The sequence below is a fragment of the Thermococcus sp. JCM 11816 genome, assembly GCF_055396515.1.
Genome location: NZ_AP043741.1, coordinates 1,304,863 through 1,357,701, shown reverse-complemented (window position 1 = coordinate 1,357,701; position 52,839 = coordinate 1,304,863). Strand labels below are relative to the sequence as shown.

The window sequence follows — 52,839 nt, the reverse complement described above, 5'->3', positions numbered from 1 at the left end:
ACCTAGCTTCAGAATTCGACCGAACCTGTTTCTTTATTTTTCATTAATGAATGAACCATGGGGGGAGTGGTATGGGAACCACGTATTATGTTGTCGCCGTGTTTGATAAGCCTTGGGGAGAAGTGCTTGAGAAGCTCTCGCGCGAGTTCAAGTACACTCGCGAACTCGCGTACCAGCGGGAAAGACGAGAAGAGCACCTGAAGTTCATCTTTGATATGAGGGGATTTAGGCTGGTTGCAGTGGGAGAACTGCACTACGAGCTGAAAACCACCGAGGAAGATTCCTTTGACTGGCTTGAGGTCGAAACGTACTCAAAGGAGAACATGACGCTCCTCCAGATTGGAGTCTCCACCGGCAGGTGGCTGTTCGTCCTAAGCCCCGAACTTATGAAGTTTCTCGGAAAGCTGATGAGGGTTGGGGCGGTCCTCATCTGTGGTTACACAGACGACCACGACCTCAGAGATGCAGGCTTTGAAGAAAACAACCAGTTCCTTTTCTACGAATGGTTGGTTGAGACTGTGAAAAGAAAAAAGCTTGAAATCGTTCCTTCGGACGTTACCATAGTGAAGAAAGAACTCTTAGACTTGGAGGACGGTCTCTACGAGCTGATTGAAAGACCTGGAAGGGAGGATGAAGAGTATGTCCTAATCAAGAGATTGGATAGTTATAAAATACTTGTTTCAGTAAGAGAAAGCGATTTAACCGATGAAGAGAGCTACCGAGAGCTAATTGAAGACAAAACATGGTTCAGCTCTCATATAATTGTGGTGGTCTTTAGGCGAATTGGAAAAAAGGTCGAGAACGAGCTTCTCATTAAGAGGGCAGAAGAATACTTCAAAGCGCAAACAGAAGAGTGACAGCGCTTGAAACTTTTCTGAAATGTCAGCATCAGGCAATCCGATGAAAAATCTCCCTCCTTTTCCCACACCGGAAGCCTCTGAAGTAATAGCCGAGAGCTACAGCGCCATAGACCAGCTCCTCTACTCCGGTGACGTCCCCGAGCTTGGGAAAAACGTCCTCGTGAATTTGGGCAACGCCCACAGCATAACCCTCGTCGGGACAGCTTTCCTCGTGCTCGCGGCGGCCCTTGAAAAGAGGAGGAAAACAATGGTGGGCCTTAACGACGCGGCCGTGTTAAGCTACACCTCTGCAGGCGGCGCTGGGCTCCCACTGCTCACAAAACCGATGCTGAGAAGAGTAACCGTGGTTGCAAGCGAGTACGCCCTCGATTCGCTCCTCAACCTGGCTGGTCCCGTTTTGCTCCTCTACCACGACCCCGACGTCCAGAGCTTCGTTTACGAGACCAGCGGCGTACTGCCGGGGCCGAGCAGGAAGCACGTCCACAAGGGGGAGGGGGCCTTCATCTACCGCACCCCTGAAACGGTAAACGTGGAGTGGGGCAGGATGCCCCTTTAACCTCTCAAACCTCTTATCAGATTCTCCATAACGCTCAGAAACGTCTCGACCTCCTCAACGCTGTTGTAGACGTGGAATGAAGCCCTAACAGTTCCCTCCACTCCGAGCTTCTTCATCGCGGGCAGGGCGCAGTGGTGACCGGAGCGAACCATGATGTTGTGCTCGTCGAGTATAGCGGCAACGTCGTGAGGATGTAGCGGCGGGACGTTGAAACTGACGACGCCAGCGTGCTTTTTCAGGTTCCGCGGCCCGTACCATGGAACCTCAAGCTCGTCAAGGCCTTCTGTTGTGCGCTTCACCAGCTTGTGCTCCTGTTTTTCGATCTTCTCTATTCCAATCCTCTCGATGTAGCGGATCCCAGCGGCGAGGCCTATGGCCCCTCCAATGTTCGGCGTTCCCGCCTCAAAGCGTTCCGGCGGCTCTGCCAGCTTGTAAGAGTCAAGGTCAACGTCCTCGATTGTTCCCCCACCTATGAGCGGCGGCTCGAAGACGTCGAAGAACTCGCTGTTGATGTAGAGGACACCAATCCCAGTCGGTCCCATCGGTCCCTTGTGGCCAGAAAAGCCCAGAAAGTCAGCGTAGAGCTTTTTCACATCAACCTCCATGTGGCCAGCACTCTGGGCCGCATCAACAACGAATATCGCGCCCTCCTCCTTCGCCATCTTTCCAAGCTCCTCGACCTCGTGGATTACTCCAAGGGCGTTCGAGACATGCTGAACTGCTACGAGCTTCGCTCCCTTGATCTTCTTCTCGGCATCGGCGAGGTCGAGGTTCCCCTCCAGGTCGCCCTCTATGAACTCCAGCCTGAGGCCCTTCTTCTTCGCGAGCCTCTGCCAGGGGAGTAGGTCTGAGTGGTGCTCGTACGGTGTGGTCACTATCTTGTCTCCCTTCTCAAAGATGTGCTCCAGCCCGAGGGCGACGAGGTTGAGGCTCTCGCTCGTGTTCTTGGTGAAGACTATCTCCTCGAACTTCGCGTTGATGAAGTCCGCCACGACCTTTCTGCTCTCCTCGTACTTGTGAGTCGCTATCTGCGAGAGCCTGTGGACGCCCCTGTGGACGTTGGCGCGGTACTTCAGGTAGTACTCATCCATTGCCTCGATGACTGGCTTTGGTGTGAGTGATGTGGCGGTGTTGTCAAAGTAAATGACCTCGCTCGTGAGCGGTATGTCCTTTCTAATATCGTCCGGTATCTTCATGCGACCACCTCCAGGATTCCCGCGCAGTCATAGATCGTCTCGGCGATCTTTCTTCCAAGCTCGGCATCATCGAGGAGCTTGACTATTATCTTCCCGCTTGGATAAACGCTGACTTCGTAGCCCTCCATTTCGAGAATGAGCATCATTCCTGGAAGGAGCTTCTTCACGCTGTGCCCTCTCTCGCGGAGACACTGGGCTGTCTTTGTGAGGTCTATCTTTATCGGCTTCTCCCAGGAGTAGCCCGAGATCACGATCCCCTTCATCGTAGTGCATGGTTTGGCGATTATCACTCCCACCACCGAAGTGGATGTTGGATTTTGGGCTTATACGGATTTCCTGAACCCAAGGTTAAGGACAGAAATGTGAAATGGGAGAGTATTTTAATTTGGGCTCTTAACGTTTCGACAAGCTTATAAAGGCCCAGTCGAGCTGGAGGTTGATGAGGACTTATCTGTCTTTCAGCCGCGACGCCTATCTGGTGGTCATCTACTCCTTCTTCGGCTGGTTAGGGGGCAATATAGCCTGGTTCATAGTCCCGTTCTACTTCAAGTCCCTCGGCATGGACTATTCGAGTATGGGCGTGCTTTTCTCACTCTCAACGATAGCCCAGGCCGCTCTGCTTCTCTTCACAGGGCCCCTTGCGGTAAAAATTGGGTATAAAAGAAGTATAATCCTAGCACTCATATTTTTCATGTCTGGAAGGCTGGTGCAGGTCTTTCTGCCCGAGTTTCACTTCTTGGCCATAGCTTCAGTGCTCCTAGGGATTGGCATGGCACTAGAGGGGCCTGCTTTGATGTCCCTCCTCAGCGAAGAGGCGAGCGATGAGAACAGACACTACCTCTTTTCCATGAACTCCGCCATGGGAACTTTTGGTGCAGCCTTTGGGACTCTACTCGGGGGTTTTCTCCCTGGGGTTCTGGACGGGAAGAACCCGTACAGGGATACGCTTGTGGTCTCAATAGGCTTTGTTCTTATTCAGCTGGTTGTTATTTCCCTAGTGCACCCAATACTTGACAGAAAGGGACGTGAGATAAAATTCGAGCGTGAAACTGTGGTAAAAATCCTCAAGTTCTCCCTTCCCAGCGCCCTTATCGGGCTCGGGGCTGGAGTGACTATTCCATACATGGGCCTGTGGTTCAACAGGAAGTTCGGCACTAGCTTGGAAAGCATAGGCGGCCTCTTCGCGATCCAGCAGTTCATAATGGGCCTCGGCACCTTTCTTCTTCCTGCTTTGGCTGATAGGGCCGGGAGCGTTAGGACGATAGTTGCATTCAACGGCAGTGCCACGCTTCTCATCGCTGGAATGCCGTTCCTGCCGAGTTTTCCGCTCGCCGCACTCGTCTACATCATCAGGACGATCCTGATGAACATAGTGAACCCAATATGGGACGCGTTCATGATGCGCTTCTTCTCAACGGAGGAGCGCTCGACGGCTTTAGCACTCAGAAACCTTTCGTGGACGGCAACCTTCGGGATGGGTCAGTACATTGGAGGGGTGATATTCGACCGCTCCCTCACGATGCCTTTCCTGATAACGGGCTTCCTGTACGGGGCTTCAATGGCGACCTTCTGGGCACTGTTCTCAAAGGAAGAAGAGTAGAAAATCAGCATATCCTCGGAACGGGGTCTCCCTCGGGAGGCTCCATGAACCTCTTTCCACCTATTCCCGTTTCGAGGAGAACCTTGCCGCGGTAGTCAGCTATTACCTCACCGATTATCGCCGCGTTCCTGCCCTTCTCCGTTTTTCTCATTGCCTCAAGGGCCTCTTCCGCGTACTCCCTCGCGACTACCATGACCACTTTACCCTCGTTTGCGACGTCGTAAGGGCTTATTCCCAGCATCTCGCTGGCAGCCCTAACCTCTGGCCTTATCGGGATGTCAGCTTCCCTCACGAGGATTCCAACGTTGCTCTTGCGAGCGATCTCGTTGAGGGCGTTGCTCAGTCCGGCCCTCGTCGGGTCTTTCATCGCGTGGATGTTCTCCCAGCCGATTGTCTCGGCGACAGCTTTGACAACGTCCCATATCGGTGCGACGTCGCTCTTGAGCTCGGTCTCGAAGGCTATACCTTCCCTGTGGCTCATCAGGGCTATGCCGTGGTCGCCTATAGTCCCGCTGACAAGCACGGCGTCGCCGACCTTTGCCCCGGCGTCGCTTACCGGGTGCTCCGCTATTCCTATTCCAGCGGTTATGACGAACATCTCTATTTTGTCCTCGACGACCTTGGTGTCGCCCGTGACTATTGGAACGGGGACTTCCCTTGCCGTCTCGTCCATGGACTTGAGAACCCTCTTCAAGACTTCCATATCAAGGCCTTCGCCGATTATCATCGAGTTTGCAAGTGCTATCGGTTCAGCACCCATAACGGCCAGATCGTTCACGGTTCCACTGACCGCTAAGCGGCCTATGTCTCCTCCAGGGAAGAAGAGGGGCTTTACCGTGTGTCCATCTATCGTGAAGACGATGTGCTTGTCTCCAAAGGGTATTGTGGCTCCGTCGTCGAGGGCATCAAGCCCTATACCTCCGGCGGATTTCAGCGTCAGGGTCTTTAGGATAACGTCTCTCAAAAGCTCCTCCATTATTTCTCCACCGGCTCCGTGTTCGAGCTTTATCTTTTCATCCATTTCAATCACCCAGCAGACCTTTTTCCTTCAGGTATGAGCGTGTGAAGTCCAAAAACTCCTCGCCTTGCGTATTATGGCAGGGTAATTGATCATACTTTTATGCCCTCCCGCATCACGTTGAGGATCAGTGGGTCCGAGCTCATGTCCGGTTTCTCGATGTAGGGTATGAGCGATATCGCCACTCCTTTTTCGATGGCATACTTATTGGTCGCCTCTGCCATTCTGTCGAGCTCCTCAAGCGTCAGCCACCGCTTCACAACGACGAGTACATCCACGTCGCTCCACTCTTCAGCCTCTCCCCTCGCGTAGGAGCCGAAGAGGATGATCTCGACTAGGTTCTCTCCGAGGATTTCTTGGAGCCTTGCCTTCACGTCCCGCAGAATTTTGAGGAGCTCTTCTTTTGGAATAACGGGCATTATACGACCTCCACATCCAGTTCCGAGACCTCTCTGATGTCTTTGAAGTCAGAATCGTGGGTTATGAGTTTTTCACCATTGGTTATGCATATTGCCGCAATCATAATGTCCGCAAACTGTTTTGGTCTTCCAATTTTTCTGAGCCTTCTTTGAAGTTCTACAGCCGTTGCAATACTTCTTCGGGTTATCAGAAGTACCTCTCCATGAAATTTCCGATAGGTTATGACAGGGGGATATTCAACCACGGTAACCTCTGTGATGTTCTCTCTTATTTCCTCTCCCGCCTTACCTCGTCTTATGACTATGTTTGTGTCAATAACTACCATTTATCCTCGCCTTCTCCTTTTTTCTCATCTCTGAGAGCATTTCTTCATCGTTTTCAAGAAGAACGTCATCCGTGGTACTGTACGTCTCGATAAAGCGGAGATAGGTTTCCCTATCCACCCTCCCAGAGGCGAAAGCCCTCTCTATCTCCTCCTCAACTAGTCGTTCTACCCTCCTCACGAAATCCTCACTTACCCAGTCGGGTACCCTAATGGTGATCACCTTTCCCATGCTTTCACCCCAAAGAACTTTGTCCCTTCTCAACTTAAATCTTACAGCATCAGATCCTCCTTCGTTAGGTAGCCCTCGAGGTAGAGCCCACCGAGGAATGCCTGACCGACGTTTACCCCGTTGTCCCCTCTCGGCACCTCGGTCGTCACGTGGAAGTTCAGCCCGTTCGCCTCCACGACCTTTCTTATCATCTTGGTTATGAGCTCGTTGTACGCAACTCCTCCGCTCAGGGCAACGTTCTTCACTCCGAACTCTCTGGCCCTTTCGACGGCAGTGTGGGCAAAGGCCCTCGCGAGGGCGAGGTGGGCTGAATAAGCTATGTCCGCGGGTGATGCCCCCTCAATTGCCTCAAGGATACTCTGGAACAGCTCTTCAACCCTTATCAATTCTCCTTCAACTGGAACCTCGAACTTCAGGTCGTTCTTGCCCTTGAAGGCGAAGCTCTCAAGCTTCATTGCCGGTTCTCCCTCGTAGTGCCTCCTGTAGGCGACGTTGAGGAGGACGGCAATGGCATCGAGGACTCTTCCCGTTGAAGAAGCGTAGGCCGTGTTTATCCCCTTGGCGAGCTGGTTGAGGACGACGTTGAACTCGACCTTTCCGTACTTGAGGCTCTCGACGGCCTTCGGGCAGCAGCGGTTTATAACACCTTCAAGCTCGTCAATCGAATAGACCTTGCTCAGTATCCCCATCAGAGCCCTCAATGGATAGTAGCTCGCCAAATCCCCGCCCGGGAGAGGGTAGTAGTCGATGTGGGCCAACCTTTCAACGTCCTCATAGCCCAGATAAAGGACTTCCCCGCCCCAAGTGTTTCCGTCTGTCCCGTAGCCAACGCCGTCGAGCGCTATCCCAATGACAGAATCGAGGTTTTTCTCGGCCATGACGCTCGCTATGTGGGCGTAGTGGTGCTGAACCTGAAGGAGTTCCACGTCCAGCTCGTTGGCCATCTCCATTGCAAGCTTCGTCGTGTTGTAAGCCGGATGGAGGTCGGCTATGATGAGATCAAGGTTTTTCACCCTGAGAATCTTCCTGAAGTGTGCTATTGCCTCCCTCATGAACTCGAGGACTTCAACCTTCCCGGTGTTGCCTATATACTGGCTCGGGTAGACCTTTCCGTTCTTTGCCACGCCGAAGGCGTTCATGAGCTCTGCTCCCACTGCCAGGCCGTTGTACTCGAAGGGTATCTCTATTGGAAGTGGCACGAAGCCGCGGGAGCGCCTTATCACGGCCCTCTTCCCGTCAACGAACCTTATCACGCTGTCGTCTGCCCTGTTCAGTATCTTCCTGTTGTGGAGGAGGAAGTAGTCGGCTACATCCTTAAGTTCCTCAAAGGCCTTCTCGTTGTCCTTGACCATCGGCATTCCTGGGTAATTGGCCGAAGTCATTACATAAACCGGAGTTTTGCTCCAGTGGAAGAGGATGTAGTGGGTTCCAGCGTAGGGAAGCATGACTCCAATGGTGTGAAGCCCCGGCGCGAGGTTCTCCGGGAGCGGGAAGGGCTCCTTCTTGCGGAGCGTTATTATCGGCCGTCTGTAGGAGGTCAGCTCCTCCTCTTCCTCTGGGCTCACATAGGCGAAGCTCTTTATGGTCTCAAGGTCTTTGGCCATTATCGCGAAGGGCTTCTGTGGTCTGAAGGTTCTCCTCCTCAGCTCAGCCACAACGTCCTCCCTTGTGGCATCACAGGCCAGGTGTATCCCGCCGATTCCTTTGATGGCCACTATGTAACCCTTGTCTATGAGCTCGGCCGCCTTCCTGAGCGGATCGCCGTATATCTCCTGCCCGTCGCTGGTGTAGAGCCTGTATGAAGGCCCACAGACGGGACAGGCCGTCGGCTCGGCGTGGTAGCGCCTGTTGAGAGGATCCTCGTACTCGCTCCGGCAGAAGTCGCACATCGGGAACTCCTTCATCGTCGTGTTCTCGCGGTCGTAGGGGAGGTCCTCAATTATCGTGAACCTAGGGCCGCAGTTTGTACAGACGATGAAGGGATACATGTAGCGCTTGTTGGTGGGGTCAAAAAGCTCCCTCAGACAGTCGTCACAGATGGCTATGTCAGGTGGGATTATGGAATCCCCGCCCTTTCCCCCTTTGGAACTTTTCTCAATGTAAAAGCGGTCGAAACCCTGCGGCGGGATTTCCTTCTTTTCAATCCGGTCAATTCTCGCCAGAGGAGGCTTCTTTTTGTAGAGGTCTTCGATGAAGGCTTCGATGTCCTCTTCCCTGCCCTCAACGACTATCTCAACGCCCGCATCGCCGAGGTTTTTGACGTAGCCCCGCAGGTTGTGCTCGTGGGCTATTCTGTAGACGAACGGCCTGAATCCGACCGCCTGAACGATGCCTTGAACGTGAATGTGATAGGCCTTCATTCCTCTCACCGGTTTTGTTTTGACCTTCTGAGCCTTTATACCTTTCCAAAACCAAAAGTTGAAAACCATAATGGAGTTCTGAACCTTTGGTGCCCACTGTCATCCTTCTGGACCAACTACGAAACGAGAGCCTCCATTATGGGAAACAGAATTCGGAAAAGAGTTCCTTCAAGAGATAGGCTAGAAATGGAAAAAGCGGAATAGCGCCATCAGGCAAATGTAACGCTCCTGTCCTTGAGGGAGCGATTGAGCAGGTCGGCGTGCTCGAGGGTGACCTGGTACTCCGCTATATTCTCGAGCTTGATCTCCTCGCCGTCGAGGAGTATCTTGTTGACGTAGACCTTGCCCTCATCGAAGCCGACGGTGTAGACGAAGAGATCCTTCTTACCGAGGTACTCCCTGATCTTCTCGTCCTTAAGGGCCTCGGCGAGTCCTCCTGCCGCGAATATCCTGACGTGGACGACGAATGCTCCAGGAACGTCCTGCTCGGCGAACTGTCTGAGGGTCTCTACGAATATCTTCTTGGTCTCCTCGATCGGGGTCTCACCACCGAACTGGAGGACTGTAACCTGCGGGGCGAACTCCTTGACGCGCTTCGCGATGTCCGCCTCCTTGCCTGCCTCTGCAAGGAAGTGGTAGGTCACTCCTCCGCTGAGGGTTATGTATGTAGCCTCGGTTGCGGTGGCTATGCTGGAGCAGATTATGTTCCTGCTGGCAACGACGGCAACCTTGTTGAGCCCGAGGTCTGCGAGGGCCTTTCCAACCAGCCTTCCAGTGAGGGCCCTAAGGTAGATTTCCTCCTCAAAGGTCGTCTTCGCCATTGGCACCACCTCCAATACCCAGCTATGGGTGTTTGTTCTCGTTATTGTCCAATGCAGTTAAGGAATATAACCTTTTTGGTTCTCCTAATGAACTTTTGTTATCCTAATCACACTTCTTTTTGAATAAATGACAAAATCGAGTCAAAAAATAGCCAAATATTTGACATTTAGACACCACAAATGTGTGGAATCATCACAGTGTCAATCACTCGGGGTGGTACTGCTCTCCTGCTAGAGCTCCGATGGTAGTTCGATAGATAAACTTATAACGTTCGAAAACAACAGAGAAGTGAGGTGATGGAAATGCTGAGCGAGAGAATGCTGAAGGCCCTGAACGAACAGCTTAACAAGGAGCTGTTTTCTGCATACTTCTACTTGGGCATAGCGGCCTACTTCAAGGACATGGGCTTTGACGGCTTCGCCACCTGGATGGAGGCCCAGGCCGAGGAGGAGCTTGGACACGCCATGAGGTTCTACGACTACATCTTCGACAGGGGCGGCAAGGTAGAGCTTGAGAAGATTGAGAAGCCCAAGCAGACCTTCGAGAGCCCGCTGAAGGCCTTCGAGGCTGTGTACCTCCACGAGGTTGGGGTTACTCAGTCGATATTCAAGCTCGTCGAACTTGCCCAGGAGGAGAAAGACCACGCTACCTACCAGTTCCTCCAGTGGTTCGTCGAGGAGCAGGTCGAGGAGGAGGCCAGCACGAAGGCGATAGTCGACAAGCTCAAGATAATCGGCGACAACCCCCAGGGCCTCTTCATGCTCGACAGGGAGCTTGGAGCCAGGGCGCCGAAGCTCAGGGCACTGCTCACTCAGAAGGGTGAGTGATTCTTGTTTTCTCTTCCTAGTTTTTTGAGGAAGAACTTCCAGAGAAGGAAGATGATGAGGTAGTTCTCTTATGAAACCGTTAGAATGAGGCCCAAAATGTACAACAAAAAATAAGGAAGTCAGAACAGCACGCCGTACTTGTAGAATATCTGGCATGTTCCTTCGTAGGACACCATGCACGGCCCGACCGGGTGTCTCGGCGTGCAGGTCTTTCCGAAGAGGGGGCAGTCAGTAGGTAAAGCCAGTCCCCTCAGCACGGCGCCGCAGCGGCAGCCCTTTTCGAGGTCCGGGAGGTCCTTTGGCACCTCTACTTTGTAGAAGCTCCTTATCTCGAAATCCTTCCACTCCTTCCTCAGCTCGAGGCCGCTCTTCGGGAAAACGCCGAGGGCACGCCACTTGGCATCGACGACCTCGAAGAACTTGTCTATCATCTTCTGGGCGACCACGTTGCCTTCGTACTTGACAGCCCGCTCGTACTCGTTGATTATCCTCGCCTCGCCTTCCTTGTACATCCTGATGAGCATAAGAATCGCCATGAGGACGTCGTTCGGCTCGAAGCCCGCGACGACCTGAGGGATACCATACTTTTCTGTCAGGTACTCCCAGCCCTTCACTCCGATTATCGTGGAGACGTGGCCGGGGTCTATGAGGCCCTGAAAGACCGTGCCCTGCTTGAGGAGCACCTCAACGGCTGGCGGGGTTAGCCTGTGGACGGAGTATATCTTGAAGTTCTCAAGCTCCTCTTGGGCGGCGACGTTGAGCATTCCGGCCGCTGGAGCGGTTGTCGTCTCAAAGCCCGGCGAGAAGTGGACGACCGTCTTGTCAGGGTTCTCCTTGGCGATCCTATACGTGTCATAGATACCATAGACGATTCTGACGTCAAAGCCCTCACTCTTTAAGTCGGCGAAGCTCCCCATCGGCGTCGGGATCTTGTACATGTCGCCGAAGGTCGTCAGGATTATCTCTTCTCCCTCTTCCCGGGCTTTCCTCATGATGAGCTGCATCGCCACGATGTCCTCAACCGGTGTTATGCAGACCGGACAGCCCGGCCCGCTGACGACCTTAACGTTCTCCGGAAGAAGCGAGCGGATTCCGTGCCTCGTTACCGTGTCCTCATGGGTTCCGCAGACGTGCATTATCCTGATTTCACCGTCGAGGGTCTTCGCTTCCTCTCTGATCTTTTCAACGAGTTTCATGGCCACCTCACGCGAGCGGTAGGCCTCAAAGGGCTCCTCCATCAGAACCCCTCCATGGCCTTCTCAACCTCTGCCCAAGCCTCAAGGATTTCCATCGCCTTCTTCTCGTCCAGCTTCTCTATTGCAAAGCCCGTATGAACGATAACCCAGTCTCCTGGCTTGGTATCTGGCATTAGGTCAAGCCTTACCTCCCTTTTTACTCCCCCAAAATCCACGACAGCAACGGGGCCGTTTACCTCAATGACCTTTCCAGGAACTGCAAGGCACATTTTTCTCACCACTTTAAAGTTGGGCAAGGCTCTTATAGGGCTTTTTTAAACCAGGGGTTTAGAACCCCAAACTGTGTGATGACTATGATTGGAGCAGTCTTGGCTGGAGGGAGGGGCAGACGCTTCGGCGGAGACAAGCTCCTATTCAGGATCAGCGGAAAGCCCCTCCTCCTCTACACCATTGAGAGGCTGGAGCAGGCGGAGAAAATAGACGAGATAGTCTTAGTTGCATCAAAGGAAAACGCGGAGAAGCTCAGGGATTTTGGGCACGATGTTGTGGTTGATGAGCTGATGATCGGGCCGATGGGTGGGATTTTCACCGCCCTGAGCCTCGGTGACGCCTTTGTTGTCGCCGGCGATATGCCCCTCCTCGTCCCGGAGTTCATAGACTTCATCGTCGAGCGCTTTGAAGAGGCCAAAAAGCCAGCCTGTGTGCCGAGGTGGAGCAACGGCTACCTTGAACCGCTCCACGCCGCTTACTCAAGTTCTTTCAGGGATTTTTTGGAGGAGAGGATAAAATCCAGGAACTACGCGATAAACCAGGCGATTAGAGAAAGCGACGCCTGCTACATCGAGATTGAAAAACTGCCAGAGAGCTGGTGGGGGAGCTTCTCCAACGTGAACACGAGGGAGGATTTGCAGAGGCTCACTCCACTGAGAACCCGAGACAGTCTGGATTCTGAGAATGGCTAAAACGAGAAGAGCACGTTGGTGTCAACCACGATTCTTTCTCTCAAAGAAAGCCCTCCTCGCCCCTATCTCCTTTGTGATTTCTTCAATGTCCTCGTCGGTAAGCTCGGAGTTCTTTAGGAGGTGATCTAGCTCGGCTAGTTCTCTAAGTCTTTCTTCTATCAGCTTGGCGAATCCCTTAGCGATTTTTGGATCAATGCCCTCTGGGACGTGAATCGTTATCGTGCCCATCTTAACCACGATCAAAACTTTTTTGCGGAATCTTAAATAGCTTTCTTACTTGTTCTTCAGAATCTCCGCAATCAGCTCAGCCAGCCTCTCCGCCCTTTCCTTTATCAGTTCGCTCGGCTCCTCAAAGAGGCCCGTCGAACCCGGCTGACAGCCGATGAGGACTATATCGCTCCCCGTTTGCTCTTTAATATAGCTCGCCACAATCCTCAAAGGAAGCCCGTGGGTCGATACAGCTTCCCCGAGGGTTTTCAGCGGGTCGGCGATTATAAACTCCCCAATCTCACCCCCGAAGTGGATGGCATCAACGAAGACCACCAAGTCTGGCTTAAAGGCCGCTATCTTACCGACGTAGCTCTCCGGCATCTCGCCGCAGTTCAGGATGAGAACATCTGGGGTCTTCACCAGCTCCTTCAGCCTCTCGGCGACGAGAACGCCGAAGGCGTCGTCCCCCCTCACGTCGTTTCCGATCCCGCAGATTACGATCCGCGTCTTCCCGGAGAAGACATCTTCAAGGACGCTCATTATTCAATACCCCCTGAAAATTCCTTTCCGGTACAGCTCAATGAATTCCAGCCCCCTGAGGATGTATACCTGAAAGTCTCCTATCTGAAGTATCTTTTCGTCGTTCCTCATGTCTAAGAGGTCTCGGTCGTACGTGATTATTGCATCCGCGCCGCTTTCGAGGGCGAGCTCAAGCCACTTGTTGTCGCTTTCATCTTGGCACAGTGACAGTCTCGTTTTGGGCTCAACAAACACGCTGATTTCTTTTATAAGCTTCAAGAGGATGGCTGGGTCTTGGAGTGGATTCCGCGGGGCAAAGCCCGAGCGAAGCCCCATTATCTTCGGGTGGGCGAACTTCTGCTCAACCTCTTCGAGCGCTTCCTTCGAGATGTAATTCACCACGGCCCTATTAAGCATGAGGTTCAGGATAAACGCAACTGCGTTTTTCTCTGGATTCTTGCTGAGGAGAAAAGAAATCCACGCCGAAGTCTCTATCACAACTCTAACCCCATCTCCTTCAGCCGCCTCTCGATTTTCTGCCATTTTTGAATGTCCTCCTCGATTTCATTGAGAGCCTCTTCAAGCCCCTCGGGGGCATCCTCTGTTGGGAACTCTACAGGGATTGATTCTGGAATTTGGGCTTCTTTTTCAGCCCTCTCAAGTTTCCCCATGTTCTCCTTCCACTCCATGTAACCGAGAAAGTCTTCAACGGTCACACCCAGGGCCTCAGCCAGCTTAAGGACTACCTCAGAAACGAGCAATCTCTTGTCCTTGTCCTCCAGAAGTTTTTCAATGCTGTAGAGTTTGGGGTTCACGGCCTCGCTCATTGCATTAACGCGTACTCCCCAGGAGTATTTTAAGCTTTCGAAATTCAAAAATGAAAATCAAAGCCTCCCCGCCAGCTCCCTCACCTTCCCGGCGAACTCCGTCTTCATTAGTTCTTCAACGTTCCCAACCTTCGCGTCGAGGTCGGGGTAGAATGGTATGCCGACCAGGTAGGGAACGCCGAACTCCTCGGCGAGCTTTTCAACGTCCTTCTCGTCGTCGAGCTGCTCCGAACGGAGTTTCATGTTCTCAACGACGCCGATGACCTTGTGTCCTTCCTCTTTGAGGAGCTCGATGAGCTTCCTCACGACGTTGAGGGAGAGCTTTGAAGGTGTAGCGACAACGAGAAATTCGCCTCTCTTGAGGAAGCGGAGGACATCCAAGAGCTGGTCGCCAAGACCTGGCGGCATGTCTATGACGAGGTAGTCCAGCTCGTCCCAGCGGGTTATCGTGAGCAGCTCTATTAGCGCGTCGCTTATCTCCTTACCGCGGAGCGGTGTAGGTCTGTCTTCCGTGTAATACGCGATAGTCATGAACTTTATCCCGTGAACAGTCGGCGGAACGACACCTCTGTCCTCCTCGGGGAACTCCTTGGGCTCAAAGCCGAGGATGACGTGGTCGCTGGCCCCGTGGAAGTCGAGGTCGAGGAGGCCGACCCTGTAGCCCTTCTCAGCCAGGACGAGCGCGAGAGTAGTTGAGACGAGGGACTTTCCAACACCGCCCTTTCCGCTGACGACCGGGATAATCCGCTTGACTCCCTCAAGCCTCGCGTTTATCGCTATCTCCCTCGGGTCTATCGCGTTCATGACCCTCCCTCCTTCTCGATCTTTATTCCAGCAACGTAAACTCCCCTTCCCTTGACGACCTCGAAATCATGACTGCCGCACTTCGGGCAGGCGAGGAAGGCGTGGACGACCTCCGGGATGAAGTGGATGTCCTCCTTAATCCTCTCGTCGAACTTATCCTTTACCTCCTTGAGCTTCCACTCATAGTTACAATTCCTGCACTTAAAGACGGCCTCTTCCTCGACGAACTCTATTTCAGCACCCTCAGCAATCGTCCCGGCGAAGAGCTGCTCCATCGCGAACTTCACGATGTCCTCCGCAACGTCCTGGAGTTCCCCAAGAACAACCCTAACCGCCTTCACCCTGCTTGCCCCTTCCCTTTGAGCATAATCTAAGACCGTCCTTACTATCGCATCGGCAAGCGCCCACTCGTGCATGGTATCACCGAGTTCCTATTGGAGTGCTACCTTAAAAAGGTCTGAGTTTTAAACCATCCGTTTACATAACAAAAATCTTTTGAACGAGTGAACGGAAATCGAAATGAGGGGATGAAAGTGGCCCACCATCACCACGGCGAGCTTAAGGGCAGGATGCTGTTTTCCTTTGCCCTGAACATCGTGATAACCCTAGCCGAGGTCATCGGTGGTATCCTCTCCGGAAGTTTGGCCCTTCTCAGCGACTCCCTTCACAACTTCAGCGATTCAATGAGTATCCTCGCGAGCTATCTCGCCATAAAGATAGGCGAGCGAGAGAAGAACGAGAAGTACACCTTCGGCTACAAGAGGGCTGAGATTTTGGTCGCGTTCGTTAATTCCGCTGTCCTGGTCGGTGTTGCGCTCTTCCTCCTCGTTGAGGCTTACAAGCGCTTTAAGAACCCGGAGCCAATAGACGGCCCGCTTATGCTAGGCGTTGCCCTAATTGGCCTCTTAGCCAACCTTATCTCGGTTCTCCTGCTCCATGAGCACGCTCACGAGAGCATGAACGTCCGCTCCGCCTACCTGCATCTCCTGAGCGACACGCTCTCTTCGGTTGCGGTTGTGATAGGTGGAATCGCGATAATACTGGGGGATGTCCTCTGGATAGACCCGCTCGTCACTGTTCTAATCTCGGTTTACATCCTCCGCGAGGGCTACGAGATACTGAAGGAGAGCGTGGAGGTGCTCATGGAAGCGGCTCCTGATTTGGACCTTGATGAGATAAAACGCGAAATCGAGAGTATTCCGGGCATCAGGAACGCCCATCACTTCCACGTATGGCGGATAGGGGAGAAGGAGATCCACTTTGAGTGTCACGTCGAGGTCGACGATATGCCGATAAGCGAGGCGCAGAGGTTAATAGACGAGATTGAGGAGAGGCTTAAACGCTTCGGGATAACCCACGTTACAGTCCAGCTTGAGGCTGGGCGGTGTGAGGATAAAAACACGATCTGCGATGAGAAAAGTGATTAGGGTAGCAGTCCCAACATCCAGAGGTGGGCTTGAAGACAGGGTGCATGAAAGCCTCGTAAGGGCCGAGACTTTCACATTGGTTGAGCTTGAGAACGGGGAAATAAAAAGCTTGGAAGTAGTTGAGAACCCCTACCGAAGGGAGCCCTACGGAGCTGGTTCTATGGTGGCCATGTTTCTGGTCAACCTGGGAGTGAACGTACTGCTGACCCCTATGGACTGCCCGAAGGGAAAGGCAATACTTGAGGCGGGGGGCGTTAAGATAATTAAATAAGATAATTAAAGTAGAATCCGGGGAAAATGTAAAAGACGTTCTAAACCTTCTCAAGGATTGAAGACGCTCTCAGCTCCGTTCGTACTCTCTTCCCTCTTTTTTGTCAGGGGCTTTGTTATCTCAAAGGCCTTTCTTATGATCCCGTGCTCTATGACGAGCTTCTTAACATACTCCTTTGGTGGGAACTCAATGGCGTTACATGGGCAGAGGATTGCACAAGTGTTGCAACCAACCATGCAGTTGTAGGGCCTTGCAACAACGGGCTTCCCCTCTTCGGTGTCCCAGTCGAAGACCCTTCTTCCACAGGTTATGAAACATAGACCGCAACGGGCGCAGACGCTGTAGTTTATCTTTGGATACCACTCTATCTCCTTCCTATCAATTCCCCACCAAGGAATAACGCTCAGATCCTTAACTTCTCTTCCAAGGGCGTCCTTCCCGATGACGGGAGCCTTAACATCGGCCATTTCATCCACCTCAATTTATGCTGAATCTTTTTCATTTAAAATATTTTTCATATATCTTGGTTATCAACCAAGAGTTTTGGGCAGAAGTGTCCAGAAAATTTGGATGTAGGCAAATGGAAGCTAGAGAAAACTCTTAAATAAAATGACGACAAAATAAAAGCAATCCAAACCGCTATGGGCATCCAGTTTTTTCTTTTCTGCTCCGGTTTGGAGCGGAGGTGTCGTGATGAAAAGAACCTACCGCGTTCTGGTTTTTATGTTGCTAGCCGGGTTAGTTCTCATAGGCGGATGCGTGGACAACGGCCCCGTTTCCACTGGAGGGGGCCAGACGACCGAAACTGGAACGAGCGTAAGCACTTCCACTGATCATATGGACGAGGCAAACACTGGGACAACAACCACAACCGAAACTGTCACTGAAACGGTCACTCAAACCAATACTGAGACGGGCACGGAGACAGTTACGGAAACGCCGACGCCTAATGGGAGTGTCCAGCTTGACGAAGATGGGCTGCCAATATGCACGGGGGATATGGGCGAGGATTCCGGCTGTGAAGACAACAAGACCATCGAGGGGAGCGGCCCCGGCTTCTCCCTGCCGGAGGACATCGTCCTTAACATAACTCTCCAGCCCATTCTCCAGATTGTTCCAATAAACCCTTCAAACCTAACTTACATTGGGCCTCTGGGTTCAACGGCGAGCGTTCCGGGCGAGGAGGACGTTATCGAGTGGGTTGGTCTGGCCACGTCATCAACGGAACCCGGGAAAAGCGTGACTCTAACGCTCCACTTCAGGAACGAGAGCCTTCTAGGGCAGTACATACATGTACCCTTCATTATGGACCCCGTAACGGGGAAGAAGATAACTTATCAGCCAACCGTGATGAAGCTGAGCGATGGAAACGAGTTCGGGAAGCGCTGGGAGGTCCACCTATACGGCGGGATAAGCGGAGGGAGCTTCACGCTCTACGAGATTACCGGAAACGGCCCTCTAAAGCTCAAGGAGGGGACGGTTGAGCTTAAGGGCTCTTCCGTGAGCTTCACGATAGAGAACTTCTCGTCGATCTTTCCGGAAAAGACCTACATGAGCGTAGAGGCCGTTCCGATGAGCTCCAAGTTTTCCACTTTCGCATACCCCTCAAAGGAGAGCTTCGTGATAAAGGCCAAGGAGGGGAGGATAGACTACTACACCAGCGCCTTCTTTGGTATAGAGGATGAGCCAGTGAGCATCAGGACCACGAGCAGCGAGTACGACCTGATTTTTGAGTTCTACGTAACGAAGGACACCTGGCTGTCATTCACAGGGTTTATTGATAGCAGTGACGACGGAATGGCCGACTGGATACTTGAAGTTAGAGATAGAAACTACGAGCTGAAAGATGAATCCGGGAGCCTTTTCAGAGATGGAAACGTGACCGTTGAGAACACCCAGCTGGGAAAGAAGGTCAGTCTCAGGATAGAGAACTTCTACAGCCTCGTCCCGTGGAGGAAGTTCCGCTTCTGGATGACGAACTGGATCGAGCGCTTTCCAGCAAAGAGCAACCTCTGGGTTGACGCAAGCGAGGGGATGAGCATCGAGAAGGACGTTGACCGCTACCTGGTGGCTGTTGTGGAGGACGTCTTTGTAAAGGAGAACGGGGACTATGCGGAGGGGGAAATACAGCTCTCCTCGTGGGCCTACGGAATGACCTGGCCCGATGGAAAGGCCTGGCCGATAAACCACAGCTCGCCCTACACCTTCGGCTATCCAATCGGCCACTGGGTCGAGGCGGAGGACAACAGCAGACTTTTGTATCACGACGATAGGATGACGGGCTCTCTCAACATGCCCTTCGTGAACGGCTATCCGATCCTCGCGATGCCCATTGACGAGGCGAAGAAGTACAAGATCATAGTCCTCGAAACAGCGGGCTGGGACAGGGACGAGCCCGGAAAATACGTCACCAAGACGGTAGGCTACCTCACGGACTTCGCGGTTGGAATGGCGACAGGAGAGATTGGAACGGTGGCGGACTACGCGTATAAAGGAGTCACGTGGATGAACTGGCTGGCGACGGGCCAGAGCGGGGACGAGCTCTGGGGGAGCGTCTTCAACTGGCTTGCTGGAGCAGAGCCGGACAGAGTCGGTGATGCCGTCTACGTGCTCCATCCCAACGAGGCCGACTTCACGGGGGGCTACCGCGTAACAGCTGAATCGAGGGACGGCAACATGCGCGTAACCTACGTCATTTACGAGGTGGAGGTGCCGAGGCTCCTCAAGTACGACAACCTCAAGGCGGAACTTTTAGAGGTGGACTTCACGAAGGACACCGAGATAGGGGACGACGAGTATTACTACTATGCGAGGGCCTGCGCTGGCTTTGAGAGCCTCGGTGAAACTGAGGGGCTCCACAACGTCAAGGTTGACGTTTTAGCTCCAGCCGGCTACGCCTACTCCTATCCGGTGAGCTCGCACGAGGGCGCTACCTTCAACCGCCAGCCCTGCTCGGCCCGGAAGATATTTCACAAATACATCAGCGGGAACAAGCTCTCCCTGAAGCCCGGCTTGGCCATGCTGGAGCGCGACGACGCTAGGGTTCCATTCCTCTACATGGAGTACTCAGGCTGGGAAGAAGATGCCGGAAAGTGGGGCAACGACGACGACCCGATGGGCAACGTTGGGATAACGATAGTCTTCGATGACGACTACTTCGACTGGGACGTTACATCAGGAATCCCGAGCAAGTACTGGTCGCTGGACTTTGACGTCTGCGGCGTCTCAGGTGGCTGCTCTAAGGTGTGGTTCGGGCTGGACGTGAGGAGCGATTGAGCGTTTCTCTTTTTCATCTTTTTATCCAGTCGTATCCCTTCCACACGTTCGGAAGATAGAGGCGGTTCTTCCGAAGGCGTTCCTCCTCTAGCATAGTCTTCAGCTTTTCTTGAACTGGAATATCTCCCCTGTGGGTGGTCATCCCAAAGGCCGGATGTATGGCGAGTATGCCAAAGTTCTCAACGCCCCTATCCTTATCTACGACCTTGACCGGAATCTCAGTGTACCTGGGGTCTCCTGAGAACAGCCTTTTGAGGGGAGACTCTATGCTATAGGGAATTTCTTTGACATGGCGGGGATAGAGGAAGGGCACCATCAGGATCGAGGAGTATCCTGCCAGGATGTAACTAGGGCGGAGGGCCTTCTCAAGTTTCTTGGCGAGCTCGTACTCGTTCTTTGAGGGGAGGTACTCGTCAATCCGGGGAATTAGGCTTCTTAAGAGCTCCGCGCTCTTCCGATACTTCCTATCCATTAAAACCTCCCTAAACCGTTCAGTGTGGTCGAACTGGACCTTCAGGGGTGTGACTTCGAGAGTGAAGTCCCTTGTGAGGTGCTCGCCGAGTATTCTATGTACCCTGAAGGGAACCGGCAGCTCCCAGTCACCGCTTAGTCCGAACTCAAACCTGAAGACGGGCCTGAGGGAGAATCCAGAGGCCATAAACAGGCGCTTGAGCTGGGGGTAGTAATCCCTCATAAAGACCTCGAAAGGTACTTCCCTGTTCTCTCCTGGTTTTAGGCCCCTACCGTACGATCTGAAAAAGCGTCCCTTTCCCGAGAGCATGGGGAGCCTCACGTGGAAGTCCCTGTTGAGTAGCAGGTTCCGGATAAAACTGACCATGGAGAGGTAGGCGATCCCCTCCGAGTACTCCCCTCCATCCCCGCTCAGGGCAACGAAAGCAATGTGCTTCCTGCTGGCCTCGTGTCCCCTGAGCCTTTTTATCACCTGACGATAGAGCTCTATCCCGTAGGCGTTGTTGTCGTATCTGTAGCCGGGATAGGGGGACATGAAGACGAGAGCATCGTGATCTTCGAGATTCACGCCGAAGGCGAGGCTCGACGTTCCAACGACGTTGCCCTTTAATTCCTCGGAGGACATCCCGATCCCAGAATGGACAGGAATTGCGGTATACCCCTTCTCCACCAGAAACTCAGTCAGGTCATCAACGTAGAGGCGGTTGTCCACATAAAAAACGACCTTTCCTTCGTCCAGGAGTTTTTCAAAATCCGCCCCGCCCTCCTTTAAAATCTCTCCCACACCAACTATCAGGGCGTTCCAGTCTGGGATGTGGGAGTGGACTGTCAGACCCATGGCGTAGTATTCGAGAGGGAAGTCGAGGTGCATGCGGTAGTAGAGGGCTTCTATTGAGTTCACCCTAAACGTTCTAACAACAGGATCATCTTCAATCCTTGATATGAGAACTTCCAGGGGAGTATAAACCATTCCGCGGCCTGAGATGTGCCTCTTGAGGGCGGGGATATACAGGTCCGGGTGCGTCATGGAGGCGTCGAGTATCATCACCTTCGTCCCGCTTGGATTCTTGGAGAACTTTCTGAGAAAACCAAGTATGCCCTCAACGGCTCCCGCGCCCGAGTTTGTAAACTCGTCAAACACCACGAGGTCAGCGTACCGGAGTATCTGCTCCCAACTTCCTTCGTTTAGGTATTGGAAAGCCTGGGACGTGGCGAGTATAGTCTCCGGCTCATCCCCACGTAGCTCCCTCATGAGCTTCCGAGATGCCCGGTGATCCCCGGCACCGAGGGCTTTGAGGGTCTCGATGTAGGTTTTCCCCCTTTTCAGTGTCTTTCTGGCACTCGAGGATATGAAAACCGTCGTTGCCCCTTTCTCCTTTAGTTTTCTCTCCGTTTCCCTGAGGATGTGAAGTCTCGGAGAGATGAAGAGAACCTTTCCACCCTCTCCAACGACCTTTCTGGCGTACTCGAGAAAAATGTAGTTCTTACCAACCCCCTGGTCCGAGGCATCGATGATGAGATCAAACCTGGTTAGGTATTCCAGGAGGTCGCTTCCGTGTCTGGTTCTTCTCGCATCGATTCCGGTGTACACAGGCTTAGGAGCCTTGATGCGTCTACTGTTCCCCTGAAGCGCTTTCCTCTCGAATCTTAGCGGTATACCTTCATCACCACTTCTCCTGTGAAAGTAGAATGTTCCTGTATCATCGTCGCGCTTAATGAAGGCGTTCCCTGTGTAGAAACCGTTGAGAATATCCCTAGCCTGTTCGAGGAAAGATTCGGGCAGCATTTTCTCCAGGAGCTCCCTCAGCTTTGAGTAGTATTCCCCGATGTCTGCGGGCGACTTCAGTTTCAAAACTGAAATTCCCAGCGGGAAGACGACGACTGCCTCAATGGGGAACCTGTCGAATTTTCTTGCGTAGTTGAGGACTTTTGCGTACTTTCCGGCGGCGTTGTATAGGGTCTTAAAGCTGTATTCACTTATTCTCTTCGCCCTTGTTAGTAGCTCCTCCATTGAATAGGTCTCAAAACTAACGCTCCAGGCGACGTTTGCAAGGTCTGCATCAAAGTACCCGAAAAGCACTTTGAAGTCTCCGATGGCCACTGGACTTTTTCCTCCGAACGCTATGAAATCCGGGTATAAATAACCGTTGGAGTAACCCACCGGAGCCTCTATGAGGAACTTTTCGTATTTCTCACTCAGGATACTTCCCGTTCTGTGTCCCATCTGAAGGAGGGAGAGTATGTTGACCACGTCAGTATTCCCCAGGTTGGATTCCTTGATGGAGAACTTAACGGCCCTCTCTTTTTGTTTTTCCCTGAAGACTTCTACGATTCTCGAAATCCTCTCTTCATTGCTTAAGTTTTCTTCAATGATATAGTTGTACCTGTCCAGAGCACCCATGGCAATTTCTCTGGCCCTCTCCAAGAGGGCTGTATCCCCCCCTATTAGGGCGTCCTCGAAATCCTCGACATCGTACCCATCGGGTAGCTGGTAGGCGAGAGGAGCAAGTCCCGCCTTCACCCCGAGCTCAAAGGCTTCCCCATAGAGAACCGCCGGGGAGCTCTCTTTCATTCTGCGGCACCTCCTAGGAGTAGGGACGGCCGGATGACCTTCCGTGAAGTGTCGGGGTATGGGGTGTGGAACAGGCGTCTCGTCCCGGCGAAGCTTACCCCTCCCTTTTCGTCCGCCAGTCCGAGAATGAAAAGCATCTCCTCATCGGAAAGGACGTTCTCCGAGAATATCATCATAAGGGGATGCCTGTAGACGCGGGATTCGCGACTCTCCTGCGGATCCTTCGTCACAAAGACCCTGGCACCTTGTCCCTCGAACTCGAGCACTGCCAGCCAAGAGCGGTAGTTCCTTTTGATTCCCATGGATCTATCGAATTCTTCCTTTGAAAAGACCAGTCCGTCCCAATCCACCATAATAACGGACGGAGGAAGGTCCTTGAGGAAACCCGCAATATCTGAGTTCTTAATGTTCTGAATGTGAACCAGATGAATGCCCTCATCTCCCGTGGCATCCACGAGGTCATTGAATATCGTGAGATGGCTGTCAAGGGCGCCCTTCGGGTTGTCCCTCCTGTATAGTATCCCTCTCGGGATGAGTCTAACCCTCTTCCCGCCTACCTGCCCGTACACTGAAGTTTTCAGGAGCCTGATGTAGTAGTTCGACTCCTCACCAGAATAGACGGACCTTGCAAAGAGCCCATGGGCGTAAACCCTGAGGTGTGTCCCAACGTCCCTGCCCCCGATTGAGAGAAGATAGCCCGCGGTGGAAGTATTTCTCAGTGACATGGAGGCGTAGTATTCCTCCCTATGCTGTGAGAGGTATCCCAGGAGCCAGTGTTTGTCGAGATGCCTTTCGTAGGCCTTAAGTTTTGAACCACCAACGTACCAAACGGTGGAGGGCTCTTTTCTCCCCTTTGATGTGTCGAGTCTGTAGACAACTCCGCCCATGCCGTCTTCGAATTCGTATAGAAGATGGGGGATGAGCTTCTGGCGTTTTTTCTCCGGCATCTTTTTATGGAGGAGCAGTGCCTCCCCGTTTTGAACCGGCGTGTATGAGTATATGTCCCGGTTAAAGTTCTGAACGTTTACCCTGGTTCTCTCCTCAGTGCCGTAAATCAGATCCATTCTTTCCACTCCATCTAGGAGGTGGTAGTAATAGTCGTGAACGACTGTGTTCCTGTCGTCTGTGTTCAGGAAATTTAAGAAGATTATATGCCCTTTCGAAACGTCGAGTCCGTCCATCCTAACGATGCCCCCCAGGAGCCCATACAGGAGAACTGAGTCGAACGTCGCCTTGATGACACTCGTCCACTCCTCGATTTTCCTTGATCTGGAGCGTGGGGAAAGCACAATGTCCTGTTTGAGGACTTCGATTGTCTTTGGAAGGTAGTAGGAGTTTGCCATCATAACTGTGAGTAATTCCTGAAGGTTCTTGATTTCTGGCCATCCACCTTTCCCCCAGTTAAAGGTGGTAACTAGGTACGTTGTCCTGCTTACTCTATCCACTTTGGTGGGGCTAATTGAGCCTATCTTTGTAGTTCCAATGGGCTTTACATAGAGGGGTATTGCTTGGAGTTTTCCCAGCTTGCGCTCCTTCGAGATTTGGATAAGCCGTTTTCTAATCCTGTTGAAGACCTTCTCCCGAAGACCAAAAAGAGCCTCCAAATCTTCCAACTCCAGCCACTCGATCTCGAAGTGCCGTAGGAACTCAAGAACCTGCGGTTTGTCCTTATGTTTTAACAGGACCCTCAGAACGCTCCTGTCCCTGTTCCACCCCTCCCCGAATAAGGGTGGAGAGTAGAACCTCCCGGAGTTCGGAAAGACTGCCAAGCGAGCTCCTCTTATTATTCCAGGGAACGAGGGAAAGCTCTTGCCCTCGTAGTTTAGTTTCATCAGCTTTTTACGATCATTTCTTGGGATGCTTTTCAGGGCATCTTCGTATTTTTCGTGCCCTTCAAGGGGAATGTAGTTCGGTTTTCGGTTGTCCATGTAGGAGTCCCACAGTCTCTCAAACACTCCTGAGTCGAATGCATCCTTGAGAACCTCATTGTAATAAATCTCCAGCACCTCCTCGGCGCTTCCTGCACTTATAAGCAGCCCAATGGGTATCCCCTCTCCTCCAGTTGAGAGTCTACCCCATAAGATGAGGAACTCAGAATACGGTGCGGGTATCTCCCCCGTCCTCTCTGCCCTTGATATCCTCCTGAGGGGATGCTTGTATCCAAACTCCTCAATGGATTTGATAAGCCCCAACAGCACATCCCCAAGGCGATACTCGTCGTGGATTAGTGCATGCCCCCAGTTGCGGGTTTTGTTTAGGGGTACTCCTGAGTTAAGGAGTATTCTCCGGAATTCCCTATCAGGGGGGCCGAAGTAAATCCCGGACTCAACGTAACTTGTGAAAGCATTAACCAATGCTTTTTGGAGGCCTGAACTTTGATGAATTTGGACTTCCTTATCATTCATAAGGAGCACCAATCTATGTAACGTAGTAAAATATAAGAATGTTTCGCATTGCTCTTTGTGGGATGATAAAGAAAAAAGTCGTTTACTTCTGCTCCAGGTTGTTCCCTCTTAACCTCAAGCACACCAGAGTAGCTGCACTCGTCCCACTTCTTCTCGGGCTCATCGAAGACAATCTTAGCCCTGAAGAAGGGGCGCGTCTCTCTCGAAAGTTTAAACACTCGCTTTCATTGGCAATTGTTCAGTGATAGAATGTAGCTTTGACATTTCAAAAACTTTTTAAATGAGCTCCATTTCATTCGGCATGACAATAAAAATGAGGTGGGCCTAATGGACTACATAGCAGTCGGCATCATAGCTTTCATCCTGAGCGTCATCTTCTCTATCGGGGGAGTCGGAAGCGCGATAGCAATAGTTCCAACCATGACGTGGCTCGGAATACCCCTCATGGTTGCGAAGCCCACTGGCCTTTTCATAAACACCCTCTCGATGCTCTCGGCAACGATTAAGAACATCAAGCACGGCAAGCTCGACCACCGCTTTGGCCTTCCAATATTGATTATGGCGACGATTTTCGCTCCCCTTGGGCCCTACTCGGGTAAGTTCATACCAAAAGAGTATGTCCTCTGGATCTTCATACTATTTCTCCTGTACTCTGGCACGATGATGATCTTCTTCAAGCCGAGGCCGAGGGATGGAAACGGGAACCACATCATCGAGGGCTCGCTCATCGGAGGGCTGGCTGGGTTCCTCGGTGGGCTGCTCGGCGTCGGCGGAGGGGGTATAATAAGCCCGACGCTCATAATGCTGGGCTACGAGCCGAAAAAAGTGGCCGCGACAACGGCTCTGGTGGTCTTCTTCTCATCGCTGAGCGGCTTCCTCACTTACTGGGGTATGGGAGCTCTCGACTGGAAGCTCCTGGGGGTTGTTTCAATCTCTGCGATAGCTGGCGGCTGGCTCGGAACACATCTCATGCACTTCAAGATGAGTTCCGAGCAGGTAAAGAAGGTAATCGGCGTTATTCTCTACCTGATAGCGCTGAAGATGGTTCTCAAGGTTCTTTGATTATTTTTGATTAGGGAGAAAAATGGAAAATCAGGAAAATCACGAGGAAAAGTCGTGGAGGAGCGTTTTAACTCCCGTGACCAGCCACAGGGCCAGAAGGAACCAGTAGAGTGCAAAACCGAAGTCCACCATTGCACCTATCCCGAGGCTCGTCCCAACGTTGTAGGTCGCGCTCACGTAGGCCCCAAGGGGGAAGATGAAGGCCCACCAGGCGAGGCTGTAGGGGAGATGCAGGTTTCTGAGGTAGTGGAGCGTCATCAGGATGGCCATGATGAGCCACCAGAGCCCGAAGCCCCAGAGGATGAAGGCAAAGCCCTTGAAAGCCTCTCTCGCAACGGGCATTACCTTAACGAGGTTTAACAACGCCACGGCACCCGCTCCAAGCGGTCCGAGGTTTATCCAGACTGCCGGCGCCATCAGGGGCGGGAGGAGCTCGTGGGTTATGAAGCGCCTCATCACTATGGCGAAGAGGGCCAGATAGAGGAAGAAGCCCGCGCCGAAGCCGAAGTAGTTGAACGCAATAAAAACCTCTCTCCACGTTTGGGACTGCGGAAGGAACGGCAGGGCCGTAAGAGGTATCACGATAAGCCCAACCGGTGGTATAAACCACGCTGGCGTTATCGTCTTTACATCTACCCCCTCACCCACGAAAAACAGGTAGGGTATCAGGAGGGCGAAGACCACGACGAGAATGCTCCCAAGAATCCAGAGCGGGAGGGCTATTTCCCTGTAGCCGATCATTGCGAGGTTCATCGCCACTATCGTCATCGCTATCGGCATCGTTCCGTAGAAGTGGCTCGTTACGGGGTGGTAGAGGTCTCTCTTCGCCTCAGAGGGATACTTGATCCACCTCAGCAGCCAGGGTATCAGGAGAATGAAGAAGACCGCGGTGTTCAGATACACCAGTGCCTTCGAAAACGTGCCAAGCGCTGGGAGCTTCGAGGAGTACGCCTTACTCACTAAAGCCAGTGCTCCCGTCCCCATAACGCTCGCAAACCAGCTCGGTGCAAAATCTCTCACGTTTATTCTCATTTTTCTTCACCTGAAGAAATCGCCATATTTTTGTTTTTAAGCGTTTTTTGAACGTTCGGTTGAGAACTGCTTAACAGGAAAAGAGCCTCAAATAAAGAATAAAACGGCTGAAACAATCAATGCTCGCAGTGCCCTTCCTTTTCCTTCTCCCGCTCTATCTTCTCCTTCCAATAAGGGTCAATTTTAAGAACCTGCTCGATGAAGGCCTTAACTACATCGCCGACCTTTCCGTAGGCGCCGGTTACGACCGTTATTCCAAACTGGTTGAAGTATTCTATTGCCCGTCTTCCCATCCCGTAGGCGATGACGACCTCGGCCCCGTGTTCCTTTATGAAGTTGGGCAAATCACCTGGGCCGTGCTCCTCAAAGGGGACAGGAACCACCTCAACGCCCCTTATCTCGCCGTCCTCCACGTCCACGAAGGCGAAGTACCTGGCCCTTCCAAAGTGTCCGCTCATCGGACTTTCCAGCCCAAGGTCTTCATCTACAGGAAGCGCGATTCTCATGCTATCACCACCATTTCTGAAAGTTTTTTCAAATATAAGCTTTGTGCATATGCACGCCTTTACTCCTTGAATATCTCCCCGGTTACGAGGTCTATCCCAATCCTCTGACCTTCAGCTTCCAGAGCTTCTCAGGCGCTCATTGGTTCGGAAAGTGGGGCATCAAGGTTCAGCCCGTGAAAGATGGAAGGGTAGCCGGCTTTGTCTGGCTTGCATGGATCTGTTACCCAGCTCTGTCCAGCAATGCTTTTAAATGATGTTAAATTCAAATTAAATTAATTTCAGATGAAGAAAATATCATAAAGGTGATGCACATGTTCGGCAAGCTCGCGAACAACCTTAAGAAAAACCTGCTCTGGTACTCGCTCATAGCAATAGCCGTAGGCTGGGCTCTCGGACTGGCCTTTCCGGGCTTTGCAAAGGCTCACAAAGCTGAGTTGAGCAACCTCACTACAATACTCGTCTTCCTCATGATATACCCGATGATGATAAACCTCAACCTTGAGAGAATCCCCAAGGTTCTCAAGGAGCCGAAGCCCGTCCTCCTGAGCCTCGTCTACAACTTTGCCCTTACTCCCGTGGTGGCCTTTCTCCTCGTCAAAGGCTTCATCCATGACCCCAACATGGCCCTCGGCTTTCTCCTGGTCATGCTCGTTCCGGGTTCATCCATGAGCATAGGCTACGCCGGTTTAGCCGGGGGAGACCTCGAAGTTGCTACGGTAGCACTCGGCGTTAACTTCCTCCTCATCCCTGTAATGCTCCCGCTCTGGATAAAGCTCCTCGGTAGCGCTTACAACGTCCCTGTTCCTCTTTCACTGCTCCTGAGGACGGTCTTCATAGTCCTCATACTCCCAATGTTCCTCGGAGACCTCACGAGGAGGCTCCTCACGAGGAAGCTCGGCAAGGAGAGGTTCCTTGAGCTGAAGCCGCTCTTTGGTTCGATAACAATGACCACCATGCTCCTCCTCGTGGGATTAATATTCTTCATGAAGGCCCAGCTCCTGCTCAGCAGGTGGGCAATCCTCGTTGAACTTGCTGTTGTGAACACGGTCTACATGATCATCATGCTTGCTCTAATAACGTGGCTGGACAGGGTTCTCGGTCTGGGCTACAAGGAACACATGGGGATAGCTTTCCTCAGCGTCGGGAAGAACAACGGGACGGCCATAGCGATAGCTACACTCGCGTTCCAGCCCCTTGTGGCCATCCCAGCGGCGACTCTCCCAATATTCCAGATAATCTTCCTCATCCTCTACCTCAAGCTCGCGGAGAGGGTAAGGTGCCTCTTTGAGGCCTACCTAGACCTCAATGAGAAAAGCAAAGCGGAGACCCTTTAGTCTGCCAGCTTTATTATCTCCACTTCTCCCCATATCTTCTCCGCCCCAACGGTGTTGAAGACCGTCCCGTACTTCTCGGCCAGCTCCTTAACGCGCATAATCTTTTTCTCGTCCTCGTTAGTGAAGACGGTGATCTTGTAGGTTATCTCCTTCAGCTGGGGCTCGTCAAGCCCGCGCCAGCCCCTGACCTCTACCTCAAAGCCCTTCACGTCGAGACGCATCTTCTTGATCAGCCTGCCCCAGTTGACAGTCAGACAGCCACCTATAGCGGCCAAGAGGTATTCCGTCGGGTTTGGTCCTTTGTTGTGGCCGTCCGTGTTCGTGTCTATGTGAAAGGTAAACTCCCTCACCTTCGCTTCACTTCCGACGTTGCCGTCCCACTTCAGGTGTGCTGAATACTCAAGGCGCTTCATGAAATCACCATTGAAAGTTATCCCCGCCATTTTTAAAACCCAGTACAAACCAAAGGTTAAGAACACTAATTTTCCAAAAAGCATTTAAATCGTGTTACTATATTGGATTTCGGTGACACAATGAAGAACACGCCCGATGATCGTATGGGAATTGTGCTCCAGTACATAGGGAAACTCCGAGTCGGAGTGTTCCACCCCTTGAAAACTCACCAGTTCTATCCCCGGAAAATCTCAGGGGGGATAACTGGACTCGAGTGGAGGGCCTGATATGAAGAGATTAACGACAGTTCTTCTGGTGCTGTTCGTAGTTCTTGCAGGCGGTTGTGTGGGTACTTCCTCAAATGGGACAGAGAAAGCCTCACAGCAGTACATAACCGTAACAGACTCCCTGGGCAGAACCGTTCAGGTTCCTGTAAATGTCCAGAAGGTCGTTGCCATCGGGCCAGGAGCCCTTAGGCTCATCGTCTACCTCAACGCGAGCGACATGGTTGTGGGAGTGGAGGACTTCGAGAAGAAGTACTCCTACGGAAGGCCCTACATCATCGCGCACCCGGAGCTGAAGAACCTCCCGAGCATAGGCCCGGGAGGCCCGGGAAAGCTTCCCAACCTGGAAGCACTCACCAACGTCTCCCCTGACGTGATAATAGCGGTATTCATAAGCAAGGAGCAGGCCGATGAGATTCAGGAGAAGACCGGGATTCCAGTCGTTGTCCTCAGCTACGGTGCGAGGGGAGGAATGAAAGGTTTCAACGATCCTCGGCTCATAGAATCCATTCAACTGGCAGGTAAGATACTCCACAGGGAAGAGAGGGCAAAAGAGCTGATTAACTTCTTCAACTCCGTCCAGGAAGACCTGCAGAAGAGGGTGAAGGGTGAGAAGAGCCCAAGGGTTTACGTAGGTGGGATAGGCTACAAGGGTGCCCACGGAATAGAGAGCACCTACGGTGACTACGCCCCCTTCGAGGTGCTGAATCTGACCAACATAGCCGCTTCCCTCGGCCCGGGATGGAAGACCGTCGACAAGGAGTGGCTCCTCAAGGAAGACCCGGACTACCTCTTCATCGATGAAGGCGGCTTGAAAATAATCCTCGACGACTACAGGAAGAACCCGGACTTCTACAGGGCACTGAGCGCCCTAAAAGAGGGCAGGGTGTACGGACTGCTCCCGTTCAACTTCTACAACACCAACCTCGGAACGGCTATAGCAGATACCTACTACATTGGAAAAGTTCTCTACCCGGAGCACTTCAGCGACGTTGATCCAGTGAAGAAAGCGGACGAAATCTATGCATTCCTCGTTGGAAAGCCGGTCTATGAAACCCTCAAGGAGCAGTTCGGCGGCTTCGGAAAGATAGACTTCGAGAACGGAACCGTTAAGTACTCACTGCCGACTTCACCGTGATGCCCATGGACTACGAGGGATACATCGCCAGAAAGTTCCTCATCGGCCTCTTTTTACTTCTTCTCACACTCCTGGTTAGCCTGTACTCTCTGTCCCACGGTTCGTACTCACTATCCACGGGTGATGTCATAAACACACTCCTTGGAAGGGAGGGCGGAAACGCTTACCTCATAGTCTGGAAGGTTCGCCTGCCGCGTATAGTTGCCGCCCTTTTCGTTGGTGCTTCCCTCGCCGTCTCCGGCGCGGTAATGCAGGGGTTCTTGAGAAACCCCCTGGCGAGTCCGTTCACAATGGGAGTCTCCCACGGGGCTATGTTCGGTGCCTCTCTCGCCATAATCCTCGGTGCCGGCTATGCGGAGAGCACCGGTAGAATCTCGCTCGACAACCCGTATGCAGTGGTCATCTTCGCGTTCGCTGGCGCCATGGTTGCTGTGGGCGTGATTCTTTTACTGGCAAAGCTCAAGGGACTCTCCCCAGAGGCAATAATCCTCGCCGGAGTAGCTATGAGCTCCCTCTTTGTGGCACTAACAACCTTCATCCAGTACTTTGCGGATGAACTCCAGCTCGCAGCAATGGTCTACTGGAGCTTCGGCGACCTTGGAAGAGCAACCTGGCGGGAGGACGTTATACTGCTCCTGGTCTTTGTGCCTGTGTTTGCATACTTCATCGTAAAGAGGTGGGATTTGAACGCCTCCGCAGTTGGAGAGGAAGTGGCCAAAAGCGTTGGTGTGGAGGTAGAGAGGGTTCGCCTCGTATCCACTTTCCTTGCCGCCCTGATAACGGCCGTGGGTGTGGCCTTCGTCGGAGTTATCGGGTTCGTCGGCCTGATAGCTCCACATCTCATCAGGCTCATAGCGGGGGGAGACTACAGGTTTCTGATACCACTCTCGGCTCTCGCTGGTGCTTTACTCCTCGTCACGGCCGACACCGTTGCGAGGCTTGTACTTGCCCCCACTGTACTCCCCGTTGGGATAGTGACATCATTCCTTGGAGCTCCGGCCTTCATATACCTCCTCGTCAGGATGGAGGGACGAAGATGACCGCTGTTGAGGCCAGAAACCTTCACTACTCCTACAACGGCACTGAAGTCCTGAAGGGCATCAACCTGAAGATTGAGGATGGGGAGTTTGTCGCAATACTCGGCCCAAACGGCGCCGGGAAGAGCACCCTGCTGAAGTGTCTCTCTGGAATCCTCAGGTGCAATGGTATTTATATCTCAGGACGGCCAATTGGGGAGTACTCTAGGAACGAACTAGCGAGGCTTGTGGCCTATATCCCGCAGAGAACGGAACCGGGTTTTATGACCGTGTTCGATACCGTTCTGCTTGGTAGAAGACCCTACCTGGGATTGAGGCCCTCGAAGAGGGATGTAGAGGTCGTTAAAAACGCACTGAAAAAGCTGGGGATAGATCACCTCGCCTTAAGGCCCACCAGGGGGCTGAGCGGTGGCGAACTTCAAAAGGTCGGCATAGCGCGCGCCCTGGCACAGGAGCCTGAGATTTTTATGTTTGACGAGCCAACGAACAACCTCGACATCAGGAGCCAGCTTGAGGTCATGAAGCTTGCGCGCGAGCTCTCTTCTGGGGGCAAAACCGTTATCATGGTCATGCACGAGATCAACCTCGCCATCCGCTTTGCGGAGAGGTTCGTCTTCATTTCAGAGGGACGGGTTGTTGCGGACGGTGGCCGTAAGATCCTGAAGCCTTCATTGTTCAGGAAGGTTTACGGAACGGAGGTCGAAATCGGGGAGGTGCACGGGATTCCGGTTGTTGTCCCCCTCTAATTACTCAAATGTGGGCAATACTGTCAAATTTCTGGACAAACCTTTTAAGCCCTTGGGAAAACCTAAGTCGGAGGTGTTGCAGATGACGATCAAAGCTCCTACCCTCAACATAGGCGGACTTGGCGCCGATCCGCTCACCCAGAGGATTCAGGAGAAGCAGAAGAAGTGGAAGTACAAAATAGCCGTCCTGAGCGGTAAGGGCGGCGTTGGTAAGAGCACAGTCGCGGTCAACCTCGCTGCCGCCCTCGCGAAGATGGGCTATTTCGTTGGAATCCTAGATGCCGACATACACGGGCCGAACGTCGCCAAGATGCTCGGCGTTGACAAGGCTGACGTTCTTGCCGAGAGAATGGACGATGGAAGGTTTGAGATGATCCCCCCAATGGCGGACTTCATGGGTCAGGTAACTCCTATCAAGGTCATGAGCATGGGCTTCCTCGTTCCAGAGGATCAGCCTGTCATATGGCGCGGTTCCCTCGTGACCAAGGCCATAAAACAGCTCCTTGGAGATACAAAGTGGGGAGAACTTGACTTCATGATAATCGACTTCCCGCCTGGAACCGGCGACGAAATCCTTACCGTTACCCAGAGCATCCCCCTCGATGCGGCTGTGATAGTCACCACGCCACAGGAGGTAGCCCTACTCGACACTGGGAAGGCCGTCAACATGATGAAGAAGATGGAGGTTCCCTACATAGCGGTCGTCGAGAACATGAGCTACCTCATCTGCCCGCATTGCGGCAACGAGATAGACCTCTTCGGCAGGGGTGGTGGAAGAAAGCTCGCCGAAAAGGAAGGCGTTGAGTTCCTCGGTGAAATACCGATAGACCTCAAGGCCAGGGAGGCCAGCGATGCGGGAATCCCGATAGTCCTCTATGGAGACACCATGGCGGCAAAGGCATTCATGGAGCTGGCTGAGAAGCTCGTTAAGAAGCTTGAGGAAATGAAGGGCGAGAAAGCTGAGGAGTAAACCCTTTAAGTTTTACATTTCAACCTTTTCAGCGCGGCTCAGGCCGGCGGGAGCCGAAGCGATGGGGCCGCGCTGGACCAGGCTGCATTAACTTTTTAACACCTTTTTCATACCAATTGCGGGAGGCAGATGAAGAAGGCTCTTCCTGCTCTGTTTCTCATACTGATGCTGGCGGGCTCCGTTTCAGCCGCTGAGGTTAGTTATCGCCCTAACAAAGATGCGTTCGTGAAGTTTCTTGATTCGAATCTGACGTATCAAGTTGTTCCGGGCAACGACCCATGGTCGAGGGGATGGGCTGTTTACGTCGATGAAAAGCTCTCCGCTGTCAAAACACACGGAAACGATATCTTCGTTCTCGTTGGGAACGTTTATACAAACGACCTGATTGCCAAAATCTGGAACGAGACTGGCCTTGATCCCTCTGCCTCTCTAGAGCCTTCAATCATTGTGCTGAATGGCACTGTCCTGATTACCGGAAGCTCTGAGAACCTTTATCTGACATACGAGCCGTTTGTTGATATAAAAGAGAACACCGTAAAAATTGCGGTTGTTACTCTGAGCATTATCGTTTATGCTGTTATCCTGATGTTAGTTTTAAGAAGGGACGGGAGCTACGCTGGAAGCACCTTCCTGATGGGTGCTCTTCTTTTAGGGGAATGGGTTCTACTCGAACCAATCCCTGCACACCTGATTTCAAAAACACTCTACCTTTCTCTGGCACGTTTGAACGGCGCCTCTATCAATGATGTGCCAATCGTAATAATTTCCCGCACTCTGGAAGTTCTTCCCCCCGATGAGAGGCTGTTCTGGGCAGTGAGGTGGCTTTTGATCTTTGTCCTTCTCGGCGTAACCGCTTACACTGCCCATAGAAGGGAACGCAGTCTGGGTATTGTGGCGTTCTTTTTGGTGCTCTCCGCGCCCTCGTTTAGGGAGTGGCTCCTGACTTCGAACGATATATTGGGATTGCTGGCCTTCGCGGTTGTGGTGGCGGTTGTGTGCAGTTCAAACTTCGCCCCCTCTTCTTCGGGGGTCTTTTCGATGCTTTTGATGGCGCTGTTCACGGTGGTGGGAACGGCCTTCAATCCCTATCTGGCTCTCTTGCCCTTTGTCTTTGTTATAGTATTCCCGGGTAGGGTCAGCAGAAACGTTCCTTACTTACTGCTATCATCAATTGGAGCCCTCTGGGTATATTACAATCTTGGAAAATCCTGGATATCGCCTTGGTATCCTGGAGCATTCCATACTGAGATTATAACTGAAAATATCGCGAAAGAAGCGTTGCTCCAGCTGGTAGTTCTGGTGTATGTTGGGGCTAAGATTATTGGGGGAAGAAAAGATATCAAAATCCGGAAAAAGGGCCCAACTGCATTCATTGCGGTATCTACGGCAGTATTGCTGCTTTTAACACCCTTTAAATCCGAGCTTCTTCCTTATGCACTCTTCTCTCTATCTGTGCTTGCCGTCAGGCTGATCAGGGCTTCTCCTCAAATTTGATTGCCCCGAAGACGGCTCCGGGCAAGTGTGGTCCTATGGCCTTTATGATTCCAGGAGCCTGGGTGCCCTTCTTCAGAACCAGGAGGGTCTCCATAAGGCCGAGTTCCTCCAGCCTCTTAACGTCCCTTCCGTGACCCGTCCTTATGAGTGCTTCCTCCACTTTTTCGCTGATGGTTCCGACAACAAAGAGCTTGTCGAATCCGTCACTTATCCATGACTTGATGCGCTTCAACTGCTCCTCGGTGAAGGCCAGCTCGACTTCCCTAGCTCCAAACTCGACCCTAGTGACTTCCACTTCCACTGGAAGATTATCAACCCATCCAAACCTGCGTATCATCCCCCTGACCGGAATGTCTCCGAAGGTCTTTTTGAGGTAGTAAAGGGGCAACAAAGCGTCCTTTGGGGCCGGTCTGAACACGCCTATGTCCACGTAGGCCCCGTAGCCGACCTTTCCAAGGTCGATGAAGCGTCCGCGGTAGCTCTGGCCTTCTTCCACGTTCTTCAGACTGTAGGGGACTTCGCCGAACTCCTCTCTGACGAGGTTGGCACTTACCTCTTCGTCTTCCCCTGAGAGGGTTACCTTCACCCAGTTCTTCTTAACAGCTGAGAGCTTCCACTCAACATCAAGCTCGCCGAGAAGCGAGCGGAGCTTTTTGTTCAGCTTTTCAAAGCCGCTTCTGTCTCCATAAACCTTCTCCAGAATAACAACTTCCCGCATCTTTACCATCCCCGAAGTTCATTAAGAGGCCATTCACTCAGACCTTGACTTCTTTTTCTTTGAGGTCTTTCTGGGCTTCTTCTTGAGGCCCAGCTCGATCTCAAGCTCCTCAATTCGTCTTTTGAGTTCCTCTATGATGTGTGTGTTGTCGTACTGCATGAGCATCTTGCCGCAGATCGGGCACTGGAACTCGTACTCCATTGCCTCATCAAAGGTGAGCTTTGGATGCCCCTCAGTGCCGCACCAGTAGTATATCTCACTGGTTTCCTCCTCCAGCATCTCCTTGAGCTTCTTAAGCTCCGCCATTTTTCTAGAACGAATTATTTCGGGGAGCTTTTTGGTCTCAAGGCGCCAGTAGTAGTAATACCATCCGGTTTCAGGGTCCCTGATTCTCTTGAAGTCGGCCAGCCCCTCGTCGTTGAGCATGTAGAGTATTCTCCTTACCGTGTTCACCCTTATGCCTGTTGCCTCTGCCAGCTCTTCATCGGTGGCCTCTTTCATTTTTTCGAGAGCCTTGACTACCTCAACGGCCTCTTCTCCACCTATCTCCTGTGCGATTTCGAGGAGCTCCTTGTTCTTGCGCTTTGCCACTGACAGCAGCCTCCCAGAGTTTGATTTTATTCTGAGTGGATACAATCGCCTTAACGGGTAAACTCCAATAGAAAAATAGGGCCCAATGATATATATACCTTTCCCGTCTCCATAGAAACTATAATGAACAGAAAAGGACATCAATCATTAAAGTATTCGTCCAGAAGCTCCTTGGCAGAGGGCTTGTAAAGCTCAAGAACCTCGATTTTTTCTATCACGTTCCCCTCGCGGAGTTTCAGCTTGACCTTGCCCCCGTAAACCTGAAGGTCATCGAGCATTCCATAGATGGCATCTTCAGCCTCCAGGGGGCTTTTAAACTTCATAATGTACTCCCCATCCTCAGTGATGAGCTTGACCCAGTACTCGTTTTTCCTTTTGAAAGGACGGGTAATCTTTGGCTTGAAGTTGTCGATTACGACTTCCAAAGGACTCACCTCCAGCCTAAGCCCCTTCTGCTACCATATCATTAAGGCGATGCTCTTTTAAGGGTTTTCTATTTCGCTCTTAATGAGTCTTGTACCTGCCTATTTAAAAGTTATGAAAGCAACTTTTTTAGATATCGGATTGAGTTTAGTCGGGTAGAGCTATGAAGGCCGTTGAAGTTAACAACCTCAGAAAGAGCTACCCCAAGAAGATTCCCCTCCCCTTCCGAAAGGTTGAATGGGTCGAGGCAGTTAAGGGTATAAGCTTCGAGGTCAAGAGGGGAGAGCTCTTCGGGTTGCTCGGCCCAAACGGTGCAGGAAAAACGACTACGATAAAAATGCTGACGACGCTCCTCGAACCGAGCGGGGGGAGCGCCAAAATACTCGGACTCGACCTCATAAGAGATGCAAGGGAAATTCGGAAGAGGATAAACCTTGTGGCCGAGGGCGAGAGGACGCTCTACTGGAGGCTCTCCGCCTATGAGAACCTCAAGTACTTTGCGAGGATTTACTACGTCCCGAAATCCGAGATGGAGGAGAGAATTGAAGAGCTTCTGAAGCTGGTCGGGCTCTGGGAGAGACGGAACGACCTCGTGATGGGTTATTCACGCGGTATGAAGCAGAGGCTGGCGATAGCAAAGGCCCTGATAAACGACCCCGAGGTGCTTTTCCTCGACGAGCCTACGCTGGGTCTGGATGTTCAGAGCGCTCTCTTTGTCAGGGACTTCGTGAAGAGGCTCGTAAAGGAAGGGGGAAAGACCGTGCTCCTGACCACTCACTACATGGTCGAGGCAGAGGAGCTCTGCGACAGGATAGCCATCATAGACCACGGAAGGATCATAGCGCTTGATACTCCCGAGGGCCTGAAAAAGCTCGTGAAAGACGAGGAAACAGTTGAAATCGCGGTGAGGGAATTCAATCCAGCACTTCTCGAAAAATCCCCCTGGAAGCTTGCAGTCGTCCAGAGTACTGAAGAGAGAACAGTGCTTAGGGGGAGCGTTGACGAGGAAGACCTTCCAAAGCTGGTCGAGTGGCTCGTCAAAAATCAGGTTAAAGTGGTCTCCGTCGAGAGAAAGGAGCCGACGCTTGAGGACGTCTTCATAAAGCTGACCGGAAGGGGGCTGAGGGATTGATAGCGGCGGTGATTGAAAAGGAGTTCAGGATGTTCTTCCGCTATCCCCTGAGGGTTATAAGTTCCGTCCTCGTCGGCATAGTCTTTCTCCTCCAGTTCGTTTACTTCGGGCAGGCCGTTCTCGGCGGGAGGTACTCGGCGCTTCTGGAGGCCTCAACAGGGCTTGGGGATTACCCGACGTACGCGCTCATCGGCTATACCCTCTGGTGGGTCTCTTCATCGCCCATAGAGGCCTATGTATGGGGAGTTCGGAGGGAACTCCAAAGAGGTACGTTCGAGACGAACGTCCTTTCCCCTTCGAGCCTGACGGCCATCCTTCTCGGCCTGGCCCTCAGCTGGATGCTCATGGATTCAATACTCATGCTCATCGTTTTTCTCTTTGGCGTCTTTCTGTTTAAAATCCCTCTCAGCGCTGTGATTATCCTCAAATCCCTCCCGGTGATTTTCCTCTCCCTTCTGGCATTTCTTGGTTTTGGGTTCCTCTTTGCGGGCCTCGTAATGCTTCTGAAAAATATAGGCCCGTTCGCCCAGCTCTTTGAGTTCGGAATGCTGTTCTTCTCTGGCGTCTTCTTCCCGCTCACCCTCATGCCGAACTGGGTGCGGAGTTTCGCGGAGTTCATTCCCCTTACTCATGCAATCTCAACGGTCAGAACCATATTCTCTGGAGGTGGCTATTCACAGGCCTCCAGCTCTATTGGGTGGCTGGTCATTCTTGCCCCACTGTACTGGCTGATTGGTTATCTCCTGTTCCGGTGGGCAGAGAGGTTAACCAGGGTGATAGGCTATGGAGGCTACTGAACTCAGGGCGCTCTGGGGCGTCGCAGTGAAGAGCTGGAAGGTGTTCCTCAGCTATAAGGTCTGGTTCATCAGCGACATAGGGATGGGCTTCCTCTTCGTTGGACAGGCCCTCCTCATAGGGCTTGGACTTACCGGAAAGAGGAACTCCGAGGCCCTTCAGAGGCTCACCGGGTATTCCGACTACGTGGCATTCGCCGTCCTCGGTCTGCTGGTTCTCGGCTTTGGTCTGACCTTCCTCAGCGGCTTTGTGTGGAGCGTCGTTGACGAGCTGTACGCGGGAACACTGGAGTACTCCTTTGCCGCCCCGATGAGGAGGATAACGTTCTTCCTCGGCAACGTCCTGGTTAGGCTCTTCCTCTCGCTCCTTTACATGGCGATCTATCTCCCAGTCTTCAAGCTGCTCTTCGGGCTGGGAATTGACCTCCTAGTAGTCCTTAAAGCCCTCCCGGTTCTGCTCCTCGGAAGCCTGGGGATGGTCGGGCTCGGTATGGCGGCCGCCGGTATCGTGCTCTACCTTAAAGACCCGGGACCGTTCATAAGCATCCTGGAGATGCTCGTCTTTGCCCTCAGCGGTGCGATGTACCCCCTCTCAGTTCTCCCAACGGCGCTCCAGGTTCTGGCGAAGGCCCTCCCCTATGCGCCGACGACGGAGGCCCTGAGAAAAGTCGTGGTGTACGGCTACGGCTCAAGCACGGGCGAACTTTGGTACCTTGCCGTGATATCCCTTCTGTATTCCGTTCTGGGGTATCTCATCTATAAATGGAGTGAAAAGCAGGCGAGAATCGTTGGCCTCAAGTCCTATTGAAGGGCAGATCCAGGCCGACTTCCCTTGCTATCCTCTTTACCTCCTCGAGCGGGACTATGGCGCTCCTCGCTCCAACCTTCTGGACGGTCAGGTACGCGAGCAGCATTCCGAGCTTGGCGGAGTCGAGGAGGGACCAGCCGTTGAGGACGCCGTAGATAACGCCCGCATCGAAGGAATCCCCCGCGCCCGTCGAATCAACTACCTTCGCACTCAGACCCCTGACCTCGAAGACTTTATCCCCCTCCCTGACGAGCGCACCACCGCCGTTCAGAGTGACCACGAGGTTCTTGGCCCTGCACAGACTCAGGTCAAGGCTCCCGTACTTGCGCCTGTACTCGTCCTCGTTCATCATCAGGTAGTCCACCTTGCTCTCAAGCTCCCGCGGGAGCGGCGCCTCACCTATGTCCAGGGAGACCTTTATCCCCCTCTGGCTCGCGAAATTAACTGCTTCCTCTATGAGCTCCGGCGGGTTGGATGAGAGGTGGAGGAACTTGGCCCTCGATGCGTATTCGGGCTTGAACCTCCTCCTGAGGTTTGCCCCGGGGTACTTGACTATTCTCTTGTCGTCCCCTGCAACCATCGCAACTGCCACGCCCGAGGGCTCTTCAACGACGTCTATTCCGCCGGTATCAACCCCGATGCCCTGGAAGTATTTGATGTGCATCTCTCCAACGTCGTCGTTTCCCACCGCCCCTATGTAGCCCGTTTTAAGGCCGAAGTGGGCGAGCCAGCTTATCGTGTTGGCTGCTGCACCGCCCAGTCCAAAGTGGGCACCTCTGGCATTGATCTTCTCATGGAACTCTGGAAAGCGTTCCAGCGTGAATATTATGTCGTAGTTCAGGTTGCCGATGCCGATGACGTCCAGCTTCACTTTCACCACCAAAATTGGGAATTGCACTGGGAGGTTATAACGCTTGGGGAAAAGATTTAAATATCCATTCCTACCCACATATGAGTAAGAGGTGAACAAAGATGATGCTCATACTTGAGGCCTATTTTAAGAACTATCCCGCGAGGAGAAAGGTCGCGGAGTTCCTGTTTGAGAACGGACTGAGCGTGAAGAACGGTAAAATCTACATAAAGAACGTCGAGGTACCGATAAGCGAGCTGGCAAGGGCGATAGGCGTAAACAGGAAGATAATCTACCACACGATAGAGTACATAGAAAAGACCTACCCCCTAAAGCTTGTGTTCGAGAGGCTGAACCCGCTCCCGAGCCTGATAGACGTCGCCCCCCTTATGGGCTGGGAAGTCCTGGAGATAGACGTTGAGAAGGATCAGTACCAGATGGCGTTTTCAGACGTGCTCAGGCTGCTCGCCGAAGACAACACCCCCATCATGGAGGTCTTTGGAAGGAACCTCAGGGAAGAAACAAGCAAGATTTACATAGTCATAGATGGAACGCTCTCAACCGAGACATTTGGCAAAATAAAGACAATCAGAGGCTTCAAGAGGCTCATACTCCACACACCTGAAAAGGATAAGGAGAAGTTCGTCTGCAACTACTGTGAGGTCAAGTACTGCCCGAAGAGGGTGCTGCTTGAGAGTCTCACCCAACGACCTTAAAGCCCTCCAGCCCCTCGGGTTCTTCCCATTTTACCTCGACCCTCGTGACCCTGGCCAGCGGCGGCCCCTGATGCGCCCATCCTATTAAAGCCTCCACCCTTTCAGGATCGCCCTCGATAACGGCTTCCACCGTCCCATCCGGCAGGTTTCTGACCCATCCGTGGACTCCAAGCTTCCTGGCTTCCCTGCTCATGCTCCAGCGAAAACCTACACCCTGAACCCTTCCGTATATCCTGAGGTGCGCCCTTACGCGCTTCATCACACATCCCGTTCTAAAATCTCCCGCAAGGGATTTAAGCTTTGCCCGATATCTATCATTGGGTGGGCATATGGAGGCGATCATCGTTTACACGACGTTTCCAGACTGGGAGAGCGCCAGAAAGGTCACCAGGGAGCTCCTGGAAAGGAAGCTGATAGTCTGCGCAAACCTCAGGGAGCACGAGGCTATGTACTGGTGGGAGGGCAAGATTGAGGAAGGGAAGGAAGTCGGCGCCATCTACAAGACCGAAGTTAGCAAGTGGAAGGAGCTGAGGGAGACGATAAAGGAGCTCCACCCCTACGATGTTCCGATGATAGCCAGGATTGATCTCGACAAGCTCAACCGCGAGTACTCCGAGTGGATGGCGAGGGTGCTCTTCGGATGATACGAAAGGTTAAGCCCCAGATCAGAGTCGTCGGCTTCGACGACGGCACCTTCTCCTTTTCTTCAAAGCTGAAGCATGAAAAGACGATACTGATTGGAGTCGTGATGAAAGGCTCCCTTGAGGTCGTTGGCGTTCTCTCGCGCTGGATAACCGTTGATGGAAGGGACGTTACCGACGCTATGATAAACTCCGTGAACTCATCACGGTTCAAGGACTTGAGGGTCATCCTTCTCAAAGGGATAACCTACGCCGGGTTCAACGTCGTTGACCTTGAGAGGCTCCACAACGAGACGGGCCTTCCCGTGGTGGTAGTCGTTAGGAAGAAACCGGATATCCTGGCAATGGAAGATGCCCTGAGAAAGCACTTCCGTGATGCGGAAGAGAGAATAGCCCTGCTTAGAAAGGCCCCTCCCCTTGTTGAACTTGTACCGGATAAGCTCTACTTCCAAACTGTTGGTTTAGACGAGAAAACGGCCGCTGAGGTGATTAAGGTCACGACGAGAACGGGTTTTATCCCTGAACCCTTAAGGTTGGCTCACATGATAGCAAGCGCCGTGATGACGGGCGAGAGCAAACGGGAGTAGGTTTATAAAGGACTGAAAAAAGTTAAAGCCGACCGATGATGGCAACAGGGTAGCTACCGAAGTTGATGTGGAAGCCGTTCCAGTCTGAGGTCTCATTCACACGGAACGAGGAGCACCGGGAGTTTTGAGTCCCTTATGACCCTCTCCGCTGTGGAGCCGAGTATGAGCTCCTTGATTATGCTCCTGCCCTTCTTGCCGATGACTATGAGCGTTGCTTTTTTGGCTAGGGCCGTTCCTATTATGGCCTGACTGGCCGTTCCAACCATAACCTCCTTTTCGAACTCCACTCCGAGTTTCTCTGCAATTTCCTCTAGACGCTTTTTCGCTGCCTCTATGTTGCTCTCCAGCTCATCTATTTTTCCGTAGTCAACCGAGTGGAGCAGGATTCCCTTTTCAATTAGCTCCCTGAACTTTGCAACGGCATTCGTGATTTTTTCGGAGCACTCTGAGAAGTCCAGCGCAACAAGCGGCCTCTGGAACAGCTCTGAACACTTCACGGGGAGCTCAAAGGAGTCGTCTTTCTTCGAGTACTTGAGGAGGAGCACTGGCCTCCTCGTGGCCCTGACGAGGTTTGAAGCCGTGCTTCCCAGGAACATCTGCCTCCAGACGTTCTCGCCCACACTTGGACTGATGATGAGGTCAGCGCCTATGCTCTCCGCTTCCTCCGCTATTTCAAGGGAGGGAATGCCGATCCTCACGGAAGTCTTGACGTCAATCCCCTTTTCCCTGAGAGTTTTTGCAAGCTCTTCGAGCTTGTTTTTGTAAATCTCTTCAAGCTCAAAGGCCTGGAGTTCTGCGACCGTTATGTCTATGACGTGAAGCAGGTGGAGCTCCTTTGCACCCAGCTCAAACAGGTCGGGGAGGCAGTTGTGAAGGGCATGAAGTGATACATCCGAGAAGTCGGTCGGGTACAAAATCTTCTCAAACATTCTGGTCACCCCAGTATATTTTTGTACTTCAATGCTTATTAGATTTGTCCATGCATTGGAAAGGATTATAACGCTCAGGTCGGAGTTTTATCGGTGATTGCAATGGTCAAGAGAGTTCACATATTCGACTGGCATAAGGAACATGCCAAGAAAGTTGAGGAGTTCGCCGGCTGGGAGATGCCCATCTGGTACTCCAGCATAAAGGAGGAACACCTCGCCGTTAGGAACGGCGTTGGCATCTTTGATGTTTCCCACATGGGCGAGTTCATCTTCCGCGGTAAGGACGCTCTGGAGTTCCTCCAGTACGTTACTACTAACGACATAAGCAAGCCGCCCGCGATAAGCGGAACCTACACGCTCGTCCTCAACGAGAGAGGTGCCGTAAAGGACGAGACCCTCGTCTTCAACATGGGTAATGACACCTACATGATGGTCTGTGATTCAGACGCCTTCGAGAAGCTCGACGCCTGGTTCAACGCCATCAAGCGCGGAATTGAAAAGTTCGGCGACATAGATCTCGAGATAGAGAACAAGACCTACGACATGGCGATGTTCTCAATCCAGGGGCCCAAAGCTAGAGACCTCGCGAAGGAGCTCTTCGGCATAGACATCAACGACCTCTGGTGGTTCCAGGCCAAGGAGGTTGAGCTCGACGGCATAAAGATGCTCCTTTCGAGGAGCGGCTACACGGGAGAGAACGGCTTTGAGGTCTACTTCGAGGATGCAAACCCGTACCACCCAGACCCGAGCAAGAGGGGAGAGCCCGAGAAGGCCCTCCACGTCTGGAAGACCATCCTTGAGGCCGGCGAAAAGTACGGCATAAAGCCGGCCGGACTGGGAGCGAGGGATACCCTCAGGCTTGAGGCAGGATACACCCTGTACGGAAACGAGACCAAGGAGAAGCAGCTCCTCAGCACGGACATAGACGAGGTTACCCCGCTCCAGGCCAACCTCGACTTTGCGATCTTCTGGGACAAGGAGTTCATAGGAAAGGAGGCCCTCCTCAAGCAGAAGGAGCGCGGACTGCCGAGCAAGATGGTGCACTTCAAGATGGTTGACAAAGGCGTCCCTAGGGAGGGCTACAAGGTCTACAAGGACGGTGAGCTCATCGGTGAGGTCACCAGCGGAACGCTCTCACCTCTCCTCGGCATAGGCATCGGAATAGCCTTCGTCAAGCCAGAGTACGCGGTTCCAGGCGTTGAAATCGAGGTCGAGATAAGGGGCAAGCCCAAGAAGGCGGTCACAGTCGCTCCGCCCTTCTACGACCCCAAGAAGTACGGCGCCTTCAGGGAGGAGTGAGCTTTTTAAGTTCCCTCTCATTTTTTTCTCCGATGTCAAAGAAACATGCTGTCCTCGCTGTTATCCTCTGGTCAACGGTCGCATCCGCTTTCAAGCTCTCGCTTAGGCATCTTACTCCACTTCAGCTACTGTTTTATGCGTCTTTAACTTCCCTGCTGGTTTTCGGACTTCTCCATTCCCGGGAGTTTTCTCTCGACCGGAGGGATCTCCGTTCGGTGTATCTTGGGCTTATAAACCCTTTCCTTTACTATCTCGTTCTCTTCTCGGCATACGACAGACTGCCCGCCCAGGAAGCTCAGGCCCTCAACTACACGTGGCCCTTAATGCTCGTCCTGCTCTCCATCCCGCTCCTCGGAAGGAGACCTGAACCGAGAACAGTGCTCGGTCTCCTCGTTGGATTCGCGGGGGCGCTGGTTATCGCGACAAAGGGTGAGCTTACGTCCCTGACTTTCTCTGACCCGCTGGGGGTTACACTCGGCCTTGGGAGTGCCGTTATCTGGGCTTCCTACTGGCTCCTGAACCTCCGCGACGAGAGGCCCCTCGTTGAGAAGATGTTCTGGAACTTTCTCTTCGGGTTTGCCTACGTTTCAACGCTGGTTCTGGTGAGCGGAGAATTCCAGCTCCCGCCGCTGGAAGGCCTGGCGGGGGCAGTTTACGTCGGGCTCTTCGAGATGGGGGTCACTTTCCTGCTCTGGTATAGGGCGGTTGAGGGGGATATGGCATTCGCCTCCAGCATAGCCTACCTTGTGCCGTTCCTGAGCCTCTTTTTTATATCCCTCATTGTGGGAGAGAAAATAGCTTTCTCAACGATTCTGGGGCTCGTTCTGATAGTGGGGGGAATAGTTATGGGGAAAAAGTAGGGTCAGGGGCCGATTAGGTCATCACCGCTCAGCCACCTACCCTCACATCATCCCCTTAAGAGGTCATAACCCTATTTTTTCCCTGATCCACAGCGGGATTAGCCCGATTTTCGGGAACACGAGCTCTGCCTTGGCCTCGACGGCGTAGCTAGGGACGCAGCCGGCTATCATCCCGTTGGGCATACGGACTTCAAGGGAGCCTTGTGAAGTTGGGTATGGCGGATCGGGAACAGGGTTGTTGTCCCCCCACGTGACGAAGCAGGTCTCTTCTTTTCCATTGAGCTTCACGGTTGAGATGTATCTAACGCGGTGGATTATGGGGTAGGGGTAACCTGGGCGCTTGTAGACTATCACGTCGTTGACTCTCACCTGCGACGGGTCAGTGACGCCCTTCAGAAGAACTACGTCACCGCGGTAGAAGACGGGCTCCATCGAGCCGCTGACGACTATGACCAGGGGCGAATCGGTATGGAGGACGAACCTGAGGCCCGAGTGTATGCCGGCGACTATGATGATCGTCAAAACGACCCATGCGATGTCTTTTTTCCACTCTTCCATTTTAACGCCTCCATGTACGTTGCTATTCTAGCGCCGATCGCGCCCATCGCGGTGCACGTTTCGAGACTTGTTCTCTTTCCAGTCACATCCATGTGGTACCTAGCAATCTTAAAGATTTCCTCCGGCAGGCCGTGCCGTCCAAGCCCTATGAGGAGGAGAAAGCTTCTGCCCGAGAGCGCTTCCCTCGTTAGGTCGAGGGGGGTTATCTCCTTCTCCGGCCAAGGTTTTCTAGTTGTTGCAACTGGAGTCCCAAACTGTGGAGGGAACCCCCTCTTGGGAAATTCAAGGAGGTGAAACTTGTTAGCCTTGGCCAGTTCCTGGAGGTACTTTCCCCCATCTCCGATCGTGGTATGCCTGCTGACTTCTTCTGCTATCTCCATCGGTTTTCCGTCGAGCGGAAAGCCAACGAGGGCCAAGTGGAACCCGTAGGCATACGCTATGGGCGCGGCCCTGGCTATTGCCCTCAGGTGGGCTTCGTGCAAACGTTTTGTGTCATAAGTGTTGTACAATGCAAGGGTCAGCGTTGCCATAGGTTTGAAATTTCAAGGAACCCTTATAAATATTGAGTACCAAAAATATATCCATGATGAGCATAGATGATATACTTGCACTTGCCGAGAGGGGACAGTTTGATGAGGCCATCCAAAGGGTTCCAGAACTCTACGATCCAGTGGAACAGATTAGGGCACTCACTAAGATTGCGCTCATAATGGCGGAAAAGGGTCTTGGAGAATGGGTATGGGACGTTATTGAGGATGCGGAGTACATAGCAGAGAACTCAAAAGAGAGCTACGTTAAGAGCCTCGGCTATGCACTGATAGGTGCTGCCCTTTTCAAGCTTGGGGATCAAGACGGCGCAGAGGAGTATCTGGATATGGCCTTGGAAGAGGCGAGTGGTATAGAAGACCCGCTCGAAAAGGGGGAGGTCGTGGCGGAGATAGCCCGCAGTGTAGCAATGACTGGAGACCTCGATGGGGCAATGGAGCTTTTTGACGAGGCATTCGACTTAATAGCAAGGGCAGAGATTGACTACAGGACGAAGGTTGATGAACTGATAAAGATTGGGGAGATTATTGAAAAAACGGGGGACGACCTTCCTTCGAGAACAGCGAGGGAGTTTTACAGGATAGCTTTTGACATATTCGACAAGCTCCGCGTGAATCAGAGGGCGGCGATAGTTGAGAAAAAACTCCTGCTTACAAAGACAGTCGAAAACGTTGGACTGCCCGAGATACGAAAGGCCCTTCTGGAAGGCAGGTATCACTATGCTTTGGCCCTTATAAGGCGTAAGTTTGAGGGCGTGAAAGTGCTTATGGGTCAGCTTGAGGTTGCACTTTGGATGAAAATGGTGAACGACCCCGAATATATAGACTTGACAAACCAGACCTTGAGCGAGCTTCAGAACACAGAAGTTCTCCCCTCAAATGCCTATTCAATTGCACTCATTCTGACAGAACTGGAGTACTTGCGGGAGGCCCTTTACTTTGTCAGGCTCATAGATGATCAAGTAAAGAGGGATGAAGCGCTCCGTAAGATAGCCCTGGCCTTCTCAGAGCAGGGAGAATTCGAAGCAGCCCGGAAAGTAGCGGGTGCAATCTCCGATCCAATACTAAGGACACAAACCTTAAGGGACATCGAGGCTATTGAGATAGGGTGAGCAGATGATATTCGACGCGCATTCCGACCTGCCGACGTTCGTTTACGATGAGAAAAAGAGCGGGGCAACAAGGGTTCTTGAGAGGAACTACTATCGCTTCTTTGGGGATAAGATAACCTCCAGAGTTATGGCCATCTGGACGCGGCCCGAACGGAGAAAGGACGCAACAGCCTACGGGCTTGAGGTGTTGAACACCCTCCTCAAGGACATCGACGAAAGCGATAGCTTTGAGCTTGTAAGGAACGTTGAGGAAATGCAGAAGACGATCAGAGAAGGCAGGGTCGCCCTGTGGCTCGGCCTCGAAGGTGGAGAACCCATCGGCGAGAGCATTGAGCTCCTCGAGGTCTTCTACCGTCTCGGCCTCCGAGTTCTGACTCTAACTTGGAGCCTCAGGAACGCCATCGGTGACGGCGTCTTTGAGAGAACCAACGGCGGCCTGACCAGGTTCGGCGTTGAAGTGGTCGGAAAGGCTGAAGAGCTGGGAATAGTCGTTGACCTCAGCCACATAAACGAAGCTGGATTCTGGGACACGCTCGACGTCACATCTTTCCCCGTGATTGCGTCCCACTCAAACGCCAGGGCGCTCTGCGACAGCCCCAGAAACCTGACCGACGAGCAGCTGAAGGCGATAGCGGAGAGGGACGGCGTTGTTGGGGCCGTTGCAATACCCTCCTTCGTGGACAGGGAGAAGCCGACGATTGAGAAGTACGTTGAGCACATAGAATATATGGCCGACCTCATAGGCTATGAGCACGTGGGCCTCGGATTCGACTTCGTGTACTACCTTAGGGAATGGGGTGGAAAGAGCGTTGAAGGCTTTGAGAACGAGTCAAAGATTCCGGAGCTGTTAAATCTCCTCCACGAGAGGTTCAGTAAGAAGGAAGTTGAGGGGATAACATTCAAAAACTTCGAACGGGTGTTCGAGAGAATCACCTAACGCCTCCCGAGAAACCTTGGCAGGCTGAGGGTTCTAACCTGATCCATAATCTGGGAGCGCAGGAGCATCCTCGGCTCTCCTGTCAGCCTAACTCTGAGCATCTTGGGTATTCTGGTTTGAGGGGGTAAAACTCTGATTTCCTGTATTTTCTTTACTTCATGCTCAACCTCTTCCGGGGAAAGTGGCCTATACAGTCCTTGGGCGATTGCCAGCTCCCTGTCGTGTGCGCCATCTTTCTTACCCCTGCGGTAGGCATCAATGGCCTTCCTTAAGACGCCGCTCTCCTCAGCGCTCTCCAAGACGGAATCTCTAAGCTCACGCCATACGCCGACCCAGTCGGTATGGCCGTAGTACGCTATAAAGTAGCCCAGAAGGTAGGTCTTCTTTACAGGATCTCCCTCCGCAAGAATCTTTTTGAGGTCGAGCGGCCCTTTCGGCAGTTCCTTCATAAAACTGGCCCCCTAACAACGAGGCCCTTTGGTCCGAACTCCAGGCGGTACATCTTGGTCTCGTGCCTTGTTCTCCTCATCTTGAGAACCTGGATTGCCCTTGCCATATCGTTGCCTTCCAGGTAGTAGTGGAGCATTATGACGCCGTCAACGAGATAGTGCTCCTCGCTGTACCTGTCCAGGTCGGTCAGCTCTGCTATCAGAAGGCTGGTTATCCCGAGGGCACTCATTGTCCTGAGGAACGTGGCAAGCTCTGCCCTCTTCTCAGCGGGGTCAGAAGTCGGGAAGTCTATGGCCGTGAGCGGGTCTATTACAAGGCGAGTTATGTTGCTTTCCCGGACAAGATCTTTTATCCTGAACATGACACTGCTCCACTGGGGCGGCTTTGCGGTCGAACCCCAGAGCTCCTTCCCCAGGTCGTACAGTATCAGGTTTCCCTTCTGGACGTAGTTCCAGACTGCCGGATCAAAACGCTCGTAGTCCTTTATTACCTCTTCAGGATCCTGGACGAGGGATATGTAAGCTACCTTCTCGCCCCTTTTGGCACCATCAACCAGAAACTGGACACCGAATGTCGTTTTCCCGCTTCCAGGAGGGCCAGTGATGAGGTATGACTTTGACTTAACAAAACCCCCCTCTATTAGGGGGTCAAACCCTTCGATACCAGTTGGAACCCTTTCAACCCTTCCAGTAATCATGTTGCAGCACCTATGCTCATTGTAGGTTCAAAATCCTATAAAGTTTTTCGTGAAAGTTTTGGTAAAATATTCAACTTCTTGAAGGGTTGAAAGGGTTATAAAGGTGAACGCCAGAATAGATTATGGTGAGCATCAATGCTCAGGGAAATCCTTGAGACCATCGAAGCGCGCGGCGGGGGGCTTGTTTTAGTGGAGTATTCTTCCCTCGATCACCCGGAGCTTGTGTTCGCTGAGATCATTACCGGCTGGAGAGAGAAAGGTATAATACCTCTGATTGTGGACATTGGCGACACTCTCCATATTTTCACGTCCAAATTGCGGATGATGGGGGTAAACATCGAGGTTGAAGATTTCCCAGTTGTTAAAGAAATTGGGAACACGAGGGTTGGTAACATCGTAGGTGAAGTCCATGAGATAGAGGATTTTGATTACCATATGGCAAAATACGCTCAAATAGCCAAAAAGGTGCCGGAAGAGAGCAAAAAGCATACGATAGTCCTCGGAATGGAGAAGTTCTCTTTTACCTTCATGGACAATCCCCCGAAGCTTGAGAGGTACTTTGAGAAGATAAACAGAAGGTACCTGAAATATCCTGATGTGAAGGACGTTATCTTCCTGAACACTTCAGTGGCTAGCGAATACCTCACCAAGAGCCTCGAACAGGACTATGACTACGTTCTCCGACTGAGGGGAACAGATCTCAGCCTCGTAAAAACACCCGGGGGTGAAAGCGTTGAAGTTCGGTGAGTACTTAGAAACTTTAAGGCCGGGAGAAAGTGTTCTCGTCGAGCACACATCTATTTCGCCCTACCCAGTGCTCTTCTACGAGATAGGAAAAAATAGCGGGTGGGACAACATCCTGGTGATTGACATAATAGACTCTGCACTCCCCGTTTTGAGGTGGCTTAAGTTTGCGGGTTTAGATGTGCCCGAGAAGAGCATAGCCAGGATAAAAGCGGGCGGCACTTCAGAGTGGGGAAGGATTGTAATTGACGTGGATCCTCATAAGGATCCGGGGATTTTCATGAGCAAGTTCCTTTCGAACCTCCTCAGTTATTACCGCGCAAACAAAAACGTGACGACGATTATAATGAACCCCGAGAGGATTATTCCCCTCCAGGACAACAGACCTTCGTTCGTTCTCTACCTTGCGAACGCGGCCGCTGGGTTCCTTGGCAATCCGCACAGGAAAACTTTCTACTTCGTGAATTATGAACTTGCGCATAAGGGGTACCTTGCACTTCTTGAAGAAGCCTTCACGCGCGTCCTGAGGATGGAGGGCAGCTCAGTTAGGATACTGAAGTCGTTAAACCTTGACGAGGAGGGGACAACCCTCCAGCTTTGAGGCGAAGCCTTTTTAACACCCTTTCAAATTTCGGAACATGGAAGAGATTTACTACATCACGTTCAGAGAGGCCAGAATGCTCCTCGCTTCAAGGGGAAATGTCAAGCTCAATCTCGACCTAAGGAAAACCAACAGGGTCCAAGAAGTCGAGATAAAAGATGAAGGAGCGGTTTTTCCGGACGGTACCCTCGTTGAGAGGGAAGTTCTTGAAAAGATCTCCCGGGACGATGGGACGGTCTACTTCGTTTCCAACGGCGGGGTGTATAAAGCGGCCATAGCGGGTGAATCAGGCTTTTACAAGCTCGTCCCCACGATTCCACCGACGATAGAGATAAACGGTATTCGAATGCACCGAACAAAGGAGATGAACCCCCTCCAGGACACGAGGAACAAGGTGAACACTGTGATGCCGAGGGAGGGTGAAACAGTCCTCGACACCTGCATGGGGCTGGGTTACACTGCCATAGAGGCATCAAAGAGGGGAGCCTACGTCATAACCATAGAGATAGACCCCAACGTCATTGAAATAGCGAGGATAAACCCCTGGAGCAGGGAACTTTTCACGGGCGGAAAGATTCAGGTCATCCAGGGGGACGCCTTTGAGGTCGTTAAGAAGTTCAAGCAAGCAAGCTTTGACGTGATCATCCACGACCCCCCGCGCTTCTCATTGGCGGGCCATCTCTACTCAGAGGAGTTCTACAGGGAGCTTTTCAGGATTCTTAAGCCTGGGGGGAGGCTGTTCCACTACGTAGGCAACCCGGGGAAGAAGTACAGGAGAAAAGACCTCCAAAAGGGAGTCATGGAAAGGCTGAGGAGAGTCGGTTTTGTCGGCGTTAGAAGGGTCGAGGAAGCGCTTGGGGTTGTGGCAAGAAAGCCTGAAAAGGGAGTAAAAGCGAGCCAGCGGGATTAAATCCCGCCGACCTCTTCCAGCTCTTCGAAGGCTTCCAGGTTGGTGTAGTAGTCCATTAGTTTAGCCAGCTCTTTTCTCAGCCTGATGCTCCTGACTATGGCTATTCCAAAGCCTATGATCGAGGGCCATATGAGGTAGAGGAGCAGCCTTGCGTCGCTTATCGGTATCGGCCTCGGGTCTGTGAAGCGGTTGAAGTTCCATATCATCAGTGCTATCATGAGCCAGGCCGTTGAGAAGTTGGTAAGTCCACTGCCGCTCTCTCCAAGCTTAAATCCGGGAATGACGTCCTTGGTTATCGGCGGGAAGAGGTTGCTGCCCATGAAGCCCAGCTGGTCCTCGAAGACGTGGAGCCACTGGCCTATCATCGAGGCGAGGGCAAGGTCAGTCGCGTGGCTGTAGCCGAAGAGCTTCGCCAAGAGGAAGACCACAGCACCGATTATCACTCCCATCGTCATCGAGTGGCTGAAGCCGTGGTGCCAGGGCAGGAACCTGTCCTTGACCACCGTCTTGCCCTGGTGTTTTGTGAGTCTGAAGGCTATCTCTGGCCCTGAGAACGAGTCTATTCTCGTCGGCTTCGGGTAGGTCTTGATGAACGGCACGTTCACCCTCGCTATTCCGTACTTCCTGTACTCCGGCGGCTCGCCCCCAATGGCAACCCCACCGGGGGTGACTATCGGCCCCATCTCGACCCTTACCTCCCTCTTCGGCGGGTCGAGGTGTATCCAGAACTGCCTGTAAACGTCTCCCGGAAGGCGGATGTTGTGTATCTTGACTATCTTCTCGCCCTC

62 protein-coding genes and 1 pseudogene (2 of these 63 cut by a window edge) are annotated in these 52,839 nt (G+C 52.5%); 29 read left to right on the top strand and 34 right to left on the bottom strand.

Annotation, left to right across the window (positions count from 1 at the left end):
* The 3 genes in view from ACZ5TN_RS07705 to ACZ5TN_RS07695 are tightly spaced (at most 43 nt apart) and all read left to right on the top strand, a layout consistent with a single transcriptional unit that may run on beyond the window.
* On the top strand, positions 1-47 hold the final stretch of the coding sequence (locus ACZ5TN_RS07705; protein WP_464916406.1) for a hypothetical protein. The gene continues 340 nt to the left of window position 1, outside the view; the window shows 47 of its 387 coding nt (coding positions 341-387); the start codon falls outside the window, past its left edge; it ends in the stop codon at positions 45-47.
* Positions 48-71: 24 nt separating this feature from the next.
* Positions 72-857 carry a hypothetical protein gene (locus tag ACZ5TN_RS07700; RefSeq protein WP_464916405.1) on the top strand — a complete coding sequence of 262 codons (786 nt, stop codon included), beginning with the start codon at positions 72-74 and terminating at the stop codon, positions 855-857.
* Between the two features lie 43 nt (positions 858-900).
* Positions 901-1,416, top strand: a complete 516-nt coding sequence (locus ACZ5TN_RS07695) for a hypothetical protein (protein ID WP_464916404.1) — start codon at positions 901-903, stop codon at positions 1,414-1,416.
* Here ACZ5TN_RS07695 and ACZ5TN_RS07690 read toward each other — a convergent pair.
* Positions 1,413-2,612, bottom strand: a complete 1,200-nt coding sequence (locus ACZ5TN_RS07690) for a cysteine desulfurase (protein WP_011250940.1) — start codon at positions 2,610-2,612, stop codon at positions 1,413-1,415. The two genes, ACZ5TN_RS07695 and ACZ5TN_RS07690, sit on opposite strands and share 4 nt — an antisense overlap.
* Positions 2,609-2,902, bottom strand: a complete 294-nt coding sequence (locus ACZ5TN_RS07685; RefSeq protein ID WP_011250941.1) for a hypothetical protein — start codon at positions 2,900-2,902, stop codon at positions 2,609-2,611. The genes ACZ5TN_RS07690 and ACZ5TN_RS07685 overlap by 4 nt, the downstream gene beginning before the upstream one ends.
* Before the next feature lie 149 nt (positions 2,903-3,051).
* Here ACZ5TN_RS07685 and ACZ5TN_RS07680 point away from each other — a divergent pair, with 149 nt between their 5' ends.
* Positions 3,052-4,212, top strand: coding sequence for an MFS transporter (locus ACZ5TN_RS07680; RefSeq protein ID WP_464916403.1), 1,161 nt, complete (start codon positions 3,052-3,054; stop codon positions 4,210-4,212).
* 4 nt (positions 4,213-4,216) lie between these two features.
* On the opposite strand, the gene hypE is transcribed toward ACZ5TN_RS07680, so the two are convergent.
* The 6 genes from hypE to ACZ5TN_RS07650 form a co-directional block, all read right to left on the bottom strand.
* Entirely contained in the window at positions 4,217-5,233 is a 1,017-nt protein-coding gene (hypE, locus tag ACZ5TN_RS07675; protein WP_464916402.1) for a hydrogenase expression/formation protein HypE, read from the bottom strand.
* 89 nt (positions 5,234-5,322) lie between these two features.
* On the bottom strand, positions 5,323-5,649 hold the full coding sequence (locus tag ACZ5TN_RS07670) for a nucleotidyltransferase domain-containing protein (protein ID WP_054839511.1): 327 nt from the start codon (positions 5,647-5,649) through the stop codon (positions 5,323-5,325).
* The gene (locus tag ACZ5TN_RS07665; protein ID WP_464916401.1) at positions 5,649-5,975 is read right to left on the bottom strand and encodes a type II toxin-antitoxin system VapC family toxin; all 327 of its coding nucleotides are present in this window, start codon (positions 5,973-5,975) and stop codon (positions 5,649-5,651) included. Before ACZ5TN_RS07665 ends, ACZ5TN_RS07670 begins: the two co-directional genes overlap by 1 nt.
* Positions 5,962-6,204: a hypothetical protein gene (locus ACZ5TN_RS07660; RefSeq protein WP_011250946.1), complete on the bottom strand. Its 243-nt coding sequence runs from the start codon at positions 6,202-6,204 to the stop codon at positions 5,962-5,964. The genes ACZ5TN_RS07665 and ACZ5TN_RS07660 overlap by 14 nt, the downstream gene beginning before the upstream one ends.
* A gap of 41 nt (positions 6,205-6,245) precedes the next feature.
* Positions 6,246-8,564 (bottom strand): carbamoyltransferase HypF, encoded by a 2,319-nt coding sequence (hypF, locus tag ACZ5TN_RS07655; protein WP_464917575.1) that lies wholly within the window; start codon positions 8,562-8,564, stop codon positions 6,246-6,248.
* 209 nt (positions 8,565-8,773) lie between these two features.
* Positions 8,774-9,385: a hypothetical protein gene (locus ACZ5TN_RS07650; RefSeq protein WP_464917574.1), complete on the bottom strand. Its 612-nt coding sequence runs from the start codon at positions 9,383-9,385 to the stop codon at positions 8,774-8,776.
* A gap of 303 nt (positions 9,386-9,688) precedes the next feature.
* Between ACZ5TN_RS07650 and ACZ5TN_RS07645 the strand changes: the two genes are divergently transcribed.
* On the top strand, positions 9,689-10,213 hold the full coding sequence (locus tag ACZ5TN_RS07645; RefSeq protein ID WP_011250949.1) for a ferritin: 525 nt from the start codon (positions 9,689-9,691) through the stop codon (positions 10,211-10,213).
* Between the two features lie 119 nt (positions 10,214-10,332).
* Here the strand turns inward: ACZ5TN_RS07645 and hypD are convergent, their stop codons facing one another.
* Both hypD and ACZ5TN_RS07635 read right to left on the bottom strand, forming a co-directional pair.
* Entirely contained in the window at positions 10,333-11,451 is a 1,119-nt protein-coding gene (hypD, locus tag ACZ5TN_RS07640) for a hydrogenase formation protein HypD (protein WP_464916400.1), read from the bottom strand.
* A complete protein-coding gene (locus ACZ5TN_RS07635; RefSeq protein ID WP_011250951.1) occupies positions 11,451-11,678 on the bottom strand; it encodes a HypC/HybG/HupF family hydrogenase formation chaperone in 228 nt (75 codons plus the stop codon). The genes hypD and ACZ5TN_RS07635 overlap by 1 nt, the downstream gene beginning before the upstream one ends.
* Positions 11,679-11,762: 84 nt before the next feature.
* Between ACZ5TN_RS07635 and mobA the strand changes: the two genes are divergently transcribed.
* Complete coding sequence (gene mobA / locus ACZ5TN_RS07630) at positions 11,763-12,371, top strand: molybdenum cofactor guanylyltransferase MobA (protein ID WP_464917573.1); 609 nt, start codon at positions 11,763-11,765, stop codon at positions 12,369-12,371.
* A 21-nt stretch (positions 12,372-12,392) separates the two neighbouring features.
* Here the strand turns inward: mobA and ACZ5TN_RS07625 are convergent, their stop codons facing one another.
* The 6 genes from ACZ5TN_RS07625 to hypA are packed head-to-tail and all read right to left on the bottom strand — an operon-like array spanning position 12,393 to position 15,147.
* Positions 12,393-12,608: a hypothetical protein gene (locus ACZ5TN_RS07625; protein WP_464916399.1), complete on the bottom strand. Its 216-nt coding sequence runs from the start codon at positions 12,606-12,608 to the stop codon at positions 12,393-12,395.
* Between the two features lie 36 nt (positions 12,609-12,644).
* Positions 12,645-13,121: a hydrogenase 3 maturation endopeptidase HyCI gene (locus ACZ5TN_RS07620; RefSeq protein ID WP_011250954.1), complete on the bottom strand. Its 477-nt coding sequence runs from the start codon at positions 13,119-13,121 to the stop codon at positions 12,645-12,647.
* Between the two features lie 3 nt (positions 13,122-13,124).
* Entirely contained in the window at positions 13,125-13,598 is a 474-nt protein-coding gene (locus ACZ5TN_RS07615) for a putative toxin-antitoxin system toxin component, PIN family (protein WP_048053763.1), read from the bottom strand.
* Entirely contained in the window at positions 13,595-13,927 is a 333-nt protein-coding gene (locus ACZ5TN_RS07610) for a hypothetical protein (RefSeq protein WP_011250956.1), read from the bottom strand. Before ACZ5TN_RS07610 ends, ACZ5TN_RS07615 begins: the two co-directional genes overlap by 4 nt.
* Before the next feature lie 57 nt (positions 13,928-13,984).
* Positions 13,985-14,731, bottom strand: coding sequence for an Mrp/NBP35 family ATP-binding protein (locus ACZ5TN_RS07605; RefSeq protein WP_011250957.1), 747 nt, complete (start codon positions 14,729-14,731; stop codon positions 13,985-13,987).
* A complete protein-coding gene (gene hypA, locus ACZ5TN_RS07600) occupies positions 14,728-15,147 on the bottom strand; it encodes a hydrogenase nickel incorporation protein HypA (RefSeq protein WP_011250958.1) in 420 nt (139 codons plus the stop codon). The genes ACZ5TN_RS07605 and hypA overlap by 4 nt, the downstream gene beginning before the upstream one ends.
* Positions 15,148-15,258: 111 nt before the next feature.
* Here hypA and ACZ5TN_RS07595 point away from each other — a divergent pair, with 111 nt between their 5' ends.
* Both ACZ5TN_RS07595 and ACZ5TN_RS07590 read left to right on the top strand, forming a co-directional pair.
* Positions 15,259-16,158, top strand: coding sequence for a cation diffusion facilitator family transporter (locus tag ACZ5TN_RS07595; protein ID WP_464916398.1), 900 nt, complete (start codon positions 15,259-15,261; stop codon positions 16,156-16,158).
* Complete coding sequence (locus ACZ5TN_RS07590) at positions 16,151-16,429, top strand: NifB/NifX family molybdenum-iron cluster-binding protein (RefSeq protein WP_464916397.1); 279 nt, start codon at positions 16,151-16,153, stop codon at positions 16,427-16,429. The genes ACZ5TN_RS07595 and ACZ5TN_RS07590 overlap by 8 nt, the downstream gene beginning before the upstream one ends.
* Positions 16,430-16,479: 50 nt before the next feature.
* Here the strand turns inward: ACZ5TN_RS07590 and ACZ5TN_RS07585 are convergent, their stop codons facing one another.
* Positions 16,480-16,896 (bottom strand): 4Fe-4S dicluster domain-containing protein, encoded by a 417-nt coding sequence (locus ACZ5TN_RS07585; protein WP_464917572.1) that lies wholly within the window; start codon positions 16,894-16,896, stop codon positions 16,480-16,482.
* Between the two features lie 226 nt (positions 16,897-17,122).
* On the opposite strand from ACZ5TN_RS07585, the gene ACZ5TN_RS07580 reads away from it, so the two are divergent.
* A complete protein-coding gene (locus tag ACZ5TN_RS07580; protein ID WP_464916396.1) occupies positions 17,123-19,705 on the top strand; it encodes a hypothetical protein in 2,583 nt (860 codons plus the stop codon).
* A gap of 13 nt (positions 19,706-19,718) precedes the next feature.
* Here ACZ5TN_RS07580 and ACZ5TN_RS07575 read toward each other — a convergent pair whose 3' ends face one another.
* From ACZ5TN_RS07575 to ACZ5TN_RS07565, 3 genes and pseudogenes are all read right to left on the bottom strand, one after another.
* Positions 19,719-22,748: a hypothetical protein gene (locus tag ACZ5TN_RS07575; RefSeq protein ID WP_464916395.1), complete on the bottom strand. Its 3,030-nt coding sequence runs from the start codon at positions 22,746-22,748 to the stop codon at positions 19,719-19,721.
* Positions 22,745-25,162 carry a hypothetical protein gene (locus ACZ5TN_RS07570; protein ID WP_464916394.1) on the bottom strand — a complete coding sequence of 806 codons (2,418 nt, stop codon included), beginning with the start codon at positions 25,160-25,162 and terminating at the stop codon, positions 22,745-22,747. Before ACZ5TN_RS07570 ends, ACZ5TN_RS07575 begins: the two co-directional genes overlap by 4 nt.
* 95 nt (positions 25,163-25,257) lie before the next feature.
* Positions 25,258-25,363: pseudogene (locus tag ACZ5TN_RS07565) on the bottom strand (diphthine--ammonia ligase); the annotation flags it as partial.
* Positions 25,364-25,480: 117 nt separating this feature from the next.
* On the opposite strand from ACZ5TN_RS07565, the gene ACZ5TN_RS07560 reads away from it, so the two are divergent.
* Positions 25,481-26,215, top strand: a complete 735-nt coding sequence (locus ACZ5TN_RS07560; RefSeq protein WP_464916393.1) for a sulfite exporter TauE/SafE family protein — start codon at positions 25,481-25,483, stop codon at positions 26,213-26,215.
* 39 nt (positions 26,216-26,254) lie between these two features.
* On the opposite strand, the gene ACZ5TN_RS07555 is transcribed toward ACZ5TN_RS07560, so the two are convergent.
* Positions 26,255-27,247: a TDT family transporter gene (locus tag ACZ5TN_RS07555; RefSeq protein ID WP_464916392.1), complete on the bottom strand. Its 993-nt coding sequence runs from the start codon at positions 27,245-27,247 to the stop codon at positions 26,255-26,257.
* 116 nt (positions 27,248-27,363) lie between these two features.
* Complete coding sequence (locus tag ACZ5TN_RS07550; RefSeq protein ID WP_464916391.1) at positions 27,364-27,753, bottom strand: NifB/NifX family molybdenum-iron cluster-binding protein; 390 nt, start codon at positions 27,751-27,753, stop codon at positions 27,364-27,366.
* Between the two features lie 305 nt (positions 27,754-28,058).
* Here ACZ5TN_RS07550 and ACZ5TN_RS07545 point away from each other — a divergent pair, with 305 nt between their 5' ends.
* Positions 28,059-29,087: an arsenic resistance protein gene (locus ACZ5TN_RS07545; RefSeq protein ID WP_464916390.1), complete on the top strand. Its 1,029-nt coding sequence runs from the start codon at positions 28,059-28,061 to the stop codon at positions 29,085-29,087.
* Here the strand turns inward: ACZ5TN_RS07545 and ACZ5TN_RS07540 are convergent.
* The gene (locus tag ACZ5TN_RS07540; protein WP_464916389.1) at positions 29,084-29,500 is read right to left on the bottom strand and encodes an OsmC family protein; all 417 of its coding nucleotides are present in this window, start codon (positions 29,498-29,500) and stop codon (positions 29,084-29,086) included. The genes ACZ5TN_RS07545 and ACZ5TN_RS07540 overlap by 4 nt on opposite strands.
* A 268-nt stretch (positions 29,501-29,768) precedes the next feature.
* Between ACZ5TN_RS07540 and ACZ5TN_RS07535 the strand changes: the two genes are divergently transcribed.
* The 5 genes from ACZ5TN_RS07535 to ACZ5TN_RS07515 all read left to right on the top strand — a co-directional run bounded on the left by ACZ5TN_RS07535 (position 29,769) and on the right by ACZ5TN_RS07515 (position 35,149).
* On the top strand, positions 29,769-30,902 hold the full coding sequence (locus tag ACZ5TN_RS07535) for an iron ABC transporter substrate-binding protein (RefSeq protein ID WP_464916388.1): 1,134 nt from the start codon (positions 29,769-29,771) through the stop codon (positions 30,900-30,902).
* 5 nt (positions 30,903-30,907) lie between these two features.
* Positions 30,908-31,942 carry a FecCD family ABC transporter permease gene (locus ACZ5TN_RS07530; RefSeq protein WP_464917571.1) on the top strand — a complete coding sequence of 345 codons (1,035 nt, stop codon included), beginning with the start codon at positions 30,908-30,910 and terminating at the stop codon, positions 31,940-31,942.
* Positions 31,939-32,685: an ABC transporter ATP-binding protein gene (locus ACZ5TN_RS07525; protein WP_464916387.1), complete on the top strand. Its 747-nt coding sequence runs from the start codon at positions 31,939-31,941 to the stop codon at positions 32,683-32,685. Before ACZ5TN_RS07530 ends, ACZ5TN_RS07525 begins: the two co-directional genes overlap by 4 nt.
* 82 nt (positions 32,686-32,767) lie before the next feature.
* Positions 32,768-33,655 (top strand): Mrp/NBP35 family ATP-binding protein, encoded by an 888-nt coding sequence (locus ACZ5TN_RS07520; RefSeq protein ID WP_011250971.1) that lies wholly within the window; start codon positions 32,768-32,770, stop codon positions 33,653-33,655.
* A 129-nt stretch (positions 33,656-33,784) separates the two neighbouring features.
* Complete coding sequence (locus tag ACZ5TN_RS07515; protein ID WP_464916386.1) at positions 33,785-35,149, top strand: hypothetical protein; 1,365 nt, start codon at positions 33,785-33,787, stop codon at positions 35,147-35,149.
* Here the strand turns inward: ACZ5TN_RS07515 and ACZ5TN_RS07510 are convergent.
* The 3 genes from ACZ5TN_RS07510 to ACZ5TN_RS07500 all read right to left on the bottom strand — a co-directional run bounded on the left by ACZ5TN_RS07510 (position 35,127) and on the right by ACZ5TN_RS07500 (position 36,883).
* Positions 35,127-35,867: a DUF2110 family protein gene (locus ACZ5TN_RS07510; protein ID WP_011250973.1), complete on the bottom strand. Its 741-nt coding sequence runs from the start codon at positions 35,865-35,867 to the stop codon at positions 35,127-35,129. The two genes, ACZ5TN_RS07515 and ACZ5TN_RS07510, sit on opposite strands and share 23 nt — an antisense overlap.
* Positions 35,868-35,900: 33 nt before the next feature.
* The gene (gene tfe, locus ACZ5TN_RS07505; protein WP_011250974.1) at positions 35,901-36,458 is read right to left on the bottom strand and encodes a transcription factor E; all 558 of its coding nucleotides are present in this window, start codon (positions 36,456-36,458) and stop codon (positions 35,901-35,903) included.
* A gap of 140 nt (positions 36,459-36,598) precedes the next feature.
* Complete coding sequence (locus ACZ5TN_RS07500) at positions 36,599-36,883, bottom strand: hypothetical protein (protein ID WP_011250975.1); 285 nt, start codon at positions 36,881-36,883, stop codon at positions 36,599-36,601.
* Positions 36,884-37,044: 161 nt separating this feature from the next.
* On the opposite strand from ACZ5TN_RS07500, the gene ACZ5TN_RS07495 reads away from it, so the two are divergent.
* The 3 genes from ACZ5TN_RS07495 to ACZ5TN_RS07485 are packed head-to-tail and all read left to right on the top strand — an operon-like array spanning position 37,045 to position 39,615.
* Entirely contained in the window at positions 37,045-38,013 is a 969-nt protein-coding gene (locus ACZ5TN_RS07495; protein ID WP_464916385.1) for an ABC transporter ATP-binding protein, read from the top strand.
* Positions 38,014-38,042: 29 nt separating this feature from the next.
* Positions 38,043-38,810, top strand: coding sequence for an ABC transporter permease (locus ACZ5TN_RS07490; protein WP_011250977.1), 768 nt, complete (start codon positions 38,043-38,045; stop codon positions 38,808-38,810).
* Positions 38,797-39,615: an ABC transporter permease gene (locus ACZ5TN_RS07485; RefSeq protein WP_464916384.1), complete on the top strand. Its 819-nt coding sequence runs from the start codon at positions 38,797-38,799 to the stop codon at positions 39,613-39,615. The genes ACZ5TN_RS07490 and ACZ5TN_RS07485 overlap by 14 nt, the downstream gene beginning before the upstream one ends.
* Here the strand turns inward: ACZ5TN_RS07485 and ACZ5TN_RS07480 are convergent.
* On the bottom strand, positions 39,602-40,486 hold the full coding sequence (locus tag ACZ5TN_RS07480; RefSeq protein WP_464917570.1) for an ADP-dependent ribose-1-phosphate kinase: 885 nt from the start codon (positions 40,484-40,486) through the stop codon (positions 39,602-39,604). The two genes, ACZ5TN_RS07485 and ACZ5TN_RS07480, sit on opposite strands and share 14 nt — an antisense overlap.
* Positions 40,487-40,587: 101 nt before the next feature.
* Here ACZ5TN_RS07480 and ACZ5TN_RS07475 point away from each other — a divergent pair, with 101 nt between their 5' ends.
* Entirely contained in the window at positions 40,588-41,181 is a 594-nt protein-coding gene (locus ACZ5TN_RS07475) for a regulator of amino acid metabolism, contains ACT domain protein (RefSeq protein ID WP_464916383.1), read from the top strand.
* Here ACZ5TN_RS07475 and ACZ5TN_RS07470 read toward each other — a convergent pair.
* On the bottom strand, positions 41,165-41,440 hold the full coding sequence (locus ACZ5TN_RS07470; RefSeq protein ID WP_011250981.1) for an acylphosphatase: 276 nt from the start codon (positions 41,438-41,440) through the stop codon (positions 41,165-41,167). The genes ACZ5TN_RS07475 and ACZ5TN_RS07470 overlap by 17 nt on opposite strands.
* A 70-nt stretch (positions 41,441-41,510) precedes the next feature.
* On the opposite strand from ACZ5TN_RS07470, the gene cutA reads away from it, so the two are divergent.
* Both cutA and ACZ5TN_RS07460 read left to right on the top strand, forming a co-directional pair.
* Positions 41,511-41,825 (top strand): divalent-cation tolerance protein CutA, encoded by a 315-nt coding sequence (cutA, locus tag ACZ5TN_RS07465; protein WP_011250982.1) that lies wholly within the window; start codon positions 41,511-41,513, stop codon positions 41,823-41,825.
* A complete protein-coding gene (locus ACZ5TN_RS07460; RefSeq protein WP_464916382.1) occupies positions 41,822-42,409 on the top strand; it encodes an endonuclease dU in 588 nt (195 codons plus the stop codon). The genes cutA and ACZ5TN_RS07460 overlap by 4 nt, the downstream gene beginning before the upstream one ends.
* Before the next feature lie 92 nt (positions 42,410-42,501).
* Here the strand turns inward: ACZ5TN_RS07460 and ACZ5TN_RS07455 are convergent, their stop codons facing one another.
* Entirely contained in the window at positions 42,502-43,338 is an 837-nt protein-coding gene (locus tag ACZ5TN_RS07455; protein ID WP_011250984.1) for a universal stress protein, read from the bottom strand.
* A gap of 102 nt (positions 43,339-43,440) precedes the next feature.
* Between ACZ5TN_RS07455 and gcvT the strand changes: the two genes are divergently transcribed.
* The gene (gcvT, locus tag ACZ5TN_RS07450; RefSeq protein ID WP_011250985.1) at positions 43,441-44,637 is read left to right on the top strand and encodes a glycine cleavage system aminomethyltransferase GcvT; all 1,197 of its coding nucleotides are present in this window, start codon (positions 43,441-43,443) and stop codon (positions 44,635-44,637) included.
* Positions 44,638-44,669: 32 nt separating this feature from the next.
* A complete protein-coding gene (locus tag ACZ5TN_RS07445; RefSeq protein ID WP_464916381.1) occupies positions 44,670-45,497 on the top strand; it encodes a DMT family transporter in 828 nt (275 codons plus the stop codon).
* A 63-nt stretch (positions 45,498-45,560) separates the two neighbouring features.
* Here ACZ5TN_RS07445 and ACZ5TN_RS07440 read toward each other — a convergent pair whose 3' ends face one another.
* The gene (locus ACZ5TN_RS07440; RefSeq protein WP_464916380.1) at positions 45,561-46,055 is read right to left on the bottom strand and encodes a signal peptidase I; all 495 of its coding nucleotides are present in this window, start codon (positions 46,053-46,055) and stop codon (positions 45,561-45,563) included.
* Positions 46,016-46,585 carry a DUF531 family protein gene (locus ACZ5TN_RS07435; protein ID WP_464916379.1) on the bottom strand — a complete coding sequence of 190 codons (570 nt, stop codon included), beginning with the start codon at positions 46,583-46,585 and terminating at the stop codon, positions 46,016-46,018. Before ACZ5TN_RS07435 ends, ACZ5TN_RS07440 begins: the two co-directional genes overlap by 40 nt.
* A gap of 53 nt (positions 46,586-46,638) precedes the next feature.
* On the opposite strand from ACZ5TN_RS07435, the gene ACZ5TN_RS07430 reads away from it, so the two are divergent.
* Both ACZ5TN_RS07430 and ACZ5TN_RS07425 read left to right on the top strand, forming a co-directional pair.
* A complete protein-coding gene (locus ACZ5TN_RS07430) occupies positions 46,639-47,712 on the top strand; it encodes a hypothetical protein (RefSeq protein ID WP_464916378.1) in 1,074 nt (357 codons plus the stop codon).
* Positions 47,713-47,716: 4 nt separating this feature from the next.
* Complete coding sequence (locus ACZ5TN_RS07425; RefSeq protein WP_011250990.1) at positions 47,717-48,649, top strand: dipeptidase; 933 nt, start codon at positions 47,717-47,719, stop codon at positions 48,647-48,649.
* Here ACZ5TN_RS07425 and ACZ5TN_RS07420 read toward each other — a convergent pair.
* Both ACZ5TN_RS07420 and ACZ5TN_RS07415 read right to left on the bottom strand, forming a co-directional pair.
* Positions 48,646-49,098 (bottom strand): hypothetical protein, encoded by a 453-nt coding sequence (locus ACZ5TN_RS07420; RefSeq protein WP_464916377.1) that lies wholly within the window; start codon positions 49,096-49,098, stop codon positions 48,646-48,648. The genes ACZ5TN_RS07425 and ACZ5TN_RS07420 overlap by 4 nt on opposite strands.
* Positions 49,095-49,796: an RAD55 family ATPase gene (locus ACZ5TN_RS07415; protein ID WP_011250992.1), complete on the bottom strand. Its 702-nt coding sequence runs from the start codon at positions 49,794-49,796 to the stop codon at positions 49,095-49,097. Before ACZ5TN_RS07415 ends, ACZ5TN_RS07420 begins: the two co-directional genes overlap by 4 nt.
* Positions 49,797-49,931: 135 nt before the next feature.
* Between ACZ5TN_RS07415 and ACZ5TN_RS07410 the strand changes: the two genes are divergently transcribed.
* Genes ACZ5TN_RS07410 through ACZ5TN_RS07400 form a run of 3 tightly spaced genes read left to right on the top strand, consistent with a single transcriptional unit; the run spans position 49,932 to position 52,051 of the window.
* Positions 49,932-50,543: a DUF257 family protein gene (locus ACZ5TN_RS07410; protein WP_011250993.1), complete on the top strand. Its 612-nt coding sequence runs from the start codon at positions 49,932-49,934 to the stop codon at positions 50,541-50,543.
* The gene (locus ACZ5TN_RS07405) at positions 50,530-51,141 is read left to right on the top strand and encodes a DUF257 family protein (protein WP_464916376.1); all 612 of its coding nucleotides are present in this window, start codon (positions 50,530-50,532) and stop codon (positions 51,139-51,141) included. Before ACZ5TN_RS07410 ends, ACZ5TN_RS07405 begins: the two co-directional genes overlap by 14 nt.
* Before the next feature lie 37 nt (positions 51,142-51,178).
* Positions 51,179-52,051, top strand: a complete 873-nt coding sequence (locus ACZ5TN_RS07400; RefSeq protein ID WP_464916375.1) for a class I SAM-dependent methyltransferase — start codon at positions 51,179-51,181, stop codon at positions 52,049-52,051.
* On the opposite strand, the gene ACZ5TN_RS07395 is transcribed toward ACZ5TN_RS07400, so the two are convergent.
* Positions 52,048-52,839, bottom strand: partial view of a metal-dependent hydrolase gene (locus ACZ5TN_RS07395; protein ID WP_011250996.1) — the 3' portion only. 609 nt of this gene lie beyond the right edge of the window; 792 of the gene's 1,401 nt are visible here — the last part of the coding sequence; the start codon falls outside the window, past its right edge; the stop codon is at positions 52,048-52,050. The genes ACZ5TN_RS07400 and ACZ5TN_RS07395 overlap by 4 nt on opposite strands.

Coding starts and splice junctions, on each gene's coding strand:
- ACZ5TN_RS07665 (WP_464916401.1), bottom strand. CDS start 5,975: ATGGTAGTTATTGACACAAACATAGTCATAAGACGAGGTAAGGCGGGA.
- ACZ5TN_RS07440 (WP_464916380.1), bottom strand. CDS start 46,055: ATGGAAGAGTGGAAAAAAGACATCGCATGGGTCGTTTTGACGATCATC.
- hypE (WP_464916402.1), bottom strand. CDS start 5,233: ATGGATGAAAAGATAAAGCTCGAACACGGAGCCGGTGGAGAAATAATG.
- ACZ5TN_RS07420 (WP_464916377.1), bottom strand. CDS start 49,098: ATGAAGGAACTGCCGAAAGGGCCGCTCGACCTCAAAAAGATTCTTGCG.
- ACZ5TN_RS07515 (WP_464916386.1), top strand. CDS start 33,785: ATGAAGAAGGCTCTTCCTGCTCTGTTTCTCATACTGATGCTGGCGGGC.
- ACZ5TN_RS07695 (WP_464916404.1), top strand. CDS start 901: ATGAAAAATCTCCCTCCTTTTCCCACACCGGAAGCCTCTGAAGTAATA.
- ACZ5TN_RS07650 (WP_464917574.1), bottom strand. CDS start 9,385: ATGGCGAAGACGACCTTTGAGGAGGAAATCTACCTTAGGGCCCTCACT.
- ACZ5TN_RS07560 (WP_464916393.1), top strand. CDS start 25,481: ATGGACTACATAGCAGTCGGCATCATAGCTTTCATCCTGAGCGTCATC.
- ACZ5TN_RS07460 (WP_464916382.1), top strand. CDS start 41,822: ATGATACGAAAGGTTAAGCCCCAGATCAGAGTCGTCGGCTTCGACGAC.
- gcvT (WP_011250985.1), top strand. CDS start 43,441: ATGGTCAAGAGAGTTCACATATTCGACTGGCATAAGGAACATGCCAAG.
- ACZ5TN_RS07520 (WP_011250971.1), top strand. CDS start 32,768: ATGACGATCAAAGCTCCTACCCTCAACATAGGCGGACTTGGCGCCGAT.
- ACZ5TN_RS07415 (WP_011250992.1), bottom strand. CDS start 49,796: ATGATTACTGGAAGGGTTGAAAGGGTTCCAACTGGTATCGAAGGGTTT.
- ACZ5TN_RS07605 (WP_011250957.1), bottom strand. CDS start 14,731: ATGAACGCGATAGACCCGAGGGAGATAGCGATAAACGCGAGGCTTGAG.
- ACZ5TN_RS07580 (WP_464916396.1), top strand. CDS start 17,123: ATGAAAAGAACCTACCGCGTTCTGGTTTTTATGTTGCTAGCCGGGTTA.
- cutA (WP_011250982.1), top strand. CDS start 41,511: ATGGAGGCGATCATCGTTTACACGACGTTTCCAGACTGGGAGAGCGCC.
- hypD (WP_464916400.1), bottom strand. CDS start 11,451: ATGGAGGAGCCCTTTGAGGCCTACCGCTCGCGTGAGGTGGCCATGAAA.
- ACZ5TN_RS07445 (WP_464916381.1), top strand. CDS start 44,670: ATGTCAAAGAAACATGCTGTCCTCGCTGTTATCCTCTGGTCAACGGTC.
- ACZ5TN_RS07525 (WP_464916387.1), top strand. CDS start 31,939: ATGACCGCTGTTGAGGCCAGAAACCTTCACTACTCCTACAACGGCACT.
- hypF (WP_464917575.1), bottom strand. CDS start 8,564: ATGAAGGCCTATCACATTCACGTTCAAGGCATCGTTCAGGCGGTCGGA.
- ACZ5TN_RS07430 (WP_464916378.1), top strand. CDS start 46,639: ATGATGAGCATAGATGATATACTTGCACTTGCCGAGAGGGGACAGTTT.
- ACZ5TN_RS07470 (WP_011250981.1), bottom strand. CDS start 41,440: ATGAAGCGCGTAAGGGCGCACCTCAGGATATACGGAAGGGTTCAGGGT.
- ACZ5TN_RS07620 (WP_011250954.1), bottom strand. CDS start 13,121: ATGAGCGTCCTTGAAGATGTCTTCTCCGGGAAGACGCGGATCGTAATC.
- ACZ5TN_RS07435 (WP_464916379.1), bottom strand. CDS start 46,585: ATGGCAACGCTGACCCTTGCATTGTACAACACTTATGACACAAAACGT.
- ACZ5TN_RS07540 (WP_464916389.1), bottom strand. CDS start 29,500: ATGAAGCGCCTTGAGTATTCAGCACACCTGAAGTGGGACGGCAACGTC.
- ACZ5TN_RS07610 (WP_011250956.1), bottom strand. CDS start 13,927: ATGAGCGAGGCCGTGAACCCCAAACTCTACAGCATTGAAAAACTTCTG.
- ACZ5TN_RS07700 (WP_464916405.1), top strand. CDS start 72: ATGGGAACCACGTATTATGTTGTCGCCGTGTTTGATAAGCCTTGGGGA.
- ACZ5TN_RS07485 (WP_464916384.1), top strand. CDS start 38,797: ATGGAGGCTACTGAACTCAGGGCGCTCTGGGGCGTCGCAGTGAAGAGC.
- ACZ5TN_RS07575 (WP_464916395.1), bottom strand. CDS start 22,748: ATGAAAGAGAGCTCCCCGGCGGTTCTCTATGGGGAAGCCTTTGAGCTC.
- ACZ5TN_RS07585 (WP_464917572.1), bottom strand. CDS start 16,896: ATGGCCGATGTTAAGGCTCCCGTCATCGGGAAGGACGCCCTTGGAAGA.
- ACZ5TN_RS07535 (WP_464916388.1), top strand. CDS start 29,769: ATGAAGAGATTAACGACAGTTCTTCTGGTGCTGTTCGTAGTTCTTGCA.
- ACZ5TN_RS07490 (WP_011250977.1), top strand. CDS start 38,043: ATGTTCTTCCGCTATCCCCTGAGGGTTATAAGTTCCGTCCTCGTCGGC.
- ACZ5TN_RS07595 (WP_464916398.1), top strand. CDS start 15,259: ATGAAAGTGGCCCACCATCACCACGGCGAGCTTAAGGGCAGGATGCTG.
- ACZ5TN_RS07645 (WP_011250949.1), top strand. CDS start 9,689: ATGCTGAGCGAGAGAATGCTGAAGGCCCTGAACGAACAGCTTAACAAG.
- ACZ5TN_RS07530 (WP_464917571.1), top strand. CDS start 30,908: ATGGACTACGAGGGATACATCGCCAGAAAGTTCCTCATCGGCCTCTTT.
- ACZ5TN_RS07680 (WP_464916403.1), top strand. CDS start 3,052: ATGAGGACTTATCTGTCTTTCAGCCGCGACGCCTATCTGGTGGTCATC.
- ACZ5TN_RS07495 (WP_464916385.1), top strand. CDS start 37,045: ATGAAGGCCGTTGAAGTTAACAACCTCAGAAAGAGCTACCCCAAGAAG.
- ACZ5TN_RS07455 (WP_011250984.1), bottom strand. CDS start 43,338: ATGTTTGAGAAGATTTTGTACCCGACCGACTTCTCGGATGTATCACTT.
- ACZ5TN_RS07690 (WP_011250940.1), bottom strand. CDS start 2,612: ATGAAGATACCGGACGATATTAGAAAGGACATACCGCTCACGAGCGAG.
- ACZ5TN_RS07545 (WP_464916390.1), top strand. CDS start 28,059: ATGCACATGTTCGGCAAGCTCGCGAACAACCTTAAGAAAAACCTGCTC.
- ACZ5TN_RS07660 (WP_011250946.1), bottom strand. CDS start 6,204: ATGGGAAAGGTGATCACCATTAGGGTACCCGACTGGGTAAGTGAGGAT.
- ACZ5TN_RS07425 (WP_011250990.1), top strand. CDS start 47,717: ATGATATTCGACGCGCATTCCGACCTGCCGACGTTCGTTTACGATGAG.
- ACZ5TN_RS07510 (WP_011250973.1), bottom strand. CDS start 35,867: ATGCGGGAAGTTGTTATTCTGGAGAAGGTTTATGGAGACAGAAGCGGC.
- ACZ5TN_RS07670 (WP_054839511.1), bottom strand. CDS start 5,649: ATGCCCGTTATTCCAAAAGAAGAGCTCCTCAAAATTCTGCGGGACGTG.
- ACZ5TN_RS07400 (WP_464916375.1), top strand. CDS start 51,179: ATGGAAGAGATTTACTACATCACGTTCAGAGAGGCCAGAATGCTCCTC.
- ACZ5TN_RS07635 (WP_011250951.1), bottom strand. CDS start 11,678: ATGTGCCTTGCAGTTCCTGGAAAGGTCATTGAGGTAAACGGCCCCGTT.
- ACZ5TN_RS07410 (WP_011250993.1), top strand. CDS start 49,932: ATGCTCAGGGAAATCCTTGAGACCATCGAAGCGCGCGGCGGGGGGCTT.
- hypA (WP_011250958.1), bottom strand. CDS start 15,147: ATGCACGAGTGGGCGCTTGCCGATGCGATAGTAAGGACGGTCTTAGAT.
- mobA (WP_464917573.1), top strand. CDS start 11,763: ATGATTGGAGCAGTCTTGGCTGGAGGGAGGGGCAGACGCTTCGGCGGA.
- ACZ5TN_RS07550 (WP_464916391.1), bottom strand. CDS start 27,753: ATGAGAATCGCGCTTCCTGTAGATGAAGACCTTGGGCTGGAAAGTCCG.
- ACZ5TN_RS07475 (WP_464916383.1), top strand. CDS start 40,588: ATGATGCTCATACTTGAGGCCTATTTTAAGAACTATCCCGCGAGGAGA.
- ACZ5TN_RS07555 (WP_464916392.1), bottom strand. CDS start 27,247: ATGAGAATAAACGTGAGAGATTTTGCACCGAGCTGGTTTGCGAGCGTT.